This window comes from Neorickettsia risticii str. Illinois (assembly GCF_000022525.1).
GTDB classification, from domain to species: Bacteria; Pseudomonadota; Alphaproteobacteria; order Rickettsiales; family Anaplasmataceae; genus Neorickettsia; species Neorickettsia risticii.
Genome location: NC_013009.1, coordinates 1 through 57,671 on the forward strand (window position 1 = coordinate 1; position 57,671 = coordinate 57,671).

Sequence of the window (57,671 nt, forward strand, 5' to 3'; positions counted from 1 at the left end):
AATATGCGATTAAATGAGAATATCGTTCATTTAAAGTTAAGTGAAGTAGATGTAAATGATTTTCAGCCTCGTAAAGTTTTCGATGAGGCATCTATTGCAGAGTTGGAAGAATCTATAAAAAAAAATGGCTTGATACAGCCGATAATAGTCAGAAAATTTGGTGAAAGATACAAACTAGTTGCTGGTGAAAGACGTCTTAGAGCTATGAGAAACTTGGGAGAGGAAACAATCCCATCTATAGTTAGGGAATTTACAGATAAGAGTTCCCTTGAAGTTGCCATAGTAGAGAATATACAGAGGAAAGATTTAACGCCATTAGAGGAAGCAGAGGCGTACAAAAGACTCATCGACGAATTTAATTACAAACATGTAGAATTGGCAGGTATAGTTGGTAAGAGTCGATCTCATGTTACAAACCATCTCAGGATACTTTCTTTGCCAGAAAGAGTAAAAGAGCTTTTAGAAGAAAATAGAATCTCGCTTGGACATGTTAAATTACTAACAAATGTGAAAGATAGCGAGAAAATAGCGGAAAAGATAGCTCGCCTCTCATTAAGTGTAAGACAAGTTGAAAACCTCTTGAAGGATGCGCGCAAAAAAAATAACCCTCAGGCGAATAAAAAAAGTCATGAATTGTGTATGTTGGAAAAAAAAATCTCAGAGAGGTTAGGGATGAAAGTAACAATAACCGACAGTGAAAAGGAAAACGGAAATGTTAAAATTATCTTTAAAAACTTAGATGAGCTCCAGAATATTTTAGAGAGACTAAGTTAATGAAACACACTTAGGATTGTGATAACATATGAGCCATTGGAAATGTAGTCGGTCTGGATTGAGTTATGTTCTACAATAGAGGACCTCTTTTAAAATTAAAGCACTTCTTTTTCGGGGAAAGCACGAAGAGGGGAACCACATTTGGTTTATACTACTCTTCTTTTAAAAAGATATTCCAGACTGATACTGCAAAGAGGTTTTCAAAAGCTGAAGAGTTTGTCTTATCAACAGAGAGAAATTTCTATTCTAAGGATAGGGTGGTTAAGATTCCCAGTTTGGGTGACATTGATAACAAAACTGCACGCGAATCCAGTAGGGGAAAACTGGAGATTTCAATTAAGGGCAGACCATATACGCTTGAGAAGGTGAAAATTGGTGGCGGTCAGACCGTCGGAGGAAGAACATTATACGAAATAAAGGGGTTAAATAAAGGAATCATAACAACTGCAAGGAGGGATTCAGCGGTTTACTGCCTGTGGTTAGATACAGATAACAAAGTCTCAAGTGAGAAGTATAATATTCCGGGGAATCTTAAAATGCTTTTCAATGGCCCAGTGAAAGCATTTAGTCCTGTTGTTAGGAATCCAAGAGATAAAAGTGTTAACATCCTATGTACTCTTATATCTCTTCCCGTCTATACGATAACTCTGGTCGTAAAGTACTCTGTCTATTTCGTACTGGAGTTAGTTTCCAAAGTATTAGTTAATATAGTAACACGGATCGTTTTGCCGTTATCTTTTTTTGTTTTTTCCTCTCTTTCTTTGACGCTTGGACTAGTTGGACTACCTCTAATGAGTCCGGATAAAAGAAAAGGATACTTAGGGAACTATCGAGCTGTTCTACGTACTTCTCGCGATATGTTTCTCATGGGGACAATGAGTTACATAAAGAGTGTTCTTCTTGAGTCGGATAGCGTAGATAAAAAACTCGAGGGTATGGTGGATTGTTCCCTCGACATGTCGGATTCTGAGAAGAGAAGTTTGGGGTTAAAAAGTGCTGTACTCAGTTCACTTAATGCAGTATCTGTTGGATTTGGTGCTTTTCTGATTGTAATAAGGGGAGTAACTAACATCTGTTGTTCTTTTATTCGGGCATTCTCAAGCTCTTTGGTTGGAGTTTTGACTCTAAACACGGATTACTTTCATGCAAGTTTGTTTCTGATAAAACAGCCCTTCTGTGAGATGCGAGATGATTTTCGTGTTTTAGTTGGTGAGGAGGTAGATCCTGTGTGTTGTACGGATCAGATAATTTCTTTTAGTAGAGATGCATTTACAGTTGCAGTTGAGGAACGTGAAAAAAGCCCTATACCTTCGAGGAGTGGTAGAAGCCTACCTGGAATTTCTACTCTTGGATTAAACCTTAGGTCTGCGGGCTTCTTAGAAGCTGATGCAGGGACACATGCTTTTGTTCCACCCAATTGCAGGACTGTATCTAGAAACCTCTAGTAAAAACTAATCAGTTTATCTTTTAAGCGGCGTTGCTTTCTCTATACGGAAGCCTTATTTTAACAACAGTTCCGCTTCCTTCTTTGCTTTCAATCTCGAATGCTCCGCCCATCAGCTCTACCAGCTTTTTGCTAAGTGGTAACCCTATTCCAGCTCCGTCGTATTTTCTTGACAGCTCCGTATTTGATTGGCCAAATACAGAGAGTGCCTTTGCTATATCTTTTTCTGGTATACCAACACCATTATCTGAAATTTCGATTTCAATCTCTGAAGGTAATCTGATTATGGAAATTTTTATTAAGCCGTCTTCATTCGTGAATTTTATCGAGTTTGAAAGTATATTCAGGATTACTTGTTTTACCCTCTTATGATCGCTTTTGATAAGTATCTTATTTGAAAAGAAACTCTTCACTATCTTTATCTTTTTTCTTTTAGTTGTTGTCATCCTGATACAAGTCTCAGTCAAACGTACTAAATCAAACAATGTTGGTTTTATCTCCAAGTTGTTTAACTCTGATTTTGAAAAATCGAGGATGTCGTTAATCAAATTTAACAGGTGATTCCCTGAATAATAGATATCATTTGCATATTCTCTATGCTCAGTACCAAGCACCTCTGCCGTGCGTATCAGATCTGAGAAACCTATTATTGCGTTTAAAGGTGTTTTTAGTTCGTGACTAACATTCGCTAGAAATTGTGATTTTTGAGAACTTATTTCTTCTATACTTTCTTTAGCTTTTTTTAGTTTTGTGTTTATCGAAAACTGTTCGTTCAAGACCTTAGAGCTTTCCCTGATTTTCATCACGCTCCAGAGAAATAAGGATGAGCAAATGAACAACACGACAAGTGTGAAGCCTATCCATGTAATGCGGAAAGGCCTTATAAGACTCTTTGCATCGTATGTAATTTCAATAACCGACGGTGGATTTTCTTCTGGATTCAAAGCCACTGTGACTATTATATTTCCCTGGTTGTCAGTAGAGGTGGAAGAAATATTGTTCTTTAGGTCATGATTGTACGGATGATGTACATGTTCTAGATATTTGTTGAGACTGAAAACCTTTGTTTCACCTTTATAGAATATTTCGACTTGAATAACATCCAGTGGTTCAAAAAGTAACTTCGCCTCGCTCTCAAAGTACATGAATTGAGGCTTTTCATGCATTCTTGTAGGCTCAAAATTGTACATTTCGAGCATAAAGGAGTATTTTTCCCATATTAGTCTATTAAAAATATTCCTAATGTTTATCGCATTCCTCTCTATGCTGCTTTCGAGAAGGTTTTTTTCTGTCTTCATATACCCAAGGAAAGAAGTCAGTAGTATTGTCACTACAATCAGGATGAACGACTTTATATAGTTAAACATTTTGAGCAGCGATCAAGTTAGCGATTAAAGTATATAACTTTTTGTTTAAATCACAGAGATGTACGATTACGTAGTAGTTGGTGGAGGAATAGAATCCTTTTTGTTCTGTTTTCTGATTTTATATAATACTGGAAAAAGCAACATAGCCTTTGTTACGAAAAGTCCACCTGACATGTCGAAATACTCTTCATTATCGAAGGTGGGGCTCAGACATGTTAGTACGTCCGAATACACAAATCTCCTTTCAAAATTTCATTTAGACGCTTTTTCTAGGAGGGTCCCTTCAGGTGGATGGAATGGAATAGATAGGGCACTGAGAACGCACGAAAAATATTGGCTAAAGAAACGGCTTCTAGAAAGGCGTTTTTTTTATCAAAATTTAGATCACAGGTTAAAAAACTTAGCATTTGAAGGTCCTCTCTTGTGGAAAAAGTTTTTATCCGGCCATCCAGAATTTTCTGCAGATATTGATTTAATCGAAGGCATCTACGCGATTTCCAATCACTGTGAAAAGGGTAAAGGTAGCACACAGCCACTAAGAATAGATGACATAGAGAGGAATTTAATTTGTGGAAGAAATGTATCTTTCGAAAGTGATGGATTTAGCTTTAACTCGCTAAAATTTTGTAAAAAAATAAGGGACTTCCTAACTAAAAATGGAATTAGTTTCTTTTATAATACTGAAATTTCAAAGATAGATTTTGCTAGCAATAAGAAGCTAAAGCATGTGATTTCGTCACGTGGCGAAATTTTCCATGGGAAAAACTACTTTATTGCCATAGGAGCTAACTTTTTTGGTTATAACGACTATTTCAATTTACGAAAATTAACACAGCCAATTGTTGGTTCATGGTATCTCGTACATGATGTGAACTTCAAACATCCATTAAAATATAGCAACTACGTTAGTTCCATACTGACTTTTTGGCAAAACTACACTCCAGTTTCCTGTAATGATTTTATTAAATCTGAGAATCCCAACTTCCAAGATGGGAAAAAAGCTGTAGTTGTAGGTACTGGTTGTATGTGGAAAGGGTCAGTTCATGGTAGGGGTCATTCAAATGTCGAGTTTATCAAAAGAAATGAGAGACTTATAAAGGATTTATTTCCGGGAAAAGAAGTAACCCTACTTGATGGAAACTGCCTGAGAAATTTTTCATATAATTCTTTGCCAATTATTAAGTACGGCAATAGTTTAGAAGGGAAGTATCTTTCCGTATCTGGCTCCGGAACATTTACAACTGCAAACGCAGTGAATTCAGCATCCAAAGCGGTCGAATTTTTTCTTGGCAACAGACAATGCTAGGCTCTGTTCTCCCAGAGTTGCTTTATCTGCTTTTGACAAGAAAACTACTTCCAGCCGTTCTGGTCAGCCATGTACACAGCCGCCGACATGTACGGAAAAATTTTTGAGAGACTTGATGAGTCAACCTTGTAGTCGCCCCAATTCTTTAGAACTTCAGGGATTTCAACAGACGCTACAACGGGATACTCATAGTTTTTACTGACATATAGCTTCTGTGCTTCCTCAGTCACCATATACTCGAGAAACTTTATTGCGTTTTCCTTGTGCTTTGCATTTTTTGCAACCCCAGCACCGCTTATATTTGCAAAGGTACCTCTATTGTCCTGATTCGGGAATATTACGCCCACTCTCTGTGCAACTTTCTTATGCGTCTCTTTGTCTGACGATAAAATCCTAGCTAGGTAGTAACTGTTCACTACAGTCAAGTCTCCTTCTCCAGATGCCACGCCTTTAATCTGATCGGTATCACCTCCATATGGCGGTCTAGCCATATTCCTAACGATACCTTTTATCCATGCCTCAGCTTTTTCCTCACCGTTGGCAAGTATCAGAGATGCTATGAGAGATTGGTTGTATGGAGAATTAGATGATCTGAGCAAAAGCCTATCTTTCCACTTGGAATCGGCTAAATCTTCGTAATTCCTAATGTCAGAGGGATCAACTCTTTCCTTCGAATAAACTATCAATGCCATGCGTCGTGTTAGTCCAAACCAATAGCAGTCTCTTAGATCCGGCGATAAGGCATTTTCTAATATGGCGGAAGATATACATTGGAGGAGTCCTTCAGCCTCTGCTAGAGCTAGATTTACCACATCAGCTGCCAAAAAAACATCCGCTGATGTGTTAACTCCTTCACTCTTCATTCTTGAAATCAACTTCGTTGCATCGTCTGTGATATAGTTCACTTTTATACCGGTACGCTCTGTGAAGGATGTAAAAAGCTCTTTCACCATTTCTTCTTTCCTTGAAGAATAAATGTTAACAACATTTTCTTGCTGGGCGGCTTTATTTTGTGTGGGAGCAGGCTTTTCGTACAGAAAAAATAGCATGCCGATTAAGACTACTGGTACCAAGTAATACAGTTTTTTATACACTGTTGAGCCTCCTCTGATGGCAGAGATTGTGGTGCATGATTGTACATAGTGTTTTTTCCAAAATGCAACAAGCAGCGATTTTATCTTTCCACTTCTTTTGCCTTGATCTGGAAAGGGAACCAAGTAAGACCATCACGTCGCTAGTCGACGACGACTCATCACACATAAGAATCGGCTTTTTAGTTATCTCACTTAATTTTTGAGCAAATTTATCTATAGAATGTAACCATCCGTTGTTCCTAATATGTGAAAATGGTGTGCCGACAATTATCCCTGAAAAATCCGAAACGACTTTCATGATATAAGAGGCATCAGCACCTCTGCCATGGGAGGCGAACTGAAAATAGTTCTGTATATACCTAAGTTCGGGATCACTGACTGCAACACCTATGGTACGTTTTCCAGGATCAATTGATACAATCCCCCCTGTCCCAATAGCACCCAAGAATTTTTGCAGGTCGAAGGTTATCATCTACTTCTTACTGGTATCCGACTAAAAACAACTCAGACCTACCGCGCAGAAAAACCCCACCACGCGGGAGCTCTGATGCACGAAAACACACAAAACTGCTTCCGCAGAGGCTGTTTAGCGTGTATCTATGAGGTCCACCCGGACGTTACAAAAGAGATGCTAACAAAAATATTTAAAAAATCAAGAAGCAAAGCTAACCTCAATAGCGGAACCCAATTGGGCGGTGAGTGTCTATACAATACGTACACAGAACTCTGGAGCGGGAGAGACTACAGCGCATTTGCCCAAAAAGCGTACATAAGAAATGTGATCGCCTCACGTGCAATCAGTATAGTAGCAGTGGCTGCTTCTTCTGTTCCTATACAACTTTTTGAATGTAGTGGGACGGAGAAGAAACGTTGCTTAGTCTCCCATCCGCTCAATGAGCTATTAAACGAGCCTAACCCTAATATGTCAAGAGTAACATTGATAAAAAATGCTGTTACGTACAAGCTGATTAGCGGAAATTTATACTTTCTCAAGATTGGGAGCGGTTTGCCAAAAGAACTGCACCTTCTAAGACCTGATAGGGTCACAGTTATACCAGGAAGTGACTGTTTACCTTTGGGATACAGATATCGAGTTGGAAACTACGAAAGGGAATATTACATGAACAAAATCACGGGGGACTGTGATGTTCTACACATAAAGAATTTTCACCCGTATAACGATTGGTATGGACTATCACCAGTAGAGGCAGCAATGTACAGCATAGATCAACATAATCAGGCTAGTCTTTGGAACCAAGCTATGCTCAAAAATGGTGCTAGGCCCAGCGGAGCGTTTATATCCAAGTCTAAGGAGCCAATGCCAAAAGAACAGTTCAGACGTTTAAGCAGACAACTTGGGGACTGTTCCGGCGCTGAAAATGCGGGAAAAGCTATTCTTATAGAGGGAGGAATAGAATGGAAAGAAATGAGCATCTCTCCAAAGGAAATGGATTTCCTTCAAAGCAAGTACAATTCCGCCAGAGAGATAGCGTTAGCGTTTGGTGTACCACCGCAACTCCTCGGTATACCAGGAGATAATACCTATAGCAACTTAATAGAGGCTAGACTATCTCTATGGGAAGAAACAGTTCTCCCAATACTCGATGAAATAGTGCATAGCTTAAATGTTTGGCTTGCTCCAGTTTTTGGAGATAATTTGGAGTTCGCATACGAAAAAGATAGTATAGACGCATTATCCAAGAAAAGGGAAAAGCTTTGGGATTGTATAGAAAAGGCATCTTTTTTGACAATCAATGAAAAAAGGCAGGTCTTTGGTTATTCGACTATGGAGGGTGAGGACAAAATAGCAGAGCGTAATAAAAATTTTGAATAGAATACCTTTCAAGAACTTGGGGATTTAAGGGGTATTTCACTTTGAATTACCCCAAGGTTAATTTGCTGCTGCTATTTTATTTGCTACCCTTTGCGTGGTTCCAGCATATCTCCGAGAACATAGTCGGGTTTTTTATCTCCATCCAGGTCTATCCCAAGATAAGACGGTGTTCTCAATATGTGTAAGTCAGGAAGTTTATCACCGGTAATGTCAATCCCTATCGTTATGTGCAGCACTTCGAGAAACACTACAAGCAACACAGAGATAAAAATTATCCAAAGAGATTTTTTCTTCAATAAAAGTGCTATCAAACCTGATATGTTCATTTCGCTATCCAAGAATCACGACCTGATTATAGGACAGCCAGCTGGGATTGGGGCAGCAGTATTTTTAGCTAAGGGATTTTAGTAGTTCCTCTTTGTTTTCATGAAGATATAAATATGCCGATGCCATGCTTGCTAGACCAGCTATCCAGATGAAAGATGTCGGGAGAATATCGGGGATCCATTCTTTGTTTAGGAGATAGAGAAGTATAGCAACCATCTGGGATATTGTCTTTAGTTTGCCAAATCTATTTACGGGAAATGACACACTGTCACGGGCGAGGTACTCCCTCAGTCCAGAAATGAACAGCTCTCTGCAAATGATCATGATTGCAGGAATCAGTTGGGCTCCCGTTATGTACTGCATATGTACCAACATAACAATGGCAGTAGAGACAATCATTTTATCGGCTATCGGGTCAAGAAGTTTTCCAAGCTTTGATTGAGCCTTTAGGGTCCTAGCAAGGTACCCGTCAAAAAAGTCTGTCAGACTTGCAATTGAAAAAATTCCTACAGTTATCACCCAAGAGAATCTGGACTGAATGTAAAAACTTAAGCAAAATACTGGAATAATGGCTATCCTTAAAATGGTAAGTAAGTTAGGAAGGTCCTTCATAGGGAAAATGACAATAAAGAGTAGTCCAAAGGTTCCTTAACAGCCACAAACCCTACCACCTAATTGCTAATCTTGAAAGTTTTTTATGAGACCTTGGCGGCAAATTCTATCAATTTCTCAGGGACACCCATACTCATCGCAAGCTTGCTGTATCATATTGCAATGAATATGCCACACGTGCTAGAAGTACCGTGTTCGCGTGCAAAAATAAATGGGCATACTTTGTTTTTTACTTGTACTAGTTGCAATCTTTTCATCCTTTAGGGTTGTTTCGTGTAGGAATGTTGTGCACGCGGTTTTGTACTTAGTCCTTGCCTTTTTTACCTCTTCAGTGCTTTTGCTAGCAGCTGGCTTGGAGGTTCTCTCGTTGATGCTGCTTGTTGTATACGTTGGTGCAATAGCGATCTTGTTCCTGTTTGTCGTCATGATGCTCAATTCAGATGATTTCAAGAAGGGTGTAGAAATGTCCGTAGCAAAGTATGTGGGTCTGCTTTTTATAGCCTTGCTTCCGTTTTTTTTAGTTCTGTCCTCGTATGATGACACACAGCAGGAGCGTACTTATGTAAGTATAAAAGATATAGGTGCTGTGCTTTACACGGATTACGTATATCTTTTTCATCTTTCTGGAGTAGTGCTTTTACTTGCAATGGTGGCAGCAATCAGTATTGCTTTGCCGAGTAAAAGCGATACTAAATGCCAGGTAGTTAGAGAGCAAATTTCTAGGTCTTCTGTCGTAAGACTTTTGAATGTACCTTCAGGAAAAGGTGTAGATTACGACTGACCCCTGCTAAGTCTCAACAGATGCAAATTTGATGTCATACCTTGAGCAGCTTTTTGGTTTTGCGTTTCCTGGCCGTGATTGGTATTTCTAAATCTTCCAATTGGGAAACGCGTGTCCGTCCGTTATTTTGCATTGAGCAAATTTTTCCAGTTTCGCATTACTTAGGTGTCAAATCGTATGAGATTTTGCTAGACTTGTCGTGTTTCCATTATGTAGAATCTCATGAGTCCTAGTTTTGCGCTCTTTTTTGTTTCTACCTGTTTCTTTTCTATTGGACTTTTTGGTGTGCTGACCTCGACCAGGAATATAGTTACAATGCTTTTAGCGGTAGAAATTATGTTACTTGGTGCAATACTTAGCTTCTGTAGTGCTTCTTCCAATGCTGTTGGAGGACAAGTTTTTTCCATCCTGGTGATTACAGTCGCTGCAGCCGAAGCTGCTGTAGCACTTGCGGTGGTTGTTTTGTATTTTAAGAAAGCCGGAAATGTGGATGTAAAAAAGCTTAATAAATTGGGACATTGAGTTCGTCGTTGTTCTTTATTGTGTTGATAAGTTCCGTTGTTTTGGACTTTAGGAAGTCATGTAGTGTAGAAAGAGAGGAACGTGATAAATCATAATATTGATATTTTTTGTTCGGTATCACGTGCTCCTACTTTGGTAGTTAGTCTTTTGGACTCTCTCTTTGAGTTTACTTTGGAGATTCATTATCTATAATAATTGATTGTTCGCCCTGAGAAGTGGTGCATATTCTTATTCTCTTTGGGCAAGTTTCTGTGCGCTTGTCTATGTTCTCTAGATTAAATGTCGAACATTTTGCGTATGTTGGGTTATTCGATAGTTTTCCTGCCCCTGTTGTCATGTTTGTTATGCTATTTTTTTCTCAGGTGTAGGGAATCAGTCTGCTTGCAGCTAGCGAGCTCGTTCTTGATAGGTCTTGCTGCCATTTTTTCTTGGAGTCTATTCTTTACACTTGAAGATGGTGAAGCTTTTTTGCTTCCTCTTTTTGAGTGGATTTCCGTTGGATCGTTGCAAACTCTTTTTAGGGTGAACATAGACAAATTAACGGTGCTGATGTTCGTAGTTGTTAATACCGTTTCGTTTGTCGTGCACTGTTACTCAATTGGGTACATGAAAAAAGATCCTTGCAAGTCCAGGTTTTTCGCGTACCTTTCCCTCTTTACTTTTGCCATGCTTGTCCTTGTTTCCGCAGGTGATTTGCTACAGCTCTTTTTTGGGTGGGAAGGCGTCGGAGTTTGTTCTTACCTTCTTATAGGATTTTGGTTCAGGAGGGAGTCTGCCAATGTTGCTTCTATGAAGGCTTTTCTCGTGAACAGAGTTGGAGATTTTTGTTTCTTAGTAGGAGTTTTTTCAGTATACAAAATTTTCGGAACACTAGAGTTAAAAAAAATCATTTCAGATGTGAGTTTCCACTCAGGTGAAACAATTTTGGGTTTTGATTCTCTTACCTTTATCTGTTTAATGCTCTTTATTGGTTGCATGAGTAAATCCGCTCAGCTGGGCTTGCATACCTGGCTTCCTGATGCAATGGAGGGCCCTACACCCGTATCGGCACTTATCCATGCAGCAACCATGGTTACTGCTGGTGTATTTCTTCTGGCGAGGTTGTCTACACTGTTTGAGTGTACCGAACTGGTAAGGCATATAATTATGTGGGTTGGTGTGTCTACGGCTGCTTTTGGGGCTGTGGTTGCACTCTGTCAGGATGACATAAAGAGAATTATAGCTTACTCAACTTGCAGTCAGCTTGGGTATATGTTTGCTGCATGTGGTGCATCGGCGTATGGGTTAGCCATCTTCCATTTATCCACGCATGCTTTCTTTAAAGCACTACTCTTTTTGTGCGCCGGTAACGTGATTCATTCCGTTGGTGGGGAACAGGATGTGCATAAAATGGGTGCATTGAGAAATAAGATTTTTTCCACTTATTGCATGATGTTTATAGGAAGTCTTGCTTTGTGTGGAATTTTTCCATTTGCTGGGTTCTATTCAAAAGACTTAATAATTTCCTCCCTCTCACATGCGGAGATCCCCTTTATTTTGTTAATACTCACAGCTTTTTGCACTTCTGTATATTCATGTAGACTGCTTATGTTGGTGTTCTTTGGTGAACAGAACTTCAGTCTTAAGAAGTTTCACTCTCCTTCTATGAGCATGGTTTTGCCGCTTGTGCCACTGGTTCTTCTTTCGCTCATTTCTGGTTATCTTGGGATGAAGCTTTTGGTAAACTCATCATTTTGGATGCAAACTGGCTTAGTTTTCCAGCAAGTTATAGAAGTGCATGGGTTGATGCATTTCCTTCCTTTGATTTTTGCTTTAGCTGGTTTCTTCGTTGTTTTTGTTTCGAGAGTTTTTGTTCTTGAGGGTAGAAGAGTTTCCTTGTCCAGGATATTTGTTTGTTTATCGCTCTTTACACTCTTGTCATTTCTTCTGAATTTTTATTTAGGTGTGATGTCATCCATTTTCTCAATCGGACTTGTGTTAGTTAACCGCAGTGGCGTTATTCTAAACCTTTTCGAAAGGGTCCTGAGTTGCGGGTTTTACTTTGACAAAGTGTACAGAGTTTTGTTTGTTAGTCCATTAACGCACTGCAGTAGGTTCTTCTGGAAGGTGATTGACGTTGAGTGTATTAACCTCATGCCTGCATTGCTTGCTGGGGTTTCACAGAAACTTTCATCTGGCGTTCTGGCGTTGCAAACTGGTCTTTTGTACCACACCGTGCTCTTTTTTTTCCTAGGCATATTGTTTTTATTTTGGGTTATATAACCGTCTCCGTGTTCTTTTGTTGTGTAGTCGAATGGACATAGGAGCATACTCTACTTTGCTTTCGCACGTAAATTATAAGAATTTATACTAATTTAGACTACTATTTCGGGTATATTATTAAGATCTATAAAACCCGGAGAAATAAATGAAGCTTAGCAATTCTTGCTCGTTTAATGAGATCAGGGCGTCTGTTTTGGATCAGAACACAGAGCTTTTCAGTGACCTTCTGGATAAGTTGCAGACTGATACCCTATTTAGGATGGTTGATAACAATGGTGATACGATTCTCCACATTGCTTGCAATGCAGGTAATGTTAAAGCAGTGGTCGCTGCTTTGGAAAGCGGTGCAGATCTAAACGCGAGAAATGAAAGTGCTGGAGATACACCTCTACACATTGCAATGAGAAGAGGGAACGTCGTCATAATAATGCACTTGCTTAACAATGGAGCCTCGGTTACAGAGAAAAATTTCTCTGGCAACACAGCTATACACGAGGCAGTCATTTCTAAAGTAGAAAAGAAAATACTGAAAAGGGTCGTAGGAAGTTTTCTATCAAGTAAGGCATTAAGTGAGCATTCTTCTCTACTGAATAAAGCTGGTAAAACGCCAATGGATATTGCAACTGAAATGGACGACTCTGAGATTATCAGTACGCTCATGCCCCTTGAAACTGCACTTACACAAAAAGAGCGTCTTTCGGATTCATATAAATCTCAAATCCGTCCCAATGATGTTTATTTTGGTAACTGAAAGAGTGGTTCCTAGAAAAGATCACTTATCCACAGTAGAGTTTTTTTAGCTCTTCGAGATCTGACTCTTCCTCTATTGTGTGTCTTATTCTTTCCATGAGTTTATTTATAAAGTATATGTTGTGGTAGGTGATCATGTTGAACGCGATGTTCTCTTTGACAGAGAGCAAATAGTTTAGGTACCCGCAAGAATAAGTCTCACAGATTTTGCAATCACAGGATTCATCGATTGGTGAATCGGAGCTTTTGAAGATATTGTTTCTGAGATTTATGTATTCCCTACTATTGTTTCCTGGGTAGGAAGAGTATTTTATTAGAGCTCCTCCATGCCGGGCTATTCTAGTTGGGTGGACACAATCAAAAGTGTCCACTCCCATACTAACACCCATAAAAATATCAGAGAGGCCACCTACTCCAAGTAGGTGAACCGGCCTTTCTCTGTTTAGGTTTGTTATAGACATCTCCACGACCTCTTTCATTTCTTCTTTAGTTCTTCCAAGAGAGCCACCTATTGCATTTCCAAAGAATTCCCTACTGTTGTTGAACTCGACGCTTTCCTTTCTTAAATCTTCAAAGGTTCCTCCATGTATAATTCCGTAGACCCCTTGCCATGCTTTTCGATTTTTTTCTGCGTACAAAAGACTCCTGTCTGCCCATCTTTCATTTCTTTCTAGGGCCTCCTTATTGTATTCTCTGTCCAACGAGAATTTAGTACACTCATCTAGCACAACAATGAGGTCTGCTCCGAGTTTTATTTGAACATCCATCGATTTTTCAGGGGATAGGAAAAACTTTGCTCCATCGTAGTAAGATTTGCAGGTTATTCCTTCTTCCGATATTGCTACAATGCCGGAACTGTTGAATGTTCTAGAGTATTTTCTTTTCAGTTCTTGTACATTTGTCTCATCTTTTGTGTTTAGGCTGAAGGCTTGAAAACCTCCAGAATCGGTTAACATTGGTCCATTCCACCCTATGAACTTCTGTATTCCACCAGCTTTTTCTATATGCTCTCCTCCGGGTTTAAGCATCAAGTGGTAGGTATTTGACAGTATTACTTGGGATCCAGCTTCTTTGACTTGGTGTATTTCCAAGCCTTTTATTGCTGCTCGGGTTGCGCAAAATATGAAAGCTGGTGTGTGTATCACTCCATGCTTAGTTATTATTCTACCTGTCCTCGAGCGGTTTTTTCCATTTTTTAGGTAATTGAATCGAGGGAAAACTTCCGATTCGTGCATTTTGTCTTGAGTACTCACTATTTGCAGAGTTTTATTATAGCTTCACGAGCGTTTTCCACCAAAAAGTGGAAAGACTAAGCATCCAAGATCTTTTTGAACGCAAGGACTACGTACTAGCAAAGTTTTGTTTTAAGTATCAACCGCTGGTGTCTTATTGCGACTTCATAGATACCTTTTCCAAAAGCGGAAAGATTGAGTGTTCGGTACCTTTTGTATACAGACACTATTAGGTATTAGGAAGATTTTATTATTTTGATAATTTTCAAAAGGGCTGTTTCCAATAAAGTTCTTGCTCGCCTCTACCAGTGTTAGGCGAAGCTCGTGAATTACGACAAGACTATGTTCAATGAACAACTCTCTTCCAGTGAAAAAACCTCCTCATACAGTATACTTGTAATAGAGTAGATGCTTGATCTACAGGTTTAGCAACTCAGAAGTAGTTCTAATGCTTTAACGAAAGCCAACCTTGCCGACGTTTTTGTAGTAGGGATGTGACGAATCTAATACTTCAACCGCCAGAAACCGACCACATCAAACGTAATGAAACTTGTGCAATCCAAATAGTTACCACTCTACATGCCGGAAATGTCCGGGTCCGCTATATCGAGAGCTGAAAGATCGCCGTTGCTATATTTTTTTATGGGACTGTGCGCACCTTCAACTCAGGAAACTCATGCAGCCCCCACAGTAAGTAGCGGAAGCACTGCGTCTAGGACGCATCCTGCAGGATACAGATAAAGCGTCATCACACACTAAATGCAAGTAGACACACGCAGCGCACGTAATAGCGAAAGCAAAAACGTCGCTGCGCTGTACACTTGTTTTATGAAGTGTGGATAAGCGAGTCACACTCTCTGATCACTTACTGTCCTCGTCTTTTACCTCTTCATATTCAGGATCTACGACTCTTTCTCCTTCTTCTGTGCTGTCATTTTTAGGCGAGGAGTCGTTGGATGCACTCTGTGATTCCTTATACATTGCCTCACCCAGTTTCATGGAAACCTTCGAGAGAGCATCGGTTTTTTCCTTAATCAAGGAAGCATCATCTTTTGCTAGAACACTCTTAAGGTCACTAATTGCATCATCTATGCTTTGTTTATCCGATGAACTAATCTTACTACCGTATTCAGAAAGTGACTTCTCGGTAGAGTGAATCAAGCTTTCCGCGCTATTTTTCGCTTCAACTAGCTCCCTTCTCTTTTTGTCTTCATCGGCTTTCGAAGCAGCCTCATCTACCATTTTCTTAATTTCTTCTTCTGTTAGACCACCGGAAGCCTGGATTTTCACTGTTTGTTCTTTTCCAGTGCCCTTATCCTTTGCCGATACATGCACTATTCCATTTGCATCGATGTCGAATGTTACTTCGATCTGTGGCATTCCGCGCGGTGCAGGTGGAATACCTTCCAAGCTAAATTGTCCCAAAAGCTTGTTATCACTAGCCATCTGCCTTTCCCCTTGGAAGACTCTGATTGTCACGGCAGACTGATTGTCCTCTGCAGTGGAAAATGTTTGTGATCTCTTAGTTGGAATTGTGGTGTTGCGGTCTATGAGCTTCGTGAAAACACCTCCCAATGTTTCTATGCCCAGGGAAAGTGGTGTGACGTCCAACAATACTATGTCTTGTGCATCACTTCCACCAGCTAATATATTTGCTTGTATCGCAGCACCGATGGCTACAACTTCATCCGGGTTTACACCTTTATGTGGCTCCTTACCAAAGAATTCAGTTACTTTTTTGACCACAGCTGGCATTCTTGTCATCCCACCTACAAGAACAACTTCATTGATCTCCTCTCTTTTGAGCCCCGAATCCTTCAGAGCCTTTTTGCAAGGTTCTATTGTTCTATCGATAAGATCAGAAACAAGCGATTCAAGTTTTGCTCTTGTGAACTTCACATTTAGGTGTTTAGGACCTGCAGCATCAGCAGTAATATATGGAAGATTAATATCTGTTTCCTGGGTACTGGATAGCTCTTTTTTTGCTTTTTCTGCTGCTTCCTTGAGTCTCTGCAGAGCGAGTGGATCATTCTTAAGATCCATGCCATTTTCTTTCTTAAATTCTTCAACTAGGAAGTTGAGTATCATCCTGTCGAAATCCTCACCTCCCAGATGGGTATCACCGTTTGTTGCTTTTACCTCAAAGACTCCATCACCAAGCTCTAGAATTGAAACATCGAAAGTTCCACCACCTAAGTCAAAAACAGCTATATTCTTTGTTGTGGCAGTTTTATCCAAACCGTAAGCTAGTGCTGCGGCTGTAGGTTCGTTTATGATCCTGAGGACTTCTAGCCCAGCTATTCTTCCTGCATCTTTTGTTGCTTGACGTTGTGCATCGTCAAAATAGGCTGGCACGGTAATCACAGCTTTCGTGACTTTTTTGCCGGTATAAGTCTCAGCTGCTTCTTTTAGTTTGATCAGCACATTTGCACCTACCTGACTCGGAGAATAGGATTTACCTCCTGCTTCTATCCACGCATCACCGTTTTTTGCCTCTACAATCTTGTACGGGTAGTCCTTTTGTATTCCCTTGATAACGTTGTCCTTAAAGCGTCTTCCTATAAGTCGCTTGGAAGCAACGATTGTATTCTTAGCATTTGTAACAGCCTGTCTCTGTGCCGGAGCACCAACAAGAGTCTGACCATCTGATGTAAATGCAACTACCGAAGGTGTAGTTCTTGCCCCTTCAGCATTTTCTATAACTTTGTCCTTGATAGCTACACATGAATTTGTAGTTCCTAAATCTATACCTATTGCTATTTCGCCTGCCATAAAAGTGTCTTATTATTTTTTCCCACGGAACTATATGTAATTGTGAAGTCCCTGAATTACAAGATAAGGCATCACCAATGTTTTTAAGGTTCTGTTTGTTGAAGCTTCGAAAGGGCTTTCTCAGTAACTGTATTTCCCGTTTGGGACCGTTTTTCATTTTCTATTCGTGTATTAAATATTTCTAACGGGTAGTTTGTTGGGTCTTTATGCGCTACAAGGCAACAGTTGAATATGTTGGTACTGGTTTCTCTGGTTGGCAGAAACAAATGTCCGCTCCATCTGTGCAGGAAGAGTTGGAATCAGTCCTTAGTTTTTTGTTAAAGGAGAAAATAGCAGTTAATGTTGCTGGCAGAACAGATGCAGGGGTACACGCTCTTGGACAGGTCTTTCATTTTGATGCACGCGAATCTACTTTGCAGCCTTTTCAAATAGTAAATGCGGTAAATTACCATTTGAAGGAGAAGTTAATAGTTCTGCTGAAGATAGAGATTGTCGATGAAACCTTTGATGCCAGATTTTCCGCTATTAGGAGACACTATCAATACAGAATCATAAACAGGAAGATGCCACCAGCAGTATTTCGAAACCGCTGTTGGCATGTGCCATGGAAATTGAATCTGGATTTTATGAGAGAACAAGCCCAGCATCTTGTTGGGAGACACGATTTTCAAAGTTTTCGTTCGTCTAAATGTGGTGCTTCTAATGCTATTAGGACTCTAGATAGGTTGGAAGTTGAAAAAAATGGAGAAGAAATCATTTTTCATGCCTCTGCTAAATCGTTTTTGCATCATCAGGTGCGGATAATGGTTGGTACTTTGGTTGCCATTGCATCTGGAAAACTCGTGAGTGCTACAGAGATTCTCTCTAAGAGAAATCGTTGTTATGCTGGTCCGACTGCACCTTCATGTGGTTTATATCTCTTGAAAGTGGATTATTAAAGCAAATGCAATCCATGTTCGTATAAGTATATGTGGGTATAGATATAAATGGACTTCTTTAACCTTTTATGTTAGGATAAAAAGGAAGTTTATTTTTGGTATACTGGATACTTTGGTGTGCTTGTGAAACAGAAATGGCTGCTCGTTTAGGGAAGGTTGTCACGTCCACACATACTAGTTTAGCTATTCTTGATGCCTTTGTTAAGCAAGCTTTGGCCTTTTCGTGCGATTAAGGCCTGTGAGTTGATTGTGGTGGCTCATTATGTGGTTGTAGCTACAGATGTTGGTTCCCTTTGCGGCGTTTTCTTGCAAGGTAGTTTGTCTGGAATTGGATCTTGGAGTACTTGGCGCTAATGGAGGGGTGCCTAATAGAGCCGCTGGAAGAATTGTATTCATGAATGGGTGTGTGTAGAGTATCTGTTTTCCTACTTATCATGATAGGTGTAATCCCTTTTTAGATTGCTCCAAAGGTTGGAGGTACCGCTTATGACAGTCCGTGGTCTACTCATGAGAACTCATATTAAATATTTATCATTTATCAATGAGTGTAAAGGTTTTAATGGTTGGTTCGAGAGTAAGAAAACCGGATTGGTGTGTAGGCCTGCTGGTTGCAGTGATCCAAGCTGGTGTGATTCCGCGGTGTTGTAGCGGCCCTTTACCTTCATTTGTGGTTATGGTTTTTGTAAGTGGTGTCTTCTCTCATTTTGGTGGAGGGCCATTCTCTTTTATTGGTGGTGCTTTTGAGGGGCTCTTGCTGCTTATGTTGCTGGTGGGATTAGTAAGGAAAAAATAGTTTGGGCGTGTTCCCCGCGTGCGTGAAGGGTTATGTGGTCGTACGTAAGTACTAGTTGGTTCCTATTCTACCGCTTTCTTCGGGAATCAAGCGAAAAGATGCTTTTGCGGGAGGGAAATGATGTATACAGAGATATGTAAAGCAATCGAATGTGGGGATGTTGCTACTTTGAAGCTTCTCATTCAAGCAGCCGAAGTTGAAGGAGCGAGCGATACTGCAACAACAGAAGGTGAATCTCTCTGGTCCGCGGTTGATTCTGAAGGACGTAGTATTCTGCAACTTGCTGTAGAAGCTCGAAATGCAGAGGTGCTTAAATGCGTGACGGAGGGGCTATCCGGTAACTGCTTAGTGGCTTTGTGTGCTAAGAAGACAAATGCGGACTGTTCTCCTTTTCCCGAAAGCACCCCACTACACACTGCAATTGCACTTGGGGACCTGAAAATCCTGGGGTTGCTACTAGACAAAATATCAAATGCGCGTGGACAAGATGGTGAAGTACCATCTAGTAGTATAGCTGCGTGGCATACGGTTAATGCAAATGATCGTACACCTTTAGCCGCCGCATTGGCCTCCGGCAATATAGAGGTGGTGAGACTAGTCCTTAGAGCAATGAAAACTCTGGAGCGAAATATATGGAGATCGGATGGAACCCCTATTCCACTGATTTCCGGTATTGTTGGAATTGATGACATCAGAGTTAGGGGTGATAACGCGCTTAATATAGCTGTATCCACAGGTAATCCTGCGATAGTTAAGGCGCTGGTCGATGTTCTGACTCCTGAGGAGCTAGTACGTCTACTAACAAGGTGTAATTTAGTCGGTGACACTGCTCTTGACCAGGCCGCGCGGGAAGGAAATGCGGAGATTGTTAGGATTCTGCTCAAAAAGTTAGGTGCACTGTATAAAACGTGGATTCATACACCTTTCCAGGTTGTTGTAGAGTCCTGTGCGGAGAGTAAAGACGAGGAGACTAGAGAGAAAGTTCCAGATCACTTTTCAATGCGTCTTTTAGGGAACGCAATTTCGAGTGGTAACGCACAGGTTGTGAAGGAACTTTTAGGACCCCTGCCTGCCGAAGACCGGTATATGTGGCTGAGTCGTACCAGTTGGGGTTATTCTCTGGCTCCATTACATCTGGCATTCTCCTTGGGGGCACACGAATGCGTAGGAGTAATGCTTGACTCGCTTGTTTTTGGTCCTGATGGAAGTGTGGACTATGTGTCAAGAATGCTTGCTCAACGTTCTGATGGGCTTACACCGCTGCATTGCGCTATTGAGGCTAGGTCAGTTGAGGCAATACAAAGGTACGATGTACCAAGGGAGGTCCTGTTCAAGCTACTTACGAGTGGAGCTTCGGACTGTTCTCCTGATGGATCCGTTTTTGTGCCTGATGGTATGAATCCACTTCAAGCTATGCTTGCTGGTCCTGGTGGTGATGGGAGTCCTGTTCCTGGGGCAGTCGGTGTAATGAGAGCTATGCTGGATCTTTTAGAAGGGGATCCAGCTTTAGTTCAGTGTGCGCTTTCTTCAATGGATGGTGCAGGGCGCAGTACTCTGTACACTCTTGCAAGTCTTGTAGGCTCAAGGGGTGTTTCTGCCTCTGACTTTGTGTCCATGATCGACTATCTTGAAAGCAGAGTAAACCTCAGGACTTTACTCGAGCAAAAAAACATGGCGGAGGGTGTCTCCGTACTTGATGTTACTCGCGGTATGGAATACGACTTGTACAGTTGGAGTTTTAGTTTGAACGATTGTGTTTCCCGAGCGTTAAATAAACAAGAAGGAATTTCAAAGTGCCGGGCTTCTAGGTTAATGGCAACGGGTGGTGCTGTAGTATTGGCCAGTTTTTTCTTCTTCTGCGTGTCAGGGTTTGCTGCAGTATGTAGTGCTCTCTATGCTGTGTGTTCTGCAGGAATTAAGGAGAGAAGAGATGGATTGATTATATTTGGAATAGCATGTTTTGTATTTGCTTTCTTTACGGTTATACTTTTCCTCACTTTTTCTCATATAGCTCCTGGTATACAAGACGCAGCCAATCGGTATGCTGTGATAGCAGGTGATCCTGGAGTGGGAATCCCTGAACCAGCTTTCAACGTTGGGGTATCATTAGATGCAAATCGAGAAGTTCGATTCAGACCTGAAAATATCGAGAAGACAGAAGCAAGAAGGTTCCATCTTAGAAGAGAAAGAGATCCGCTTAGGGTCTTTTCTTCATCTCCTTCTGCTTCCTCTACTCCGAGTGCACTCTCTGTTGATTTGACCAGCGGTTTGCACACCTTCCAGTCACGTAGGCTGAGCCGTAGCTGTTCTTATCCTGGATCTGTCAGTGAAAAACCGTCTGTGGTACCTACGCCTGAGGACCTTCCTGGTACGAGTGTGCAAGCTTCGGCAACAGAGACGCTACCCGGTGAACAAGATAAAGGTCTTGGTGAGTAATCGATTTCTACCTCTAAGGGGGAGTTTTATGGAGACGCATTGCATAACCTTTGTAAATAAGTTTCTGTGAGATGAGTTTCTTCCGACTGCTGCCGCAAGCATTAAGACAGGTCTTGTTCGTGAAGAATGTGTCTGCGCTGCAGTCAAGGTACCGTTCCAGAACATACAATATCCTACTCTAGAGGTTTATTTCCTAGGGAGCTGCGTTTCTTAAGTGAGTAGGTTCATGAGACTGATCCTGGGTTTCACAGAGCTTTATTTGAACATGCTTAGTACTGTCACAAGAGTGTAATACCGCGATGGTTCATCCGAGGCTATCTTGAGTACAGGAAACACCGCGCCGGGAACTTTACCTGAAGGACGCATTAATTGTAAGAAAGTGTGGTACCGAAAAAAATCCCTTACCTATGAATGTCTTAAAGGTATCAAGAGATACAGTGCTAATATGTGGATTTCTCCCATGTCTCAAGTGCAAGAAAGTGCAGCACCGAGAGGGAATTTGCTTAAGAATATTCTAAACTTGTCAGGAAGGAATGGCACTAATAGGGGGATACCACTTAAAGACGTCTCAAATGCAGGGAAACATTGCATTGAGGGGCATCCCATTTAGGGGGCGTCTTAACTTTTTTCTCTTGCAGAGACTGCGAAAAACCCAAGGGGTCTGTCCAGGGGAGTAAGGGTGATTTCTATTTCTTCTTTTTCTCTGGAAAATATCGTAGAAAACTCCTTATTCAGAGAAAGGCTTTCCACATAACTAGAAGATAGTTCATTATCAAGGTGCAGCCTTTGGAAAAATTTTTCTATACTGATTGTTCTCCAATCATTCCCAATTCGCTCCATGCACGGTGCATCCATATACAGAACACTATCCTTGGAAATAATTGCATAAAAAATGGTATCTTTTCTCATTGCACTTGCAAACAAGAGATTCTGGAACTCTGTTATGATAAGCATTCTCTGCGTTTTGCAGATTAGATAGGTTGCTGCTGCAACTAGGAAAATGAATATTGCTCCAATTACAATCATTGAAATTGCTAAATTATCCAGGGAGTACTTTGATGGATCCGCTGTCAGCATTCCTGAGGTGCAATAGAGCAAGAAGAACGTAGCAACAATGATAATACAAAGCCAGTAGATCGTCTTGAATGGATTAAACCCTTGGGCCCTAATGTAAAAATCACTACAGTTTTTGATTATATTGTATATATTCCGATGTGAAACGATCCGTCTGGAGTGCATTAGTTAACCTTATCCGATATAAACACTAGGTATATTTTAAGGTGAATAAAGTAAAAATTTTGTTGAGTATAAAAATGTTAACAGAAGATATTTCTTAAAAAGACATTGCATATAGTGGGAAATGTCCTTACGATATGGAAACAACCACAGGGCGAAATGCCAATAAGATCAAGACATTGAAGAAGCGTACCTTGCTAGGGGAAAGAGATCTAGCAATGTCAATCCTGATTACAACGCCCTTGTTTTTGATTCTCTTGAGGTATGTCGTGGCATATTTTCTGCAATCGCGGGACCGCTGCTGAAACCCGCCTCACACTCTTTAACTAAATTGCTTATGTTACCGCTGTTAAAAGGTGAACCCACAATGTTGCTTGGTAATTTCAATACGTCCCAGGCCACCATAGCTGGCCAAACCATCGTCACGATTGGAAGCATCGTCAAACCCGCTCCAACTAATGGGATGCCACCTGGTGCGATAATGGCAACCATTACAGCCTTGACCAATGTAACAGGTGTACTGAGGGACTTGGCCTGCATAATTTTCTTGAGACAGTCAATATCAGAGAGTGTTCTTGTAGGATCCGAATCGTTTCCCTTAGGAGCAATTTTTGCCCCCAACGATTTCATCAAACCTGAAAATCCATCAGAGATATTTATACCAGTAGCTCTCTCTATCTTCTCACTGATCTGTGTAAAAACTCTGGATGAACTCGAAATTTTTGCAAGATCAGCGACCAAGGCCTCTTTTTCTTTCTTGCTTACCTCCTTCATCCTTTTTTCGGCTTGTATAATTGCTTCGTGTAGAGCCTGAACCTCGCCATGACACTCCAGCACCATGTCATAACATTCCACTAGTGAACGTGCTTGAACGCCTACTTCCTCCGTCGACAATCTGTGTAAATCGTTTAATCCAAGAAGACTTTTGTTTTGTTGGCAGAATTCCGCCAAACTAGGGCTGGTAACCCTTATTTCATTAAAAAAAGTCTCTTGATTAGCTTCTAAGCTGCTTTTCCGTGTTCTCATCCCAGCAGCCAGCTCACCAATAATGTTGGACTCTTCTATTCTCCTTTTGAGTGACTTTGGTATTTTTCCGCCATCTTGCATATTTTCCCACTCCGATAGGTTTGGCCAAAACGAGGTGCCCCATAAGCCGGGTTCTGTATACGGTAGTCATTCATCTAGGGTACACATTACTGTGCACTTCAAGCGACCTACCCGAAAAATCTATCGCGCGAGAGCACACTCTTTTTCTGTTTGGTCTTGCTCCTGGCAGAGTTTACCTATGCCATCCACGTCGCCGCGAACGCGGTGCGCTCTTACCGCACCTTTTCACCCTTACCTGAAAGAACAGGCGGTTATTTTCTGTGGCACTTGTCCTGGGCTAAGCCCGGCGGAAGTTATCCGCTACCATTCTCCCGTGGAGCCCGGACTTTCCTCTCCTCAGTTTTTGAATCATCAAAAGAGCAGCGACTACCTCAGGCACCTCGCAAGCTAGTATATCAACTCCAAGCAGCTTATAGAAGATATTGAAAGGCTTTTTCTTAAAAGAAGCATTAACTTAGGTCTTTATCTCTATTGCTTTTGCATAGCAATTACAAAGCAGTTCGTGAATAGTTCTTGGAGGTATCTTACTGAAGGAGGTGTTGACAGGTGATTTATCCTAATTTTTTGAAAAATAGAGAAGATGTCCTTGATAACGTAGCCGATTATAGGTGGTTTACAAAAGGTTTGCCCTTAGAAAAGGTATCAATTAGCGCTTCGTGCTAATCATTTTGCAAAGCAACCTTGATCAACCTACAAAACTTGAAGCTATTTCAACTAGCGCTCTCTATGCTAATCGCTTCGCGAAATAGAGAAAGGGTGTTCCTAATAATGCAACTAATACTCTTATCCAATAGGTTCCTAGTATGTACGTGAACACTAAACTCTTCATTTCGACTGGCTCTCCTGTAAGAATGTACCATGCAAGAGTTGAGAATATTATGTTGTCCATCAACGAGGACACTCCTGTACCTATTATGTTGCGCAGCCAAAGAAAACGTCGTTTTGGAAGAATCTGCTTTAGAGCACCGAAGATATAAATATCGGAAAGCTGACTGACCAAATACCCAATAACTCCGGAAAATAGAAGCGTAGCATTATTTTGAAAGAGCTTTCGCATGCATGAATAGTGGATGTCTGTTTTAGGGTTATAGCTTAGTGTGATTATTATTTCTAAGGTGAAGAATGTGTATAAGAGAAAACTCAAATACACATTGGTCTTCGCCGCTTTGATTCCGCGATACTCTGTCAGAATGTTGTTAGCAAGGAAAATTGACGAAAAAGAAATTGTTCCAAGTGCTACCGGGGTATCCTGAAAGAAAAACTGTGCCTGTCTTAAGACCTGTATATTTGCAAGAATAAAAACACAACTGCTGAAAGCATAAATTCCTTTTTCTCCAAAAAATTTAAAACTTATAAGTATCGTCATCATACACAGAAGAAACTCCAGTATACTGGTTGTGTGTGACGGAAGACCTTCTAAGTATTTTATCGAATCCAGAAATATTTGTTCCAAGGTAACGCAAACTTGATGCTTTACTCTCATAAATATCCAAGATTTTGCAGTAGGATGGTAGATGCAAAGCAGTATTTACGCTGCTGTATGTTGTCTTGAGAGAATCTTAAAGGGCTAAATGAGTATTTAAGGTGGGCGCGGTCAGAAAGGATGGAAATTAACTTCCAGATTAAGCATGATCAAAATCTATCCTGGTTCCAGTGAACTAAGTGAATATTTCAGGGAAGCGTAGTCTAAAAGACGATGGTAAACTCTGGTGCTTGGGTTACTGAAATCCTACTTAAGGTTTCCGAGAATTAAAGCTTCTTCTCCTAGTGTCTCGCAAACAAATTCTGCATTTTGTGCTGCGACAACTAGAACCATCCCTATACCACAGTTGAAAGTGGTTAACATTTCTTCTTGCGGAATATTACCGTTAAGCATGAGCCACTTGAAGATTTCGGGAAACTCATAAGGTTGAATACAGATTTTTAGGTCTTCTGGCAGAACCCTTTTAAGATTTTCTAATAGTCCGCCACCGGTGATGTGTGCAGCCGCCTTTATGAATTTTTTCAAAGAAAAAAGTGAATTCACATATATCTTTGTTGGAGTTAGGAGTATTTCACCCCAGGTTCTGTCATCGAATAGTGTTGAGTACTTAATATTTAAGCTGGAGAAAGTTTTGCGGATAAGTGAAAATCCATTCGCATGAAAGCCTGATGATTTTAGTCCAATAAGGGTGTCACCTTTTGTAACATTTTGTGGAAGGATTTCCTCCTTTTCGACTATTCCAACAGCGAAGCCTGCTAAATCGTATTCGCCAGCACTGTATAGGCCGGGCATTTCAGCGGTTTCTCCGCCTACCAGCGACATGGAAGCCTCTCTACACCCGACCAGAATCCCCGAGATTACTGCCTGTGCTACATCGAGCTCAAGTTTTCCTGTCGAGTAATAATCAAGAAAAAAGAGCGGTTTTGCCCCGTGACAGATCAGGTCGTTGGCGCACATGGCCACTAGGTCTATACCAATGCTAGCATGGTTATTGCACTCATTTGCTATCAATAACTTAGTTCCAACACCGTCTGTTGCCGCAGCAATGACTGGGTCCTTGTAATTCAAATTGCCTACGGAGAATAAAGAAGCAAAACCACCAATAGCGGAGACGCAATGGTTATCAACTTCTGCGTTTTTTTTAATAAAATCAACAAAGCTGTTTGCGGTATCTATATTCACACCGGAGCTTTTGTAAGAGAGAGTTTTTTTCATTTTCAGGCAGAACTTACCGCTGAAAAGGTGCCGCGGTAATAACTGTATACGAGTGCAGGTAGACCGCGATTGTACCACAACTTGTTGCGATATTTCCACTAGCTCGCTCTTCTTACAATTTGCTGGATTTACAGAGCTATCCTTGTGCGACTGAGCGGCAACGTTCATATCGAAAGAATGCCCAAGGAATAAGACCTTTTTAGTCCAAGCTAGGCGTTTTTGTATTACTGTCCTTTGGTGTTTTGTTCATCAGTATAACTAACGTTAGGCCCAAAGCTAAAGTTGCAACGCCAACAACGATTGCTGTGAGCATCAAAACATGAGGTAAGGGATTAACATAATTTTCTACATTGGGTGAAATCAGCGGAGTCGCAGCCCCCTCAATATACGCAAGAGATATATAAAGCAACAAAACAGATGACTGAAAAAGCCCAAGACCTATTAGTTTTTTTATCGGTCTGGGACTTGCCATTATTATGTACAACCCAACTACCATTAACCACACCACTACTGCATAGTTGTAAAATGTGAACATAAACACTTCCATTGGTTGTGCTCCAGCATAGCACATTTACGCAAAGAGTTTTTATTATGGCCAGTAAAATCCTTTTTATCAGCAACAGTGAAAATACCGATGAGCACGCTTACACAGGAAGTTTTTACACACAAGTGGTACTAAGTGTCTTTCTCAATCGGTAAGAGTAGACACACAGATGGACGAATTTACGTATAAAGGTTTTGCCCTAGTCGGCGTTGAGTGTCTTTTTCGCCAGCAAGAGTGAAAAGCACATGTATATAGTGAATATCGAGCTAAAAACAGTAAGTCCGACGCCCAACTCAAGAACAAAAATACCAATTTCTTGAGATAGTAGGGGCAAACTCTTAATTATATGAGAGTGCTGTAAAAATGATGCATTCTGAAGTAACGGTGCTAAACCTGTTGATAAGTAAATCAGTGCACCAGCTGCTCCTTGGCGGATTAGAGTCTTTGGACCAAGAAAATGAAGAAGTGAATCAAGACCAAATACGAGTGAGTACGTTATCAAAGATGCCGCAAGCAATACCCCGGCTTGGAAACCTCCACCAGGGGAAATCTCCCCATGTACTTGAATGTACACGGCAAACAAAATAATAAGTGGGATAATCCCCGAAGCTAGGACCTTTAATACTTTATCACCTATCATTTCCCTTACCGAAGCCCAATAAAATAAAAACTGATAAAGCCGCTGTGAAAACAACAACTGTCTCTATCAAAGTGTCATACCCTCTGAAACCAGCTAGCACTGCTGTAATGACATTTGGAAAACCAAATAACGGTTCCGTGTTTTCCAAGTAGTATCGATAAACTTCATTGTTTACAGCAGCAGTGGGTGAGCCATATCTAGGAAGATCTGCTGTAATATAAAGTAAGATGCTTCCAATCATAACGCTCGCAAATAATGCCGGAAGGGTGTTCCTCGAATAGTGGATACCTTCTCTGCCGATTAAATGCCCAGCCCACAAAACGAAGATAGTCGAGATACAGCTTCCTACGGCATTCTCAGTAATTGCAACGTCTGCCGCATTCATTGTCATGTACAAAAGAGTGAGTAAGAAGCTGATCAAACCAAGATAGATAACTTCTGTTAATAGGTCTTCGACGTGTGCTAATGCCGTTGTAACGAAAAAGAGAAGGAACAGAAGTGTGACCCTCAATATGACGAGTTCCATAAGTTATCGATTCTGAGGTACCAGCATACAGTTATTCTAATTTGGACTTACACAAGAGATATGAACAAAGCGAGGAAGTAACCCATACCATCGGAATGAGCAGTAAAACCTTTAGCGTAGTAACTGAAAATCCAAATTTAAGCGCACATCCGAGAAGTATAAGTGGTGCACCAAAAGAGTCCGTCATACTTGCTGAATGGACCTTCAAAAAAAAACAGGGAAAACGGATGATACCAATAGTTCCGCTGAACATAAAGATAACCCCTGCTAAGGCAATTAATAACCCAAGTAATTCAACCATAGACACCACACACGCAATAATAAAACATGACTAATGCGATACAAAACGAACCATTTCTAGCGCTTATAGAACAAATACAGAGCTTATTGTTCCAAATTCAAGAAGATGTATGACCAATGCAACTTCTAAGTGAATAGAACGAATCATCTCCAATACTCATAAAGTAAGTATGGGGTCCATTATCCCAAATGTGTGGAAAAGTTCAATTTTTCACTTAGGAGTTCGCGTGAGGTGGCTATACACAGACCTTACCTGAGCTATTGCAGAGGTTGCTGCGGTGCTGCAACGCAATATAGTTCTGCCTAGCGAGATTCTTTTATCAATCAAGGAGAGTTCTTCATGAGAGAATCCTCCTTCTGGCCCAATGACTATAGTGTAAGAGCTTAAGATGGGAATATCGCAAATAACAGAGTCAGAAAGTGTTTCATCGCAAATGAACACGTTTTCATGATATGTTTCTACTTCCCTTAGTGCGATAGGTGGTAGTAGAATGGGTATACTCATCCGGCGACATTGTTGTGCCGCTTCGATTGCCCAAAGCTCGAGTTTTTCGAGATCCTTGTTCTTATTTTCTGCACGTGATGAGTATATTGGCCGTAGTGTTGTGACATCTAGCTCTGTCGCCTGCCTAACAGTTTCCTTAAGCGCTTTGTGTTTTGGAACTGCAAAGCACAAGTGAATATCATACGGGTAACTTGCTGTTTGTGGTCGAATTTGTATATCAGGTACCAAAAAATTTCGGTCGACTTTTGCTATCCACTCACCACTCCTGCCGTTGAACACTATAACCTGAGCTTCTTTTTGTAAGCGCATCACTGAGAATAGGTAATGCTGTTTTTTCGGATCTATACAGATTTTTGTACCTTTCTCTATAGTTTCAACATTTAGAAACAACCTTGTAAGTCGCATTTCTGATTAATAGGAAAAACACCCAACTCTAACATAACAAAGTGAGCGTGATGTTATGTATTTCCTATTTCCAGTGTCACAAATACAAAAAAGTTGCATAGTTCAGATTGTTTTACTGCCTACTGCTATCCAAAATTACTTTGCGTGAGATAACAAATGCCTTTTCTTCAACAAACCGCTCCTGGACGATAAATCGTGCTTTGAAAGCGGTGAATCAGGAAAATCAGTAGACATATCGTAATAATTTTGTTCTAATACAGGGCGGCAGTTTGTAAATATTTAATAATCACGAAGTCGCTTTGATGCAGCTTGCCTTTTAACCCTACCTTCGTAAGGGATTTAGGACTTTTATAGTGTTTATATTGCAATCTGGGTGTGAAGTTCATAATGAATATGGTGTTTTTCGAAATTAGGGAGTGCCATGTGATATATTATTTATGGATAATTTACCTAATATTGTTTATAATACCACTTAGTATAGTAGTTGGGACGGAAAGAAATAATGTTAAAAGATATTGTTAGAGGCGATAAGATCTCAGAAGAGGGGGAGTACGTTGATGTAGACCGCTTCAGTATTTCGGATGCCAGTCAGCTTAGTGATGTGCGCAGTATCCTTGTGAAGAGGATTTCGCAGATCATTGCTTATAACAACTGGAGTCAGAAATATGCTGCCAGTCTTTTGAAGATCGATCAGCCGAAAGTTTCACAGATAAAGAACTTCAAAACAGAAGGTTTTTCCTTGGAGAGATTGCTCAAGTTTTTTATTCTTCTTGGTTGGAAGGTTGATGTTAGGTTGACGAAGTAAGTTGTTGCTTCCGGTTTTTTGTGTTACTTTAAGACTTTCTTTTGTCTTGCGATGCGGGATTGGCGTTTCTTTGAGGATGGGAATCTATCCTGTTCCAGATTTGAGCTGGTGATACTTGCGAGCCAGAGAGCCTATGATTTGCAAAGTGGTTCCTTGCCTGATGTCCAGCACGAAGAGGGTGATAAGAGCCCTGTGATTGCGCTAAAAGAACTGTACTCTCTAGACATGGATTATGAGAAGCTCTTCCATGCTGCCATAAGGAGAATAGTGCATTTTTCGGGTTCTGGTTACGCTGGTATCTCATCGGATTCGGGTCCAGCTAGACCTCATGCTAGAGGTCTCGTAGAACACATTGATCACGATCTTGTCGAAGAGCGTGATCCGGAAGTTTTCTCTGATTCTGAGTTTTCCTTTGCTGAAGATGAGGGGGATGAGTAGGTAGGGTTTTGCCTCTGTAGATGCGGGTTTACAATACTCCTGAGCTGCTTCCCCACCCTTCAGTCGTTACCTTTGGTAACTTTGACGGAGTGCATTTAGGGCATCTGGCCTTGCTTTCTGCGCTGTCGAGTGTGAGTAAGTTAGATGCTTTACATAGGGTTGTCATAACTTTTGATCCTCATCCGTTCTGTTTTCTTAAGAGCAAAAAGGACTTCCTTATTACGGATCAGTACACTAAAAGTGTTCTCCTCTCTCCATATGTGGACTCTCTATATTTTATAAAGTTCGATGATGATCTTAGGGGGTTGTCTCCTGAGGAGTTTCTGAAGTTTTTGTCCTCTTTTTTGAATCTCAAATACCTTGTAAACGCCGAAAATTGCAGATTCGGAAAGTTTAGTTCCGGTAGCATAACTGAAATAGAAAAATATCAGGAATTACTTTCATATGAGGCTGTGGTCATAAAGCCTGAGCTTAACGATTCTGGCAATAGGTACTCCTCTACTCTAGTGCGGGCAAGCATTAAGAATGGTGATATGCTGAGTGCAAGGCGACTCTTGGGCCGATACCACAGTATACGTGGTATTATTCGGAGAGACAGGGGTCTTGCTAGTACTATCGGTTTTCCCACAATCAATATCGCAATTCCCGAGGAGATAATTAAGCCGAAACTTGGTGTATACGTGGTTGATGTTTCCATAGAAGGTACTGTGTATAGCGGTATAGCGAATATCGGTAAAAGACCCACCACCTCTGATAGTGGTGATGTTATCCTAGAAGTACACATTTTCAACTTCTCTGACAATGTATATGGTAAAGATGCAACAGTGTATCTAAAGGCTTTTCTACGAGAAGAAAAGCATTTTCCGTCCGTTGAAAGACTAAAAGAACAAATCCTAGCAGATATCCACACCGCTCTTTCTGTGAATTTCTAAGTTCATTTTCTTATTTGTGCAATCTCCTTCAATCTGGTAAGTCTTTTGGGTTTAGTTTATACTAAAATCAATATGTAACAATCAAGCTTATTTAATTTTAATATTAAAAACTTTATTAGCATTGCAATCCTTTTATCTTAATGTTATAATAAAAACATATCAGAAAGAGAAATGATACAGCTATGAATATAGATGAATTGGCGCAACACCTACAGCAACTCTTTAGTGAAAAATTAAAGCTGAATTTTGGTCTTGATGTTTTCAAAGATGCGCTTGGTCACCTTGATCAGGTGGAGATTGAAGACTTAGGTGCATACGCAGAAAGCTTAGTGAAATTTAGTTCGGACGACAGTGTCATAAGAAAGATGTTGGAGGCTGTGTGCAGTGAAAAAGAGTGTGGTGCGCAGTTAACCGAACTACTTCAGAGATGGAACGGCATTTTTCCAGATAATCCTGTACCTGTGCCAACACCTGAAGTTCTTGCTAATACAAATAAGGGGCTTGTATCCGCGACTGTGGTTCTAGGAATCTTATCTGCTGCTCTATTGGCTACAGGTATTGGATACGCGGTATATAAGAAAGACAGGGGAACTCTCCACTTTGAGGACCGTTTCAGAGACAACGTTAACACAATTAGTGTGGGTACAACCACAGAAGGTTTAGGTCTAGGCACTAGTGTGGGTACAGCCACAGAAGGTTTGGGTCAAGATGTTGGGGGCATACCAAAATCGCAAGCTTTTTCGGGTGCTCGAAAACCGCTACCTAAGGGTGCTGGCACACCCCATACGGTTAGCTTCGGTTTTCCTGCGGGCGCAAATCCGAATAGTGTTCGAGACCCGCTATCTGAGGGTGCTGGCACACCCCATACGGTTAGCTTCGGTCGTCCTGCGGACGCAAATCCGAAGAGTGCTCAAAAACCGCTATCTGAGGGTGCTGGAGTCAGTGGTGCCACTACCAACAATCCGTTCGAAAGCCCTGCTTCAAGGTTAGATGGAGCACGGGTTACTCAACCTGAGTCTAAAAAAACTAGATAGGTCTTAGGTGTTTAATTGGATTCGCTTCCCTGTTCTTTATTTCCTATGGAGAGTTGTTTGATGATTTCGTCCTTCTCTCCAAGGAACGCGACTGTTCCTTCTTTTACGAGCATAAGCCAGTCAACTTCGCTTAGTAGAGAGAAGTTGTGGGTCATCAGAAGTGTGGTGATCCTTGCTTCTCTCGCGTAGCGTAGAGCTTTAGCTAAGTGCGCCTCCCCATTTGAATCAAGATTTGCATTGGGTTCATCTAGTACAAGAAGCTTTACATTCCCGTAAAAAGCTCTTGCTATTCCTATACGTTGACGTTGTCCCCCGGATAAAACTGAGCCACCGGCACCTATAATGGTGTCGTACCCATTTGGAAGGTGTAATATCATTTCATGGACACCGGCAATTTTCGCTGCTCTCACGACTTCTGCCGGGTCCATTTTTGGATCAAATCTTGATATGTTCTCTTTAACTGTGGCGTTAAATAATTCTATATCCTGTGGGAGGTATCCCACATGCTTACCAAAGTGCTTACGCTCCCAGGTGTATGTATCAGCACCATCGAGTCGCACTACTCCCGCTATTGGTTTAAGAACTCCGACGGTCAATCTTGCTATGGTGGACTTTCCAGCTGCACTGCTGCCTACGACTCCCACTACTTTGCCAGCTGGGATGGTGAAAGAAATTCCTTTGATTGTTGGCTTAGAACCACCTAATGGAGTGTATATTACTCTGTCAAATTCTATTTCCCCGATGGGTTCCGGAAGCTCCATGGCTTGAGACCTTACAGGGGAGGTGATAAGCATATTTTGTAGCCTACTATATGAGGTTTTTGCCTGCGATAAATTTTTCCAGTTTGAGATAGCGATTTCAAACGGTGCTAACGCCCTCCCCATTAGAATTGATACGGCAATTATCCCTCCTGCTGTCTTGTATCCAGAAATAGCAAGGTAAGCTCCGATTCCGATTACGGCGATTTGTAACGTAAAGCGTACCGCCTTTGTGAATGCCATGATTATGTATGAACGACTCAAAGCGAGTGTCTGTACATCCCTTACTAGGGTATTTTTTTTACTCCATTTTTCGACTATAGGTTCTATCATGCCCATAGCTTCTACTACTTCGGAGTTTCGTGTTGCTATTTCTATCTCATTCAAATTACGCACATTTGCTTCATTGCTCTGACGGGCAAGATTTCTAGTTGCAAAATCATTTAAGAGTGCGATACCGATGAGTGTGACTATACCTATGATAGCGACAATACCAAGGGTAAAGTTTATTAAGAATATTGCTATCAAGTATAATATCGACCATGGGGCATCAAAGAATGCAAAGACTCCATGGCCAGTAAGGAATCCGCGGATGATCTGCATGTCCCGCATAGTTTCGCTACTTGATGTTCCTGGTCTAACCGATATGAGTGCAATTGCGTTGTTTAATAGTCCTGGTGTTAGGGTATCATCAAACCAGTTACCAACTTTTACGGTGATCATAGCTCGCGAAGCATCAAGAACTGATGAGCACGCGAAGGCACATAGGGTTATCACTGTAAGTGCTATTAGTGTCGAAGTACTGCCACTCGAGAGTACTCTATCAAGGACTTGTGAGGTGTAAAGCGGTAAGAACAGTGCCAGCACATTTATTCCTGAACTGAACCAAAAAAGGGTCCAAAATACGGATTTGCACTTATGTAAAGTTTTATGGAGTATGGTCTCTTTGAGTTTTTCTTCAATAGCCGCATCCGTACTTCTTATCATTTCGCATTGATTACTTGTGTAAGGACGTATTATCTCAGGAAAAGGTGTGTCCCTCAATGTAAAATTGCTAACGCTATGTTAATGAATTAGAATCCTTGTCTCACATAGGCACCTAATGTCATTCGCAGAAGTTGAGTCTAAACAATGCTCAAATTTGTAATTCTGGAAATGAAAAATGCATTTTATTCTTCTTGGAGTTATTAATCATGAAGTTCTATTTCTTAGTTTATCATAGTACAATACCGTGGCTGTTTTAGATGTGGTGGGTTAATGCTAAAGGGAAAGTTGGGTGTAATATTAGGTGTTGCGAATGACCGTTCGATTGCATATGCAATAGGAAAGATTTGTAGAGAAAATGGGGCAGAGCTGATTCTTACATGTCCGACTGACCAATTCAAAAAACGTTTAGCTCCGATAGCTGAAGAATTTGGAGGTTCCGCACTTGTGTGTTGCGATGTTTCACAGGAAAGCCAGGTGGAAGAACTCTTTCGCTTTATTGAGGAGAAATATGGAAGGCTCGACTTTGTCGTACACTCCGTTGCTTTTTCGGATAAGGAGGAACTACAAGGTGATTATATAAATACTTCTCTTAGTAATTTTTTGAATTCAATGCATATTTCATGCTATTCCCTTACTTCAGTGTGTAGATATGCCTTGCCATTGATGAAGGAAAATGGTGGCAGTGTTCTGACTTTGTCGTACTACGGAGCCGAAAAAGTGATTCCTCACTATAACGTTATGGGTGTGTGTAAAGCTGCTTTGGAGGCGAGTGTCAAATACTTAGCTGTTGATCTTGGTAAGCACAACATAAGGATAAATACAATTTCTGCAGGACCGATTAAGACTCTCGCTTCGTCTGCAATTGGAAAATTTTCCTACATACTTAAGTGGAACAAGCATAACGCACCTATAAAGAGGAACACTACTAAAGAAGATGTTGCTGGTGCAGCCCTCTATTTTTTAAGTGATCTGAGCAGTGGGACCACAGGTAGTACACTGCATGTCGACTGTGGATATCATGTGGTGGGGATGAGAGCCGTCGATTTGCCATCGGATATCATGACTTCATGAGCAATTTGCATGTGATCTATCTAATTAACTTATAGGGACCTCATTAAAAACCTTTATCCTCCTCCGACAAACTCTACGATTTCTACTGAATCACCTGCTTTCAACGCGTGTTCGCTGTATAAAGACCTCGGTATGATGATTTGATTCAATTCAACTGCCATTTGCGATGTGTTGAGTTTTAGCAGGTGCACCAAGCCTGATATGGTGATTCCTGCTTCCACAGCAATACTGTCACCATTTACATTGATGATTATTTTCTGTTCGTCTAACATTTTTTCAAAAACTGCGTAAGAAATGCTTAAAAAATTGTCTTGTTCGATAAATCTTTTATATATTCCTCTGCGAGTCCAGCGTACCTTATTGCGGACTCTCTTATATGTGAGATTTCCTCTGTGGTAAGTATTCTCACAAATTTTGCTGGCCTCCCCAGCCATAGTTCACCGGATTTTATCCGTTTGTTAGACGTCACCAAAGAGCCAGCTGCAACCATTGATCCACTTTCCATAATAGCGCCATCCATTATTATTGTGCCCATACCTACGAAAGTTTCGTCCATTAAAGTGCATGCATGTAATAAGCATTGATGTCCAACAGTGACATAGCTACCAATTTCTGTGTGCCCTTTTTCACCGTGGCTAACATGTATCATTGTGCAATCTTGGATATTTGTATAACTGCCAATCTTTATGTAATTAACATCGCCTCGGATATTGCACCCATACCAAATACTGCTTCTAGGACCAACTGTAACGTTTCCAATAAGAAATGCATTCTCAGCTATGAAAGAAGTGCCAGCGGTACTTGGAAAGGTCTCTTTCAATTTCAACAGGGTCATGGTAAACGAGAGATATCCCACGGGATTATAATTGCTGAAAGACGCTTATGGTAGACATTCCAGGTGTTGGAGGCGTGGTTTTTGCGTGAGGTTGTTATTTTCAACGACTTCCTTGGCGAATTCTGCATTTTTGATAGTTCTGTGTGCGAAGTCAAAATAGGGTCGCATGGATTACGTGTCTCTGTTGACTCATGAAGTTTTGTGTAGTATCCATAAGTCTTAGGCACGTGCCTCTCTGGAGCAGCACGGTCGGTTGTTTGAATAGTGAGAAAGTAAGTAAAGACAGCGAAACGTTAATTTATAGAGTTTGAATAAATCAAATTCTCCTGATTTGAGAGTTTGATCCTGGCTCAGAACGAACGCTAGCGGTAGGCTTAACACATGCAAGTCGAACGGAATCAGGGCTGCTTGCAGCCTTGGTCCCGTGGCAGACGGGTGCGTAACGCGTGGGAACTTGCCTGGTAGTAGGGAATAACCAGTGGAAACATTGGGCAACACCCTATACGCCCTGAGGGGGAAAATTTATTGCTATCAGATAGGCCCGCGTTAGATTAGCTAGTTGGTGGGGTAATGGCCTACCAAGGCGACGATCTATAGCTGGTCTGAGAGGATGATCAGCCACACTGGAACTGAGACACGGTCCAGACTCCTACGGGAGGCAGCAGTGAGGAATATTGGACAATGGGCGAAAGCCTGATCCAGCCATACCGCATGAGTGATGAAGGCCCTTGGGTTGTAAAGCTCTTTTAGTGGGGAAGATAATGACGGTACCCACAGAAGAAGTCCCGGCTAACTCCGTGCCAGCAGCCGCGGTAATACGGAGGGGGCTAGCGTTGTTCGGAATTACTGGGCGTAAAGGGTGCGTAGGCGGTCCCGTAAGTTAGGTGTGAAATCCTTGGGCTTAACCCAAGAACTGCATTTAAAACTGTGGGACTCGAACGTGAGAGAGGGCAATGGAATTTTTGGTGTAGGGGTGAAATCCGTAGATATCAAGAGGAACGTCAGGGGCGAAAGCGATTGCCTGGATCACAGTTGACGCTGAGGCACGAAAGCGTGGGGAGCAAACAGGATTAGATACCCTGGTAGTCCACGCTGTAAACGATGAGTGTTAAAAGTGGGTTATTTTATCTGCTTTGTAGCTAACGCGTTAAACACTCCGCCTGGGGACTACGGTCGCAAGACTAAAACTCAAAGGAATTGACGGGGACTCGCACAAGCGGTGGAGTATGTGGTTTAATTCGATGCAACGCGAAAAACCTTACCATACCTTGACATGTGGATTGTATCCCTCTGAAGGGAGGGAGTCAGTTCGGCTGGATCCAACACAGGTGTTGCATGGCTGTCGTCAGCTCGTGTCGTGAGATGTTGGGTTAAGTCCCGCAACGAGCGCAACCCTCATCCTTAGTTGCCAGCGGTTCGGCCGGGAACTTTAAGGAAACTGCCAGTGACAAGCTGGAGGAAGGTGGGGACGACGTCAAGTCATCATGGCCCTTATGGTATGGGCTACACACGTACTACAATGGCAACTACAATGAGCTAGCTACACCGTAAGGTGACGCCAATCTCTTAAAGGTTGTCTCAGTACGGATTGCCTTCTGCAACTCGAAGGCATGAAGTTGGAATCGCTAGTAATCGCAGATCAGCATGCTGCGGTGAATACGTTCTCGGGTCTTGTACACACTGCCCGTCAGGCCATGGGAGTTCATCTTACTCGAAGCTAGTGAGCTGACCGCAAGGAGGCAGCTATCTACGGTGGGGTGGGTGACTGGGGTTAAGTCGTAACAAGGTAGCCGTAGGTGAACCTGCGGCTGGATTACCTCCTTTTATTTAGGCAAAAGCCTAACTTGTTTCGCTGTCTTTGCGTACTTTCTTTCTCTTGTTTCTTGTTCATGAGGTCTCCCCTTTCTCCTTCTCTTTTTGCCTATCGTTTTCCTCTGGCTGCTATCTTGTCAATAAGTCATAGACTTTCAGGTGCGTTTTTGTTTTTTTATACAGGTTTTTTTTCTTGGTATGTTTTTGCTTGCTTTTACATGCCGTCTTCATTTTTGCACACTGTCCTTAGCCCATTTTTTTCGGGTTATTTGGCCGGTTTTCTCTTGTGTTTCTTTCTTTTCTTTTTTTGCTATCATCTTTGTAGTGGGGTTAGGCACCTTTTCTGGGATTTTTGTACGGGTCTTTCCCAGGCTTCTGTTAAGGTAAGTAACTTTGTCGTTATTATTGCTGCCCTTTTGCTGTTCTTCTTAATGTTTTCTCTTGCTTTTCTATGAGATGTGCTGTTAGGAGTTGGTTGGCTCAACGTATTACGGCTCTTTTGCTGTTTTTATTATTTATCTTTTTACTTTTCTCGCTTTGTTCTTTTAAATGGATTTTTCCATTTGATATTGAATATTTAAGGTGCCATTTAGGTATCCTTTTGGTATTTGCTACGTTCGTATTAATTACTCAGTATCACGCTTTGCTCGGATTGAATGTAATAATAGAGGATTACATCGCTTCTTCTATTCTGCGAAGGGTCCTTGTTTTTTTGAATATTATCTTCGTCGGCTCTACTCTTTTTGCGTTTGTAGCTGTATTTTATAGACTATTTTTTTAGCCCTATGGACTTGTTCTTGAGGTTGGGCAATGTACTGACTGAAGTGGTTACCTCGATTTTCGATGTGACGCTTAATGAGCAAGCTTCGCTCTGGAGCTCTTCGAAGAAAAGAGAGTATGGAGATTTTTCCACGGCCATTTCTTTTCTTCTTGCCAAAAAGGTTGGACTTTCCTTGCATGAGGTAGCTTCTTCTATAGCGGGTGGTTTAAGGTCTTTTAAGGATCTTTTCAAGAATGTCTCTGTAGCCTCTGGGGGTTTTGTTAACGTTTTTCTTACAAGTGACACATGGTCCGAATTTTTAGCTGCGGTGAGTGATGATGCTAGTGGTTATGGATTTTCGGATATTGGTCATGGTGTTCCGCTTAATCTCGAGTTTGTATCAGCGAATCCTACGGGTCCGCTTCACTTAGGGCATATTAGAGGTGCGATTATCTTTGATATCTTTGCAGAGCTGTTGGATAAGTTCGGGTTTTCCCTTACGCGTGAGTACTACATTAACGACGCCGGAAAACAAATTGATTTACTTGTCTATTCTGTCTTTGTTCGCTTTTGCGAACAGCTGCAGGGAAAAGAGAGCGATAATTTCCCAAATAGTTGTTATGCCGGTGAGTATATAAAGGATATAGCAAGTTATCTTATTTCTACATTTCCTGATTCCGTTAAAGATACTACAGAGTTGAAAAGCTTTTCAGACACTTTCAGGGAAGTGATACTTTCACTAACCATGGATATGATAAAGTCGGATTTAGCTAAGTTAGGCGTAAGTTACGATTGTTATGTCAGGGAGAAGGAGCTACATAAGGGAAATTATGTTGAAAAGGTAATAGCAGTCCTTGATGAAAAAGGTTACTTAGGTGAGGAAGAATTGCCGTCGCCTAAGGGAAAGAGTGGCGATTGGGTAGAAAGAAAACAAAAGGTCTTTCTTTCAAAGAAGTTCGGTGATGACACGAATAGAGCGCTACAAAAAGTAGATGGAAGTTGGACTTATTTTGCGTCAGATGTTGCGTATCACTATCATAAACTTGAACGTGGTTTCAACCATATGATTGTTGGTTTAGGTGCTGATCACGCTGGATATGTTAAGAGACTTTTTGGTGTAGTCGAGGCACTCTCCGGAGGTGATGCGCGTATCGATATCAAATTGTATAATCTTGTTAACCTTTTCAAAAATGGAAAGCCAGTAAAACTTTCTAAACGCAATGGTGACCTTATAACGCTCGATGATGTCCTTGAGAGTGGTATTACGGTAAATGAAATACGATTCGCCATGCTTACTAAAAGTAGCGAAATCGTGTTGGATTTTGATTTGGATAAATTCGTTAGTACCTCGTACGATAACCCGCTTTTTTATGTCCAGTACGCGCATGCACGTTGCTGTTCCTTACTTAGAAAACGTGAGCCTTCGGCTAAGTGTGATGCTGCAATGCTCGTGGAAAACCTGGAGCTTGATTTGATGGTGACTCTTGCAAAGTTACCTTCTCTTCTTGAAATGATTATAGTTTCAGGTGAAGTGCATAAGTTGACTTTTTATTTGCAGGAAGTTGCAGAAAGGTTTCATTCTTTGTGGAACGCAGGTATGACGCAAAACAAGCTCAGATTCATTATAGAAGATGAACCGGGGCTCACGAACGCAAGGTTAACATTGGTGAAAGCTGTAAAAAACACACTAGCTTCTGTTCTCAAAGTGCTGAAAATTGAGCCCGCAGAAAGAATGTAAAAACCCAGATGGGGGTCCCTGCGAGCGGCAAGAGCGATATAAAACAGAAAGGAACAGCCTGAACGCCTTGCAAGAGAAGTCTATCTAAGACTCTCACAAGGACCTGGCGACTATCACTACTTGCGCTCACCCATGAGGTTTAATAAGCTAACGAAGATATTAATAAAATCGAAGTATAGCGTAAGTGCACCAACTACAGCGATCTTCGAAAGTGCTTCTTCATCCGCATTGACAGAGAAATAATAAAGATCCCTGATGCGCTGCACATCGTAAGCAGTAAGACCAGTAAATATCACAACACCAAGAGCGGACACAGCGAAATAGATAGCTGGACTAGCAAGAAAGATATTCACCAAAGCAGCGATCAAAATACCCACGACTCCCATCGTGAGAAAAGAACCCATTGCTGTTAGGTCTGTCCTAGTATTATTCCCATATATTGCCATTGTTCCGAACATTGTCGCCGCAATGAAAAAGACCCTTGCCACGCTAGCGCCAGTGTAAGCAATGAACACCCAGGATAGAGAAAGTCCCATAAGCACCGAGAAACACCAGAATAGGCCCCTTGCTTTTTCGGAGGTCATACTCAAAATCCTCGTACTAAAGACTACAACAAACACTATAGGGGCAAACATCACAACCCACTGAAGTGGTGTTTGATACAACAAGGAGAGCATGGCCGGAGAGCTTGCAACAAAGAAAGCAGTTAGACCAGTTATTCCAAGAGCCGCAGCCATATAGTTGAAGACCTTCACCATGTACACTCTCAACCCTTCATTTCTATAAGCAGAACCTGTCGAAGTGGAAGAATAACGGTTGATAAAACTCATATAAGCAAAATGCTACGAACAAACAAGAACCATTATACAACAGTTAGGTCCATTATTACACCCCGTTTCCACGCGAATTAACGAATTTTCTACGTTTTGGGAAAGACTATAATTCAGATTATAGGGCCCCTTTCCAGAGGCCCTAATCGCATTCAAACTACCCTTGAAGCCTGAGGTCTCAAATGCGAATCGCATCCCAAGGATGGGACACAGGTTCTGTTTTGTTCTTCCTTCATTCCGCTTTCCCTGAGCTTAGCAGCTATCTCATGTTCTCTAGTCAGAATAGACTTGATTCTGTCATGCTCTGTACCGATGCTAAATGCATATCCGGTTTTGTGGAGATTGTTCTGCGCTTTGTTTTGTTCATCGTTCATGTGATGTACACGAAAACCTTTTTCGGAAAGGGTTTCTTTGATTTGACTAAGTCCCATAGTGCTGTCTTGTAGCAAGGGAAGTTTCTCAGAGAGTGCTTCCTTAGTCTTGCTAAGTTCTCCAGTCTTACCTGGCATTAGAGTATGTTTTTGAGAAAGTGCTTCCTTAGTCTTGCCAAGTTCTCCAGCTTTACCTGGTACTAGATGGTGTTTTTGAGAAAGTGCTTCCTTAGTCTTGCCAAGTTCTCCAGCTTTACCTGGTACTAGATGGTGTTTTTGAGAAAGCGTGTCCTTAATCCTGCCAAGTTCTCCAGCCTTACCTGGTGTTAGAGAGTGTTTTTGAGAGAGTGCTTCCTTAGTCTTGCCAAGTTCTCCAGCTTTACCTGGTACTAGATGGTGTTTTTGAGAATGCGCGTCCTTAATAACGTTAAGTGTGCCAGTTTCTTTCCCAGGGAGCGGACGTCTCTCGGAAAGTATTTCCTTGATTTTATTGAGTCTTCCATTTTCGTTGTGGAAAGAAAGGCCTTGATCGGGTAGTGTTTTGTCATTTTTGGTAGACCGAGCAAAAATGGAACGTAAAGCGGCATACCCTTGCGAGAATATTTCTTTGATTCTGTTCAGTATACGCCTCAACCATGATTTATTCGGAACCGTCTTATGAGTTTCCTCTTCTTGAGATAGCGTCTTCCTAGTACTAAGGGGAGTTTCTGTGATCGTTTTCTGCTGCGTTTTTGGAAGAGAAACATCGACTGTATGTTCCTTAATGTGTAACTTAGGTATTGTTACACTGAGTGTATCTGCGGTTATTGCACCATCTTCCGAATTAAAGGGGCTACTTCTTAGATTGTCCCTTCTCTTTACTTGGGCATACAGGTGTTTGCTCTTGTCATCAATTTCCTCTTTATGCGGGCGAAGTGCCGGGTATGCTTTTTCAGCAAACTTTTCCAGGGATTGGGTGTGTGATTTTGAGTAGGCTTCTATATCGTCGAGGCTTTCGTAAATTTTCTCTTCTTGATGTATGGAAGAACGAGGTTCATTTGCTACTCTCTTATGTGGGCTGCTAATAGAGCTAGTGGATTGATGCTCATCTAGTTCTGGTATAGGTTTTAAGTCCCATGGGTCTAGGTAGATTGGTTCACTTTTTTTATTCTCATTTTCGTTCCTAAAGGTAGGTGTAAATGATTTTATTCCTGAAGATATATTCCCAACTTGTTCCTCATTTACGGATGTGGAGAAGGTATGCGATTTCTGTATGTGAGCCTCTTTTTGTACATTTCCTGAAGGAAGAGAATTCTGACTTTGCGAGCTAGTAATTTCTCTTTCTGCAGAGTCTTTATTTTGTTCCTTTATGGAGATGCTGTTTGTGTCTGCAGGATCGATGCTTTTATCATCTTTGATCCATTTTGGATTGTATATTGCGTCAAAAATCTCTGGCAGAGCTGGGCGTTTTACTATGGCTTCATTTCTCACAGTACTGTTATCCTCTGTTGAGGTAAGACTTCCTTGATTGTTTGGCAGTCGTTCACCTGTGTTTTTCTGCTCAGATGTTTCACCTGTTTGTACGCTGTGCTCATCTGCTATTGGCTTGATAGAGGGGAGTGGATCGTGAGTATCTTTCGATGCTTTGAATAGTGGTGAAAGTATGTAAGCAGCGATTTCATCAGTACTAACACTACTAATACTGATACTATCGGTTTCAGATGCAGTATCTATTTCAGGACCGAGCTTGTTTTTTGTTTCGTTTTGCTTATCTCCATTTGGGATTGACAAATCAAATATATTTCCTGAATCACCAATACTGCTTCCTTGTGCAGAATGGTTTTCGTTACTTACGGATGTAGTTTTGTTCTCACCGTCGATTTTAGTTGTAGTATCTCTCCCAGTAGTAGGTTCACTTTTTGTTTCATTTTGCCTGTCTACATTCGAAATTGCTGAGTCAGGTACTGAAATGTCGTCAATTCCTGAATCACCAATACCACTTTTTGTCGAACGGCTTTCACTGCCTGTGGATGCAATTTCGTCAATTTCATCGTATACACCACTACCCAAGTCCGATGTGTTCATCTCCTCATCAACAAAGGGGATTTCATCTTCGTCTCCATATTCACTTGGGATTGAGGGTAAAGGGCGTTCCTCGTATTCATTTCGGAGAGGTGCTGCTGATAGTTCTGTCTCTGGTTTTGGTGTAGTGAATTCCTCCCCTAATATTTGATTTGCTAATTTGATTGCAGCAATGCCAGACTTTTGCGTGATGATTTTTTCAACAGTGCCAGAATTTTGTGAAACAATTTTCTTCGCTGGCTTTTCTTTTGGTAGCTTCTTTGCAGTGGTGTCAGCTTTTATGGTGCGTCGGTTCATTGAACCGAGTGTAGCGAATTTCTTCTTCAATTTTTGCATACTAAATTTTTGCATACTATGATAAGTAAGTAATTTATATTCCAATATTCATATATTATCTTTAATAAATTCTTTTAATTCGTTATTCTTGAATGAAAATTCAAACTAAAGTCTCAAATTTTAATATTTTTAAGAGGCTATTACGGGTAATTCAGTATTGCGCCATGCCGTGAAGGATTGCACTTGAGTAAAAGAAAATCTTTACGAATCTAATCTTGCGGATTTAAAGGAGAGTGCTAAACTGGAGGCACACGGTTGTCCTGAGCATTTTGATAGTGATGCTTTTGTTGCGTGCTCGGTTTCTCGTGTTAGAGAGGTTTTGTATATGGCTAAAGTAGCGAGCAAGACGAACCCTGGAAGGCAAAAGGGCTCCAAGGCCACCAAAACTTACAATGGCAGGCCGGTGCAGCCTTCTCTCTATATTCATAGGCACACCAAGGGGAAAAATATTTCCTACATGGGTGCGGAGTATGAGAACGGTGATCCTGTCGAAAGTGATGATTCGTCCGGTATGCCAGTAAGGTGGGATAGTATCTAGTAAGTTTATGCCGAATGTTACTATCAACGGTAAGAAGCTTTTGGTTGAGTCTGGGTGTACTGTCATCCAGGCCTGCCAAATGGCTGGCGTTGAGGTGCCCAGATTTTGCTATCATGAGCGTCTCAAGATAGCTGGCAATTGTCGAATGTGTCTTGTTGAAATTGAGGGTGGTCCTCCGAAGCTGGCCGCTTCTTGTGCAACTCCGGTTGTTGATAATATGGTTGTGCATACCGACACGCCAAAAGTAAGAGTGGCTAGAGAGGGTGTTATGGAGTTTTTACTTGCCAATCATCCTTTGGATTGTCCCATATGCGACCAAGGTGGCGAGTGTGACCTCCAAGACCAGGCAATGCTTTATGGAAAAGGTGAAGGTAGATTCTCTTACGCCAAAAGATCCGTACAGAAGAAGGATTTTGGACCCTTGATCTCAACCGAGATGAATCGCTGCATACACTGTACGCGTTGTATTCGTTTTCTCTCCGATGTTGCAGGTGTAGAAGAACTCGGAATGGTTAACAGAGGGGCTGATTCTGAGATAAGTACCTACATACAAAAATCTCTTTCATCTGAACTTTCTGGCAACATAATAGACCTATGTCCCGTTGGAGCTCTCACGTCGAAGCCATACGCTTTTACAGCTCGTCCGTGGGAACTTACCAAAATCGAAAGTATAGATGTTCTTGATGCAGTTGGCAGTAACATCAGGATTGATGTAAAAGGGCAAACGGTGATGCGTATACTTCCGAGATTGAATGAAGAAATAAATGAGGAATGGCTCTCGGATAGGTCCCGTTTCTCCTATGACGGTCTAAGAGTACAGAGGTTGGATAGGTGCTATGTGAGAGTGAATGGCAAGCTCTGTGAGTCTACATGGAAAAAAGCAATATCCGAGATTGTTAAACAGATTGATCGCGTAAATCGTGAAGAAATTGCTGCAGTTGCAGGAGATTTGGCGGATGTGGAGTCAGTCTTCCTTCTAAAAAGGATGCTCAATAAATTGGGGGTTTCCAAAACCGAATGCAGGCAGGACGGGGCGAGTTATATGGTCTCGGAGCGCGATTTTTATACCTTTAATACTACTTTTGCTGGTATAGAAGAATCAGATTTCTGTTTTCTTGTTGGAGCAAATTTACGTGTGGATGCTCCACTAATAGCTGCAAGAATTAGAAAAAGGTGGTTGTCTGGTGATTATACCGTAGTGGGTTTAGGAAGCGATGCAAGATACGCTTTTGATGTCTCAAGCATTGGTAATGATGTTGCTACGCTTGTTGAGATAGCGTCCGGGAGAAATCAGAAATTCCAGGAGTTGTTTGGTAGTTCCAGAAGGCCAATGATGATCGTTGGTCCCGATGTTCTAAGCCGCACGGATGCGAATTATATCGTTTCATTGCTTCGAGCAATTGCTGAGAGATTTGGATTTTTTCAAGAGAGTTTTAATGGCTTCTCGGTGTTACAGCGTCACTCTGGCACTGTTGGCGCTCTGGATGTAGGATTTTATCACCAAGACGGTTTGAGGGGCGTTCTAAATGGTGATACGAAGCTCGTTTACCTTTTAGGTGCTGACGATTGTGTTGATAGCATACCTGAAGATGCGTTTGTTGTGTATCAAGGTCATCATGGTGATAGGGGTGCATCTAGGGCTAATGTCATACTTCCTGGTTGTTCTTACGTAGAAAAGGATGCGATTTATGTCAATACCGAGGGAAGGGCACAGCTTGCCTTTAGAGCTGTTTTTCCTCCTGGTGAGGCGAGGGATGATAGAGAGATTATAGCAGAACTTGCTCAAGCACTTGGTATTCCGTTTAGTAGTGTCAGTTTAGCACTTATAAGGACGAAATTAGAGAAGTTGGGGCCGCATTTTAAGCATCTTGGTATGTGTGTGCCTAGGGGTCCTTCCAAGTATGAATTTATGGGTGAGGCTGTTTTTGCAGACGAAGTTATTTCATTCAAAAAAAGGAATTTTTATATGTCCGATGTGATTAGTAGGGCTTCTAGTACGATGGCGAAGTGTAGTGAGGAGTTTAATGCTTTATCTTGTTCTCTCTAAGCTTATTTGGATAGTGCTACTTGCAATAGCGTTGATACTTTGTGTGGCCTATCTGACGTATGCAGAGAGAAAGGTAATAGCAGCAACACAACTCCGTGTCGGTCCCGACTTGGTAGGGCCGTTTGGGCTTCTTCAACCGATTGCTGATGCTATAAAGGTTTTGCTTAAGGAGATAATTATTCCGAATGCCGCCAGCCCAAAACTGTTTTTGTTCGCCCCCGTAATCATATTTGTGTTGGCGTTGGTAGGGTGGGCGGTCATACCGTTCGGGATATCCGAAATAGATGGTGTAGAAGTGCCAACTGTAATTGCGAACGTTAATCTTGGGGTTATGTACCTTCTTAGTGTTGCTGCGCTTGAGGTTTATGGAACGATCATTGCAGGTTGGGCGAGTAAGTCTAGCTATTCATTTTTGGGAGCACTTAGGTCGGCTTCTCAAATGATTTCATATGAGATTGTTATAGCGCCGGTGATCATGACGGTTATACTGCTCACTGGGTCCCTTAACCTGGCCGAGATAGTGGTGATAAAGCACAGTCTGCCATATTGGGTCGATATCCTGATGTTGCCCATGACTTTTATATTTTTTGTTTCGATTCTTGCAGAAACAAACAGACATCCTTTCGATTTACCCGAGGCAGAAGCTGAACTAGTTTCGGGTTACAATGTCGAGTACTCATCTATCCCTTTTGCACTCTTCTTTCTTGGAGAGTACGCAAATATGATATTGAGCAGTAGCATAATGGCGACGCTGTTTTTAGGTGGGTGGTATCCGCCAATTGACTGGTGGGGTTTATCCATTGTTCCGGGCTTTATCTGGTTTATTCTGAAGATTGTATTCGTTCTGTTTTGTTTTCTTATTGTCAGAGCGACACTCCCACGTTACAGATATGACCAGTTAATGAGGTTGTGTTGGAAGATATTTCTGCCTGTGACGTTACTCTGGATAGTTGTTATAGGTGGATTAGTAGCTTTTAATATTGTCTGACGAGGAGTCGTAGGCCTCTGTTCATACTTTGATAGTAGTATTGCGATTGTTTGGTGTTCTGCTATCTTTTACTTCCTGCTCTCCCCTTTTGGAAATGCGTGCTTGCGTAACTTTTTTGTTCTTGGCTGTGTTTTGTTTACCTGCCTGTACCCCACTTCTAATAGGAACGACAGCTGCTACAGTTGCGGTAACCTCAATTCAGGATAAGGGAACAGGTGAGGTTATCGATGATAAAGCTATTTTATCTAGGGTGTCTGGAGTTATTTCTAGTAAGGATTTTTGCAAAGATCTTACTGTCTCTGTAAACGAGGGTAGTGTGCTTATTTATGGTAGCGTGCGTAATTCAACAGATAGAGTGGCAGCAAGTAAACTTGTGTGGTCACAGGAGGGAGTGCGTGAAGTGATAAATGAGATACAGGTACAAGATAAGGAAGAATCTTTTGCTGAATCTGCGTGGATCGCAGCACAAATAAAGTTGGCTCTCCTAGTGAAGAGTTCTGTAAAGTCTTTCAGCTATACCGTTGAGGTGATAGACGGGACAGTGTATCTTCTGGGAGTCGCGCAAAGCAAAGAGGAGTTTAGTAGGGTTTACGACATTGCAAGGCGTATTGAAGGTGTAAAAGAAGTTGTAAGCTATGTCAGACTCAAAAGCGCTACCGGAACCTCTCTTCAATTGCACAAACGCTAGGAGGATGGTATCCTTTTTTAGGTCCAGGTAAGGTGTCAGGCGAACCCGGTCAGGGCAGAAATGCAGCAGCCGTACCCTAGCGCCTTAAGCTGGGCCCGTTTTTTCTTGCTGGTCTGGCCCTAGCATGTGTGCGGGGTTGACAATCCTGTCGAACTCCTCTTCGGAGAGAAGTTTGAGTTCCATGGCTGCTTCCTTAAGTGTGCAGTCCTTTACGTAGGCAAATTTTGCAATTTTTGCTGCGTTGTCATATCCAATTTCCTTGTTCAAAGCAGTAACCAGCATCAACGATCCCTGTAACATGTTGTCTATTCGCTTTTTATTTGGCACTATTCCCATTGCACACTTCTCACCGAAACTCATCATTCCATCTGAAAGTAAATCCATTGATTGGAGCAGATTATATATAATCATTGGTTTGAACGTGTTGAGCTGTAGTTGGCCGCCAGAACCAGCCACGGTTATGGCTAAGTGATTTCCAATGACCTGCGCACAAACCATTGTTAAGGCTTCGCACTGGGTTGGATTTACCTTTCCTGGCATAATTGATGAGCCGGGTTCATTCATCGGTAATATAAGTTCCCCTATACCGCATCTTGGACCAGAACCGAGTAATCGAATATCATTTGCTATTTTCATCAACGACACAGCTAACGTATTTAAATTACCGCTTAACTCAACTAGTGTGTCGTGTGAGGCAAGCATCTCACACTTATTTTGCGCAGGTACGAACTCTATAGAAGTAATTCTTGAGATTTCAGCAACTATCTCATGATCGAAGTTCCTCCTCGTGTTTAACCCAGTACCGACGGCCGTCCCTCCTTGCGGTATTTCAAGGAGCCTAGATAAATTCTCATTCAAACGGGATGCGCTTTTATTGAGTTGTTCACGAAAACATGAGAATTCCTGACTTAATGTGATAGGGACCGCATCTTGCATGTGAGTTCTCCCGATCTTAACAATGCCAGAAAAATTTTTTATTTTTTCTGATAACACCTCAACAAGGTAAAAAAGCGAGGGGAGAAGTTTTTTGAGCATCTTTTCAACAGCTGCAATATGCATTGCAGAGGGAAAAGTGTCATTTGATGATTGTGCCATATTAACGTGGTCGTTCGGATGAACTGGAGTTTTGCTGCCGATCACACCATTAAGCTTCTCTATAGCTCGATTGGAGATAACTTCATTAACATTCATGTTCGTCTGAGTTCCAGATCCTGTCTGCCAGACCGAAAGCTGGAACTGATCATCTAGTTTCCCATCGATGATCTCATAACACGCTTCTTCAATTGCTCCAAGGTGATCCTTTGACAGTGCACCCGCTTTTACATTTGTGCGTGCCGCAGCGAGTTTAATTATTGCGATTGCCTTTATTACTTCCATAGGAACCTTTTCTGTCCCTATTTTGAAATTTTCTATTGCTCTTTGAGTTTGTGCACCCCAATACTTATCCTGTGGGACTTTTATCGATCCGATAGAATCAGTTTCAATTCTGTAATCCATGTCTTGTAAGGGAAACCCAAATGCACCAGCATAGGCCGATTATAATCCCTCCGGCAAGGTTCAGCTAGAGTTTATCTAAAGAAAGGCTTACAAAAATAAAGACAAAGGCCTACAGAAATAAAGGATCCCCACAAAGAGAGCAATAGCTGCAAAACCCCCTTAGGCACTATCCCCCAACAGAGAAGCACATCAGGAAGCCCCCTCTTTTCAAAGGGAGCAAGACCACAGCTATCACAAGGAGCAAAAGGCGCCACACTTACCAAACAAAAGTGGAACCAGCTAAATCGTACTTCTTAGAGATAAAATGTTTCCACGTTTAGAAAAATCGCTTTCTACCAATAGACGAACCTTCAGCAGAGCCGGACCTCTCGTGAAAACCCCTATCACTGTTACCAGATCGGTTATCCTTGCTATTTTTTCTAGGAGGGGCTCCAAAACGCTTCTTAGGTGAGGAGCCACTCCCACTACCTACTCTATCCTCATCAATGCGCATAGTCAGCTTAATTTTTCCATCTGAACCTATATCCTTGATCCGCACCGTAACTGACTGCCCTTCGGTGTGTTCTGCACGTATATCATTAACCCTGTTCCTACTAATTTCACTAATATGGACCAATCCTTCCTGCTTATTTGGAAGAACAACAAACAGCCCGAAGTCAACTATGCTTACTATTTTTCCTTCATACAGTTCGCCAATTTTGAGCTGCGAAACATTGGAATCAGAAGTACCTGAAGCCATATCAACCCTAGTTTTTGCTTCCATCAATGCCTCCTCGGTGTCAGCCATTATATAAACATAGTTGTTTTGATCTATATCAATCTTTGTAGAGGTATCAGAGGAAATCCCCCTAATAGTTTTCCCACCACTGCCTATCACTTTATGCACAACATCCTTATCGATCTTGTAACATAGTATCTTCGGGGCTGAATCCTTTAGACCTTCACGCGGCTTAGCAATTGCATGCTCCATCTTTTCAAGGATGTGTAACCTTCCAGCCAATGCCTGATTCAGTGCATTCCTAATTGTTGCTATACTTATGCCACGCACTTTCATATCCATCTGAAGCGCGACAATTCCATTCCGTGTACCCGCAACCTTGAAGTCCATATCCCCAAGCATGTCTTCATCACCCGAAATATCACTCAGAATGGCAGACCTTGCCCCATCAGTTATTAGGCCCATAGCTATTCCCGCTACATGCTTCGTAATAGGAACTCCAGTGTCCATTAGAGCCAAAGATGACCCACACACTGTTGCCATAGAAGAGGAACCGTCAGATTCTGTAATTTCAGAAACCAAACGCAAAGTATAAGGGAAAACCTCCTTACCTGGCAGAACAGCCTTCACTGCTTTGAGGGCTAAACGTCCGTGGCCGATTTCCCGCCTTCCTGGCGCGCGCAGAGCACCAACTTCACCAACTGCGTACGGCAAAAAGTTATAGTGCAAGAGTACGGACTCCCTTCTTTCACCATCGATGTCATCCATAACTTGCTCATCTTGATAAGACCCCAGCGTAGCTACGACCAAACTCTGTGTTCCACCACGAGTGAAAAGAGCAGAACCATGAGTGCCAGGAAGGTAATCCAGAGCGATACTGATTGGACGTATTTCCGTTAAGCTTCTTCCATCCGGCCTTATGCCCTCCTCTAAAACGTTCTTTCTTACGATCTCTTTTTCAAGCTTCCTAATGAAGAATAAAATCTCGGACTCAGTGTACCCATCATCCTCCAGTCTAGCGAAGGTATTCGCATAGACCTGGTTAAGCTTGTTGTGCCGCTCCTCCTTACTACTTATCCTCTCATTATAGACGCTCTCTAATTGTGCATTACACGCTGCACGCACCTTCTCACAGAGCTCTTCATTGTCATAGAGTACTCCTACCGGCTTTACCGTAGTAACGCTTTTAACAAACTCGTTGATGAAGGAAAAAATCGGTTTTGCACTTTTCAGCGCCTCTGAAAGGGCATGTACAACCTCCTCTTCAGAGGCTTCATTTGCTTCGGCTTCCACCATCACAACTGATTCCTCCGTACAAGCAACAAAGAGTTCGAGGCCATCTTCTGTTTCCCTGATCTCGTTACATGTTGTTTCCGACCCATGCATGTTAACATCGACCCCGACAACGGGACCGCTAAACGGAATTCCAGAGAGCTGCAATGCAGCGGAAGCCGCAATCAGAGCTGGTATTTCAGGTAGAACCTTTCTATTGCCATGCGCAAGAAGCTTGCACACTATGTTCACCTCATTAACGAGATTTTCCTCTATCAAGGGTCTTACAGCTCTATCAACCACCCTGGAGGCCAATACCTCTCTCTCTGAAAGTTTGCCTTCCCGTTTGAAGAAACCGTTTGGTATACGCCCAAGAGCGTATGATCTGGCCAAGAAGTTCGTCACCAGTGCTAGACCTGACAAGTCGGAAGTCTTTTTAGAAGCTGCACTATCCTTCTGAAGAGTTACTACGGCCAGCACAACGGTTCCACCGTACGAAACACAAGCCGCACCAGCAGCCTGACGGGCCACTTCTCCGGTTTTTATGTGCAAACTCTTGCCCTCCCATTCCATGGAGGATTCTTTTATTTCAAACATTATCTACTTTCTTATATCAAGCATTTCCATCAAATTCTTACACCCTTGACGATCATTCTTTGCTAGATAATTGAGCAGCCTACGTCTCTTACTTATGATCTTAAGCAAACCCAGCCTAGACGAGTAATCCTTTTTGAATCCCTGTAAATGCCTAGTCAAGTTATTTATACGCCTAGTAAAGAGCGCAACCTGCACGAAAGCAGATCCCGTGTCATTATCTGCCGTCCTAAATTTTTTTATTACCTCAGCTTTTTCATTAACCATAATCTATAAAAAGACACACAAAAACCAAGCTCTACCAAAAGTCTCCCTCAGAAAACCGCGAAGGTTGAAGGCCATTGTAATACGAATAATCACAAAGATCTACCATGACATTTTTGCACCTTTTAGCTTGGGTATATCAACTCACAGCAGAACCCGATCATTGTTTACACAAGTTCAGTGACAACGTACACAAATGTCAAATTTGATACATCAACTTGCTTCACTAGCGCTAAAGACACGCTCGAATATGTAATCCAGATGTCTTAGGTAACTCTCATAGCAAAAGAGCTTATCAAATTCTTGAAGTGTCACACGCTTATCCATCTTTATGTTCTCTATGAAAGACGTGCTCGCGTCACTCCAACTTTTCATCGCGTTTTCCTGAACTATACGATAAGCTTCTTCCCGTGTCTTTCCAGATTCTATAAGTGCCAGAAGGACCTTTTGCGAAAAAATAAGTCCACCTAAAAGGTCTAGATTATTTTTGATATTCTTCTCGAAGACCACTAATTCCCTTATTACAGTGGAAAGTCTTTCCAATGCGAAGTCTAACGTAACACAAGCCGTTGGAGCACACACTCTTTCAACTGAGGAATGTGAGATATCCCTTTCGTGCCACAGAGTGACATTTTCAAGAAACGGGGTGACCGTGCTTCTCACTATGCGAGCTAAGCCAGTAAGGTTTTCACTCAAAATAGGGTTTTTTTTATGAGGCATTGCTGAACTCCCCTTCTGACCCGGCGAGAAATACTCTGAACATTCCAACACCTCACTTCTTTGAAGATGTCTAATTTCTGTTGCAACGTTCTCTATTGAGGAAGCAACAATAGCAAGAGTACTAAAAAAGACAGCATGCCTATCACGGGGCAGCACTTGCGTTGCTAATGACTCCGATTCAAGGCCGAGTTTTCCAGCAACGTACTCCTGGACAAATGGATCAATATTACCGAACTGGCCTACAGCACCAGAAATCTTACATACAGAAATCTCCTTGATTGCTTGCGAAAGTCTAAGTCGATTTCGTTTAAATTCCTGATAGAATCGAGCGAACTTAAGCCCAAGAGTAATAGGTTCAGCATGAATTCCATGTGTCCTAGCAACACAGATAGTGTTCTTATGCTCGAGAGCCCTTTCCCTAAGTGCTTCAGTGACTTTATCTAAGTCTTCTAGGAGTAAAGTTCCCGCACGACGAAGCTGGAGCGAAAAAGCAGTATCTATTACGTCTGAGCTAGTCATGCCCATGTGTATATATCTTGCATCAGGGCCAACGAACTCCGCCACACTTGTTAAAAAGGCTATAACATCGTGCTTAACCTCTTTCTCGACGGACCCGATCCTTTCTATATCGAAAGCTGCTTTTTCTAAAATGACGCTCAAACTTGCCTGAGGTATATTACCAAGCCGAGCTTGTGCCTCGCACGCAAGAAGTTCAACCTCTAACCACAGGGAAAACCTAGTGTCATCCCTCCAGATCGATGCAGCGATTTCTCTACTGTACCTGGGAATCATATCCGGTCAAATTACGACGTACCCGCGATGGTTCCATCAGTGTCTCTCCTAGAGGCATCCAAAATGTGAACCCTGAGAAAACACTCAACTTTTGAATGTAAAAAAATCCTCACTTCATGCTCTCCAAGAGTCTTTATCGGTGCTCCAAGGACAACATTCTTAGCAGTGATTTCTATTCCCCTTTTTGAAAGCTCAGCGACAATCTGCTTAGCATTCACTGCGCCGAAAAGGACGCCGCGCTCTGCTTGGGCATATATAGGAAGAACATCAATCTCGGCGAAAGATCTTGCCAACTCTGATGCAGTTTCTAGCTCTGCAGCTTGTTGGGCTGCCAACTTCTCCTTACTGCTTTCCAGAATTGCCAAATTTTCCTTGGTAGCGCGCACGGCTTTACCAGAAGGAATGAGATAGTTTCTAGCAAAGCCCTTCTTAACCTTGAGGACATCCCCAACGTTTCCAAGTTTACGTGCTGTCTCCTTCAGAATAACTAACATACGCTCTACTCTTTACTTGTGGCGGTCACAGTACGGAACAAGCGCAAGGAACTTCATCTTCCGAACCTCTTTTGCCATCTTCCGCTGCTTCTTCGCACTCAAACCAGTGGCTCTTCTTGACAAGACGCGCCCAACTGAGGTCATGAAACGCTTGATAAGCGCCACATTCTTGTAATCAAAATCCTCGATCTTCAGATCAAGCTCAACCTGAGACTCAACGTCTACCGGAGCCGTCTGAGTCTTTTTAACTTCTTCTATACTCCCCATACACCTACGAATTATTGCTGATATTGGGGCAGCTTAAGTGATATAGCACCATCAGGTACCTTAAACTCCCTCTTCCTCTGTAGCAAATAACGTAACACAAGATCATTATACTTTAACTTTGCCTCAAATTTCTGAAGTGCCGATGGCTCAGCAGAAACAACGAACATAAAGTAATTTGCCTTCGTGTGGTTCTTTATCCTATATGCAAGGGCAAGAGACCCCCAGTTTTCCTGACGCAGAACTTTGATATTGTTCTCAGCGAAGGCGGCATTGAAGTTATCCATGAGATTGGACACACCCCCTTCAGAAAGGGAACTACTTGCAAGGAACACGCACTCATAAATGTGAGAAGGCATGTGACGAAGTGGCTACACGATAAAGGCCGAATTCTAACAGGAAAATTTTAGCTTGACAAGTATACCGTGAATGCACTTATAATCTCGTCTGTTTGTGTCAGTACTCTAGTGTGCGAACTGGCTCAGTCTTTTTTGGAATGCGAGTGTCGCTCCGGTTTTTGCAACAGAGTGAGGGCTGGTGTGTTAGAGTGTCTTTTTGGTTCGAATGGCGCGGATTTTTCTATACCTATTTTTACTGTTCTCCTTCGCTGGTTTTGCTGATGCAAGGGAGTATGTGAGAGTCGTAGGTTCGAGTACGGTCTTTCCATTCATGAGTGCGATTTCTGAGGAGTTTGCTAAGACCTATAGGGTTAAGACTCCTATAGTCGAGTCCACCGGGACGAGCGCCGGATTTAAGCTCTTTTGTACGGGTGTGGGTGATGCCCACCCGGACATAGTTGTATCTTCACGCAGGATGAATGAAGTGGAGTTGGCACTGTGCAAGGTGTACTCAATTGACAGTGGAGATATAATGGAAATTGAGCTCGGCAGAGATGCTCTCGTGGTTGCCAGTAGCAGTGGTAGTGGTCTTGATTACGAGTTCTCCATCCGTGACATTTTTGAGGCCATCTCGTTTTATGTAGCAGATGGAGTTAGACTTGTGAAGAACCCCAACAAGCGATGGGGTAACATAGATGATGGTAAATTCTATGACTCCGAGATTAAGATTTATGGTCCCACAAGGAACACTGGTACGTTCGAGTCAGTAAAAAAAATGATCCTACTCAGCCAGTGTCTCAATGAACCTGCCTTTAATCTAGCGTATGGGCCAGAAAAATTAAGAAAAATTTGTTCGGTTGTTCGTGATGATGGCGTTTATGTGGAAGTCAGTAACAATGAAAACTTGATGGTCCAAAAACTTGTACGTAATTCCAATGCGTTTGGTCTTCTGAGCTACAGTTTTTTCATAAGAAATTCCGATGCACTAAAGGCGCATTCTGTGAATGGAGTGCGACCAACTTATGAAAGCATAATGAGTGGTCAATACGATTTTGTTCGTCCAGTGTACTTATACGTGAAACTTACGCATCTTGGTCTTGTTCGTGGACTTAAGGACCTGCTTAATGAGGTTCTTAGTGAGAATGCACTGGGAACATACGGCTACCTAAGGGCTATTGGTATGGTTCCGATGCCAGATCAGGAACTAGGTGCCGCTAGGGAAAAGGTTGCATCTTTATCTTCTTGAAGTTGTTCGTGAATCGGTTTTTGCACGTGGCGTTGATCACGTTTGTCGTTTTCGTAGCAGATGTTGCAGTAGAAATTTATGTTCCTGCGCTGCCAAGCATTGGTGTTTTTTTTTCGGCAACAGCAACAGCCGTGAAGGCAAGTATAAGTAGTAATATATTGGGTCTAGCTCTTTCCAGCCTTTTTTGGGGTACGCTTTCTGATTTATGGGGAAGAAAACCTGCTTTACTTTTAGGTTCGTCGGTTTTTGTTGTTTCCAGTATTCTTTGTACTTTTTCCACTTCGGTCGATGCATTGGTTTTCTTCAGGTTTCTACAAGGTATTGGGCAAGGTGTTGCAGTGGTTGTCGGTTTCGCTAGCGTGAAAGATTTCTATTCCGGTGAAAAATGTGCGCAAGTTATTTCTAAATTATCCTCTGTGGTTGCGATTTCCCCGACATTTGCGCCTATTTTAGGTACTATTATCCTTTTTTATTTCAGTTGGCACTATATTTTTTTGTTTCTTGCCTCACTAGGATTTGGGTGTCTGCTGCTATTAATTTTCTTTTTCCAAGATACGCTGAAGGAGAGAAATCCCGCTTCATTAAAAGGGCTTTTTAACTCTTACATTCAAATAGCGACTAACAAGAGTTACGTCCTTTATTCTGCCGTGACAGTGATTACTTTCATGTGGCTCTGGAATGTTATCAGTTCTGCTCCTTTTTTATTACTCGAAGATATGGGTGTTACAATTGGGGAATACGGGTATCTCGTGGCGATTAACGTGATGGGTTTCTTACTGGGGACAATCTTGAACAATAGATATATTCCAAAGGTAGGTCTCAAGAGGTTGGTAGCGTTCGGATTAGTTCTTCCGCTACTTAGTGAGGTGGTGCTTATTCTTCTTCACTATACTATTGGGTTTTCACCGCTTGTACTTGAATGTATATGGTTTTTCAGTGCTATGGGACTTGCGTTCGTAGTTGGGAATTCAACTACGCTCGCTCTCGACCAAGTGGGTGAATCTGATAATGGCAAAGCTACTGCACTTCTGGTATGTTTGGAGATGGCACTTGGTGCATTGAGTGTCTACCTAAATGCACCTCTTTATGATGGGACGATAGTTCCGCTGTCGTTATTCACAATTGTGTCAGTTCTTGCAAGTATGATAGTTTTCCACTACGCAGTGAGGAATCCCGGTAATACTGTAAACCCAGCTAGATAGATACTAGGTTGGTTTTCATCCGCACGTCAGTTTTGC

The 57,671-nt window shown here is 41.8% G+C and carries 53 protein-coding genes, 1 rRNA gene, 2 other RNA genes and 1 pseudogene (1 of these 57 running past the window's edge); 27 read left to right on the forward strand and 30 right to left on the reverse strand.

The features are described 5' to 3' along the window. Positions 1-3: 3 nt before the first annotated feature. Positions 4-774, forward strand: coding sequence for a ParB/RepB/Spo0J family partition protein (locus NRI_RS00005; RefSeq protein WP_012779397.1), 771 nt, complete (start codon positions 4-6; stop codon positions 772-774). A gap of 65 nt (positions 775-839) precedes the next feature. Next, positions 840-2,219: a hypothetical protein gene (locus NRI_RS00010; protein ID WP_012779398.1), complete on the forward strand. Its 1,380-nt coding sequence runs from the start codon at positions 840-842 to the stop codon at positions 2,217-2,219. 22 nt (positions 2,220-2,241) lie between these two features. Here NRI_RS00010 and NRI_RS00015 read toward each other — a convergent pair whose 3' ends face one another. Beyond that, entirely contained in the window at positions 2,242-3,585 is a 1,344-nt protein-coding gene (locus NRI_RS00015; protein WP_012779399.1) for a sensor histidine kinase, read from the reverse strand. Positions 3,586-3,643: 58 nt separating this feature from the next. Here NRI_RS00015 and NRI_RS00020 point away from each other — a divergent pair, with 58 nt between their 5' ends. Continuing rightward, positions 3,644-4,891, forward strand: coding sequence for a hypothetical protein (locus tag NRI_RS00020; protein WP_012779400.1), 1,248 nt, complete (start codon positions 3,644-3,646; stop codon positions 4,889-4,891). A gap of 44 nt (positions 4,892-4,935) precedes the next feature. Here NRI_RS00020 and NRI_RS00025 read toward each other — a convergent pair whose 3' ends face one another. Both NRI_RS00025 and NRI_RS00030 read right to left on the reverse strand, forming a co-directional pair. Further along, on the reverse strand, positions 4,936-5,940 hold the full coding sequence (locus NRI_RS00025; protein WP_012779401.1) for a Fe(3+) ABC transporter substrate-binding protein: 1,005 nt from the start codon (positions 5,938-5,940) through the stop codon (positions 4,936-4,938). Positions 5,941-5,977: 37 nt separating this feature from the next. Then, positions 5,978-6,457 (reverse strand): RuvX/YqgF family protein, encoded by a 480-nt coding sequence (locus tag NRI_RS00030; protein WP_012779402.1) that lies wholly within the window; start codon positions 6,455-6,457, stop codon positions 5,978-5,980. A gap of 156 nt (positions 6,458-6,613) precedes the next feature. Here NRI_RS00030 and NRI_RS00035 point away from each other — a divergent pair, with 156 nt between their 5' ends. Further along, entirely contained in the window at positions 6,614-7,819 is a 1,206-nt protein-coding gene (locus NRI_RS00035) for a phage portal protein (protein ID WP_041351314.1), read from the forward strand. Between the two features lie 83 nt (positions 7,820-7,902). Here NRI_RS00035 and NRI_RS00040 read toward each other — a convergent pair whose 3' ends face one another. Then, entirely contained in the window at positions 7,903-8,145 is a 243-nt protein-coding gene (locus NRI_RS00040; protein ID WP_238523001.1) for a hypothetical protein, read from the reverse strand. A gap of 64 nt (positions 8,146-8,209) precedes the next feature. Beyond that, positions 8,210-8,758 (reverse strand): CDP-diacylglycerol--glycerol-3-phosphate 3-phosphatidyltransferase, encoded by a 549-nt coding sequence (gene pgsA / locus NRI_RS00045; protein ID WP_012779405.1) that lies wholly within the window; start codon positions 8,756-8,758, stop codon positions 8,210-8,212. A gap of 211 nt (positions 8,759-8,969) precedes the next feature. On the opposite strand from pgsA, the gene NRI_RS00050 reads away from it, so the two are divergent. The 4 genes from NRI_RS00050 to NRI_RS00065 all read left to right on the forward strand — a co-directional run bounded on the left by NRI_RS00050 (position 8,970) and on the right by NRI_RS00065 (position 13,074). Beyond that, a complete protein-coding gene (locus NRI_RS00050; protein WP_012779406.1) occupies positions 8,970-9,539 on the forward strand; it encodes an NADH-quinone oxidoreductase subunit J in 570 nt (189 codons plus the stop codon). Between the two features lie 222 nt (positions 9,540-9,761). Then, entirely contained in the window at positions 9,762-10,061 is a 300-nt protein-coding gene (gene nuoK, locus NRI_RS00055) for an NADH-quinone oxidoreductase subunit NuoK (RefSeq protein WP_012779407.1), read from the forward strand. Between the two features lie 279 nt (positions 10,062-10,340). Next, positions 10,341-12,323: an NADH-quinone oxidoreductase subunit L gene (gene nuoL / locus NRI_RS00060; RefSeq protein WP_041351316.1), complete on the forward strand. Its 1,983-nt coding sequence runs from the start codon at positions 10,341-10,343 to the stop codon at positions 12,321-12,323. A 145-nt stretch (positions 12,324-12,468) separates the two neighbouring features. After that, a complete protein-coding gene (locus NRI_RS00065; RefSeq protein ID WP_012779410.1) occupies positions 12,469-13,074 on the forward strand; it encodes an ankyrin repeat domain-containing protein in 606 nt (201 codons plus the stop codon). Between the two features lie 25 nt (positions 13,075-13,099). Here the strand turns inward: NRI_RS00065 and tgt are convergent, their stop codons facing one another. Next, entirely contained in the window at positions 13,100-14,308 is a 1,209-nt protein-coding gene (tgt, locus tag NRI_RS00070; RefSeq protein WP_041351318.1) for a tRNA guanosine(34) transglycosylase Tgt, read from the reverse strand. A gap of 858 nt (positions 14,309-15,166) precedes the next feature. Beyond that, on the reverse strand, positions 15,167-17,077 hold the full coding sequence (dnaK, locus tag NRI_RS00075) for a molecular chaperone DnaK (protein ID WP_012779413.1): 1,911 nt from the start codon (positions 17,075-17,077) through the stop codon (positions 15,167-15,169). A gap of 206 nt (positions 17,078-17,283) precedes the next feature. Between dnaK and truA the strand changes: the two genes are divergently transcribed. The 3 genes from truA to NRI_RS00090 all read left to right on the forward strand — a co-directional run bounded on the left by truA (position 17,284) and on the right by NRI_RS00090 (position 21,244). Beyond that, positions 17,284-18,015, forward strand: a complete 732-nt coding sequence (gene truA / locus NRI_RS00080; RefSeq protein WP_012779414.1) for a tRNA pseudouridine(38-40) synthase TruA — start codon at positions 17,284-17,286, stop codon at positions 18,013-18,015. 541 nt (positions 18,016-18,556) lie between these two features. Then, a complete protein-coding gene (locus tag NRI_RS00085) occupies positions 18,557-18,808 on the forward strand; it encodes a hypothetical protein (protein ID WP_041351320.1) in 252 nt (83 codons plus the stop codon). A 117-nt stretch (positions 18,809-18,925) separates the two neighbouring features. Continuing rightward, positions 18,926-21,244 carry an ankyrin repeat domain-containing protein gene (locus NRI_RS00090; protein ID WP_238523002.1) on the forward strand — a complete coding sequence of 773 codons (2,319 nt, stop codon included), beginning with the start codon at positions 18,926-18,928 and terminating at the stop codon, positions 21,242-21,244. Between the two features lie 618 nt (positions 21,245-21,862). On the opposite strand, the gene NRI_RS00100 is transcribed toward NRI_RS00090, so the two are convergent. From NRI_RS00100 to NRI_RS00140, 10 genes are all read right to left on the reverse strand, one after another. Next, entirely contained in the window at positions 21,863-22,321 is a 459-nt protein-coding gene (locus tag NRI_RS00100) for a hypothetical protein (RefSeq protein ID WP_012779420.1), read from the reverse strand. Between the two features lie 390 nt (positions 22,322-22,711). Next, positions 22,712-23,587, reverse strand: a complete 876-nt coding sequence (locus tag NRI_RS00105; protein ID WP_012779421.1) for a hypothetical protein — start codon at positions 23,585-23,587, stop codon at positions 22,712-22,714. Between the two features lie 26 nt (positions 23,588-23,613). Continuing rightward, an RNA gene (gene rnpB / locus NRI_RS04085) (RNase P RNA component class A) lies at positions 23,614-23,970 on the reverse strand. A 341-nt stretch (positions 23,971-24,311) separates the two neighbouring features. Next, entirely contained in the window at positions 24,312-25,070 is a 759-nt protein-coding gene (locus NRI_RS00110) for a queuosine precursor transporter (RefSeq protein ID WP_238523003.1), read from the reverse strand. A 246-nt stretch (positions 25,071-25,316) separates the two neighbouring features. Beyond that, positions 25,317-26,285, reverse strand: coding sequence for a phosphoribosylformylglycinamidine cyclo-ligase (purM, locus tag NRI_RS00115; RefSeq protein ID WP_012779425.1), 969 nt, complete (start codon positions 26,283-26,285; stop codon positions 25,317-25,319). Positions 26,286-26,484: 199 nt separating this feature from the next. Further along, complete coding sequence (locus NRI_RS00120; protein ID WP_012779426.1) at positions 26,485-26,820, reverse strand: cation:proton antiporter subunit C; 336 nt, start codon at positions 26,818-26,820, stop codon at positions 26,485-26,487. A gap of 208 nt (positions 26,821-27,028) precedes the next feature. Continuing rightward, on the reverse strand, positions 27,029-27,469 hold the full coding sequence (locus NRI_RS00125; protein ID WP_012779428.1) for a Na(+)/H(+) antiporter subunit B: 441 nt from the start codon (positions 27,467-27,469) through the stop codon (positions 27,029-27,031). After that, on the reverse strand, positions 27,459-27,995 hold the full coding sequence (locus NRI_RS00130; RefSeq protein WP_012779429.1) for a DUF4040 domain-containing protein: 537 nt from the start codon (positions 27,993-27,995) through the stop codon (positions 27,459-27,461). The genes NRI_RS00125 and NRI_RS00130 overlap by 11 nt, the downstream gene beginning before the upstream one ends. Before the next feature lie 31 nt (positions 27,996-28,026). Then, positions 28,027-28,296, reverse strand: coding sequence for a monovalent cation/H(+) antiporter subunit G (locus tag NRI_RS00135; protein WP_012779430.1), 270 nt, complete (start codon positions 28,294-28,296; stop codon positions 28,027-28,029). A gap of 210 nt (positions 28,297-28,506) precedes the next feature. Beyond that, on the reverse strand, positions 28,507-29,205 hold the full coding sequence (locus tag NRI_RS00140) for an RsmE family RNA methyltransferase (RefSeq protein WP_012779431.1): 699 nt from the start codon (positions 29,203-29,205) through the stop codon (positions 28,507-28,509). Positions 29,206-29,689: 484 nt separating this feature from the next. Between NRI_RS00140 and NRI_RS00145 the strand changes: the two genes are divergently transcribed. The 4 genes from NRI_RS00145 (at position 29,690) to NRI_RS00160 (ending at position 32,414) form a co-directional block, all read left to right on the forward strand. Beyond that, positions 29,690-30,010 carry a helix-turn-helix domain-containing protein gene (locus NRI_RS00145; RefSeq protein WP_238523005.1) on the forward strand — a complete coding sequence of 107 codons (321 nt, stop codon included), beginning with the start codon at positions 29,690-29,692 and terminating at the stop codon, positions 30,008-30,010. Positions 30,011-30,061: 51 nt separating this feature from the next. Continuing rightward, on the forward strand, positions 30,062-30,448 hold the full coding sequence (gene rpoZ / locus NRI_RS00150; protein WP_041351326.1) for a DNA-directed RNA polymerase subunit omega: 387 nt from the start codon (positions 30,062-30,064) through the stop codon (positions 30,446-30,448). Between the two features lie 20 nt (positions 30,449-30,468). Continuing rightward, on the forward strand, positions 30,469-31,380 hold the full coding sequence (gene ribF, locus NRI_RS00155) for a riboflavin biosynthesis protein RibF (protein ID WP_012779434.1): 912 nt from the start codon (positions 30,469-30,471) through the stop codon (positions 31,378-31,380). 182 nt (positions 31,381-31,562) lie between these two features. Beyond that, complete coding sequence (locus NRI_RS00160) at positions 31,563-32,414, forward strand: hypothetical protein (RefSeq protein ID WP_012779435.1); 852 nt, start codon at positions 31,563-31,565, stop codon at positions 32,412-32,414. A gap of 11 nt (positions 32,415-32,425) precedes the next feature. On the opposite strand, the gene NRI_RS00165 is transcribed toward NRI_RS00160, so the two are convergent. After that, on the reverse strand, positions 32,426-34,159 hold the full coding sequence (locus tag NRI_RS00165) for a type I secretion system permease/ATPase (RefSeq protein ID WP_012779436.1): 1,734 nt from the start codon (positions 34,157-34,159) through the stop codon (positions 32,426-32,428). A gap of 270 nt (positions 34,160-34,429) precedes the next feature. Between NRI_RS00165 and NRI_RS00170 the strand changes: the two genes are divergently transcribed. Continuing rightward, the gene (locus NRI_RS00170) at positions 34,430-35,230 is read left to right on the forward strand and encodes an enoyl-ACP reductase FabI (RefSeq protein WP_012779437.1); all 801 of its coding nucleotides are present in this window, start codon (positions 34,430-34,432) and stop codon (positions 35,228-35,230) included. A 53-nt stretch (positions 35,231-35,283) separates the two neighbouring features. On the opposite strand, the gene thiS is transcribed toward NRI_RS00170, so the two are convergent. After that, a complete protein-coding gene (gene thiS, locus NRI_RS00175; protein ID WP_012779438.1) occupies positions 35,284-35,502 on the reverse strand; it encodes a sulfur carrier protein ThiS in 219 nt (72 codons plus the stop codon). Between the two features lie 26 nt (positions 35,503-35,528). Then, positions 35,529-36,065, reverse strand: coding sequence for a gamma carbonic anhydrase family protein (locus tag NRI_RS00180; RefSeq protein WP_041351328.1), 537 nt, complete (start codon positions 36,063-36,065; stop codon positions 35,529-35,531). A 327-nt stretch (positions 36,066-36,392) separates the two neighbouring features. Between NRI_RS00180 and NRI_RS00185 the strand changes: the two genes are divergently transcribed. The 4 genes from NRI_RS00185 to argS all read left to right on the forward strand — a co-directional run bounded on the left by NRI_RS00185 (position 36,393) and on the right by argS (position 40,375). Next, positions 36,393-37,889: ribosomal RNA gene (locus NRI_RS00185) — 16S ribosomal RNA — on the forward strand. A gap of 65 nt (positions 37,890-37,954) precedes the next feature. Beyond that, on the forward strand, positions 37,955-38,332 hold the full coding sequence (gene sdhC / locus NRI_RS00190; RefSeq protein WP_238523006.1) for a succinate dehydrogenase, cytochrome b556 subunit: 378 nt from the start codon (positions 37,955-37,957) through the stop codon (positions 38,330-38,332). Beyond that, complete coding sequence (sdhD, locus tag NRI_RS04270) at positions 38,329-38,658, forward strand: succinate dehydrogenase, hydrophobic membrane anchor protein (RefSeq protein WP_041351330.1); 330 nt, start codon at positions 38,329-38,331, stop codon at positions 38,656-38,658. The genes sdhC and sdhD overlap by 4 nt, the downstream gene beginning before the upstream one ends. A 4-nt stretch (positions 38,659-38,662) precedes the next feature. Beyond that, positions 38,663-40,375 (forward strand): arginine--tRNA ligase, encoded by a 1,713-nt coding sequence (argS, locus tag NRI_RS00200; protein WP_012779442.1) that lies wholly within the window; start codon positions 38,663-38,665, stop codon positions 40,373-40,375. Positions 40,376-40,491: 116 nt separating this feature from the next. On the opposite strand, the gene NRI_RS00205 is transcribed toward argS, so the two are convergent. Beyond that, a complete protein-coding gene (locus tag NRI_RS00205; protein ID WP_448605944.1) occupies positions 40,492-41,196 on the reverse strand; it encodes a Bax inhibitor-1/YccA family protein in 705 nt (234 codons plus the stop codon). A 161-nt stretch (positions 41,197-41,357) separates the two neighbouring features. After that, a complete protein-coding gene (locus NRI_RS00210; RefSeq protein WP_238523007.1) occupies positions 41,358-43,988 on the reverse strand; it encodes a hypothetical protein in 2,631 nt (876 codons plus the stop codon). Between the two features lie 310 nt (positions 43,989-44,298). Here NRI_RS00210 and NRI_RS00215 point away from each other — a divergent pair, with 310 nt between their 5' ends. The 5 genes from NRI_RS00215 (at position 44,299) to ffs (ending at position 48,338) form a co-directional block, all read left to right on the forward strand. Further along, on the forward strand, positions 44,299-44,511 hold the full coding sequence (locus tag NRI_RS00215) for a hypothetical protein (protein ID WP_012779458.1): 213 nt from the start codon (positions 44,299-44,301) through the stop codon (positions 44,509-44,511). Between the two features lie 7 nt (positions 44,512-44,518). Next, a complete protein-coding gene (gene nuoG, locus NRI_RS00220) occupies positions 44,519-46,558 on the forward strand; it encodes an NADH-quinone oxidoreductase subunit NuoG (protein ID WP_041351334.1) in 2,040 nt (679 codons plus the stop codon). Continuing rightward, positions 46,536-47,546: an NADH-quinone oxidoreductase subunit NuoH gene (gene nuoH, locus NRI_RS00225; RefSeq protein ID WP_012779459.1), complete on the forward strand. Its 1,011-nt coding sequence runs from the start codon at positions 46,536-46,538 to the stop codon at positions 47,544-47,546. The genes nuoG and nuoH overlap by 23 nt, the downstream gene beginning before the upstream one ends. 127 nt (positions 47,547-47,673) lie before the next feature. Then, complete coding sequence (locus tag NRI_RS00230) at positions 47,674-48,234, forward strand: BON domain-containing protein (RefSeq protein ID WP_238523008.1); 561 nt, start codon at positions 47,674-47,676, stop codon at positions 48,232-48,234. A 15-nt stretch (positions 48,235-48,249) separates the two neighbouring features. After that, an RNA gene (gene ffs, locus NRI_RS04090) (signal recognition particle sRNA small type) lies at positions 48,250-48,338 on the forward strand. Between the two features lie 7 nt (positions 48,339-48,345). Here ffs and fumC read toward each other — a convergent pair. From fumC to rpsF, 7 genes and pseudogenes are all read right to left on the reverse strand, one after another. Next, positions 48,346-49,731, reverse strand: a pseudogene (gene fumC / locus NRI_RS00235) (class II fumarate hydratase); the annotation flags it as partial. Between the two features lie 316 nt (positions 49,732-50,047). Further along, positions 50,048-52,318, reverse strand: a complete 2,271-nt coding sequence (gene pnp, locus NRI_RS00245; protein WP_041351339.1) for a polyribonucleotide nucleotidyltransferase — start codon at positions 52,316-52,318, stop codon at positions 50,048-50,050. A 3-nt stretch (positions 52,319-52,321) separates the two neighbouring features. Then, the gene (gene rpsO / locus NRI_RS00250) at positions 52,322-52,582 is read right to left on the reverse strand and encodes a 30S ribosomal protein S15 (RefSeq protein ID WP_012779462.1); all 261 of its coding nucleotides are present in this window, start codon (positions 52,580-52,582) and stop codon (positions 52,322-52,324) included. 210 nt (positions 52,583-52,792) lie between these two features. Then, complete coding sequence (gene purB / locus NRI_RS00255) at positions 52,793-54,091, reverse strand: adenylosuccinate lyase (RefSeq protein ID WP_012779448.1); 1,299 nt, start codon at positions 54,089-54,091, stop codon at positions 52,793-52,795. Positions 54,092-54,102: 11 nt separating this feature from the next. Then, complete coding sequence (gene rplI, locus NRI_RS00260) at positions 54,103-54,585, reverse strand: 50S ribosomal protein L9 (protein WP_012779463.1); 483 nt, start codon at positions 54,583-54,585, stop codon at positions 54,103-54,105. 12 nt (positions 54,586-54,597) lie between these two features. Then, positions 54,598-54,852: a 30S ribosomal protein S18 gene (gene rpsR / locus NRI_RS00265; RefSeq protein WP_012779449.1), complete on the reverse strand. Its 255-nt coding sequence runs from the start codon at positions 54,850-54,852 to the stop codon at positions 54,598-54,600. A gap of 11 nt (positions 54,853-54,863) precedes the next feature. Next, positions 54,864-55,208: a 30S ribosomal protein S6 gene (gene rpsF / locus NRI_RS00270; protein WP_012779464.1), complete on the reverse strand. Its 345-nt coding sequence runs from the start codon at positions 55,206-55,208 to the stop codon at positions 54,864-54,866. A 205-nt stretch (positions 55,209-55,413) separates the two neighbouring features. Between rpsF and NRI_RS00275 the strand changes: the two genes are divergently transcribed. Both NRI_RS00275 and NRI_RS00280 read left to right on the forward strand, forming a co-directional pair. After that, entirely contained in the window at positions 55,414-56,433 is a 1,020-nt protein-coding gene (locus tag NRI_RS00275; protein ID WP_012779450.1) for a substrate-binding domain-containing protein, read from the forward strand. A gap of 8 nt (positions 56,434-56,441) precedes the next feature. Then, complete coding sequence (locus NRI_RS00280) at positions 56,442-57,635, forward strand: multidrug effflux MFS transporter (RefSeq protein ID WP_041351341.1); 1,194 nt, start codon at positions 56,442-56,444, stop codon at positions 57,633-57,635. A gap of 26 nt (positions 57,636-57,661) precedes the next feature. On the opposite strand, the gene NRI_RS00285 is transcribed toward NRI_RS00280, so the two are convergent. Further along, on the reverse strand, positions 57,662-57,671 hold the final stretch of the coding sequence (locus tag NRI_RS00285; RefSeq protein ID WP_041351343.1) for a DMT family transporter. It continues 884 nt past the right edge of the window; 10 of the gene's 894 nt are visible here — the last part of the coding sequence; the start codon falls outside the window, past its right edge; its stop codon occupies positions 57,662-57,664.

Coding starts and splice junctions, on each gene's coding strand:
- NRI_RS00005 (WP_012779397.1), top strand. CDS start 4: ATGCGATTAAATGAGAATATCGTTCATTTAAAGTTAAGTGAAGTAGAT.
- NRI_RS00010 (WP_012779398.1), top strand. CDS start 840: ATGTTCTACAATAGAGGACCTCTTTTAAAATTAAAGCACTTCTTTTTC.
- NRI_RS00015 (WP_012779399.1), bottom strand. CDS start 3,585: ATGTTTAACTATATAAAGTCGTTCATCCTGATTGTAGTGACAATACTA.
- NRI_RS00020 (WP_012779400.1), top strand. CDS start 3,644: ATGTACGATTACGTAGTAGTTGGTGGAGGAATAGAATCCTTTTTGTTC.
- NRI_RS00025 (WP_012779401.1), bottom strand. CDS start 5,940: ATGCTATTTTTTCTGTACGAAAAGCCTGCTCCCACACAAAATAAAGCC.
- NRI_RS00030 (WP_012779402.1), bottom strand. CDS start 6,457: ATGATAACCTTCGACCTGCAAAAATTCTTGGGTGCTATTGGGACAGGG.
- NRI_RS00035 (WP_041351314.1), top strand. CDS start 6,614: ATGCTAACAAAAATATTTAAAAAATCAAGAAGCAAAGCTAACCTCAAT.
- NRI_RS00040 (WP_238523001.1), bottom strand. CDS start 8,145: ATGAACATATCAGGTTTGATAGCACTTTTATTGAAGAAAAAATCTCTT.
- pgsA (WP_012779405.1), bottom strand. CDS start 8,758: ATGAAGGACCTTCCTAACTTACTTACCATTTTAAGGATAGCCATTATT.
- NRI_RS00050 (WP_012779406.1), top strand. CDS start 8,970: ATGGGCATACTTTGTTTTTTACTTGTACTAGTTGCAATCTTTTCATCC.
- nuoK (WP_012779407.1), top strand. CDS start 9,762: ATGAGTCCTAGTTTTGCGCTCTTTTTTGTTTCTACCTGTTTCTTTTCT.
- nuoL (WP_041351316.1), top strand. CDS start 10,341: ATGTCGAACATTTTGCGTATGTTGGGTTATTCGATAGTTTTCCTGCCC.
- NRI_RS00065 (WP_012779410.1), top strand. CDS start 12,469: ATGAAGCTTAGCAATTCTTGCTCGTTTAATGAGATCAGGGCGTCTGTT.
- tgt (WP_041351318.1), bottom strand. CDS start 14,308: ATGCACGAATCGGAAGTTTTCCCTCGATTCAATTACCTAAAAAATGGA.
- dnaK (WP_012779413.1), bottom strand. CDS start 17,077: ATGGCAGGCGAAATAGCAATAGGTATAGATTTAGGAACTACAAATTCA.
- truA (WP_012779414.1), top strand. CDS start 17,284: ATGCGCTACAAGGCAACAGTTGAATATGTTGGTACTGGTTTCTCTGGT.
- NRI_RS00085 (WP_041351320.1), top strand. CDS start 18,557: ATGAGTGTAAAGGTTTTAATGGTTGGTTCGAGAGTAAGAAAACCGGAT.
- NRI_RS00090 (WP_238523002.1), top strand. CDS start 18,926: ATGATGTATACAGAGATATGTAAAGCAATCGAATGTGGGGATGTTGCT.
- NRI_RS00100 (WP_012779420.1), bottom strand. CDS start 22,321: ATGCTGACAGCGGATCCATCAAAGTACTCCCTGGATAATTTAGCAATT.
- NRI_RS00105 (WP_012779421.1), bottom strand. CDS start 23,587: ATGCAAGATGGCGGAAAAATACCAAAGTCACTCAAAAGGAGAATAGAA.
- NRI_RS00110 (WP_238523003.1), bottom strand. CDS start 25,070: ATGAGAGTAAAGCATCAAGTTTGCGTTACCTTGGAACAAATATTTCTG.
- purM (WP_012779425.1), bottom strand. CDS start 26,285: ATGAAAAAAACTCTCTCTTACAAAAGCTCCGGTGTGAATATAGATACC.
- NRI_RS00120 (WP_012779426.1), bottom strand. CDS start 26,820: ATGTTCACATTTTACAACTATGCAGTAGTGGTGTGGTTAATGGTAGTT.
- NRI_RS00125 (WP_012779428.1), bottom strand. CDS start 27,469: ATGATAGGTGATAAAGTATTAAAGGTCCTAGCTTCGGGGATTATCCCA.
- NRI_RS00130 (WP_012779429.1), bottom strand. CDS start 27,995: ATGGAACTCGTCATATTGAGGGTCACACTTCTGTTCCTTCTCTTTTTC.
- NRI_RS00135 (WP_012779430.1), bottom strand. CDS start 28,296: ATGGTTGAATTACTTGGGTTATTAATTGCCTTAGCAGGGGTTATCTTT.
- NRI_RS00140 (WP_012779431.1), bottom strand. CDS start 29,205: ATGCGACTTACAAGGTTGTTTCTAAATGTTGAAACTATAGAGAAAGGT.
- rpoZ (WP_041351326.1), top strand. CDS start 30,062: ATGCGGGATTGGCGTTTCTTTGAGGATGGGAATCTATCCTGTTCCAGA.
- ribF (WP_012779434.1), top strand. CDS start 30,469: ATGCGGGTTTACAATACTCCTGAGCTGCTTCCCCACCCTTCAGTCGTT.
- NRI_RS00160 (WP_012779435.1), top strand. CDS start 31,563: ATGAATATAGATGAATTGGCGCAACACCTACAGCAACTCTTTAGTGAA.
- NRI_RS00165 (WP_012779436.1), bottom strand. CDS start 34,159: ATGATAAGAAGTACGGATGCGGCTATTGAAGAAAAACTCAAAGAGACC.
- NRI_RS00170 (WP_012779437.1), top strand. CDS start 34,430: ATGCTAAAGGGAAAGTTGGGTGTAATATTAGGTGTTGCGAATGACCGT.
- thiS (WP_012779438.1), bottom strand. CDS start 35,502: ATGTTAGACGAACAGAAAATAATCATCAATGTAAATGGTGACAGTATT.
- NRI_RS00180 (WP_041351328.1), bottom strand. CDS start 36,065: ATGACCCTGTTGAAATTGAAAGAGACCTTTCCAAGTACCGCTGGCACT.
- sdhC (WP_238523006.1), top strand. CDS start 37,955: ATGAGGTCTCCCCTTTCTCCTTCTCTTTTTGCCTATCGTTTTCCTCTG.
- sdhD (WP_041351330.1), top strand. CDS start 38,329: ATGAGATGTGCTGTTAGGAGTTGGTTGGCTCAACGTATTACGGCTCTT.
- argS (WP_012779442.1), top strand. CDS start 38,663: ATGGACTTGTTCTTGAGGTTGGGCAATGTACTGACTGAAGTGGTTACC.
- NRI_RS00210 (WP_238523007.1), bottom strand. CDS start 43,988: ATGCAAAAATTTAGTATGCAAAAATTGAAGAAGAAATTCGCTACACTC.
- NRI_RS00215 (WP_012779458.1), top strand. CDS start 44,299: ATGGCTAAAGTAGCGAGCAAGACGAACCCTGGAAGGCAAAAGGGCTCC.
- nuoG (WP_041351334.1), top strand. CDS start 44,519: ATGCCGAATGTTACTATCAACGGTAAGAAGCTTTTGGTTGAGTCTGGG.
- nuoH (WP_012779459.1), top strand. CDS start 46,536: ATGCTTTATCTTGTTCTCTCTAAGCTTATTTGGATAGTGCTACTTGCA.
- pnp (WP_041351339.1), bottom strand. CDS start 52,318: ATGTTTGAAATAAAAGAATCCTCCATGGAATGGGAGGGCAAGAGTTTG.
- rpsO (WP_012779462.1), bottom strand. CDS start 52,582: ATGGTTAATGAAAAAGCTGAGGTAATAAAAAAATTTAGGACGGCAGAT.
- purB (WP_012779448.1), bottom strand. CDS start 54,091: ATGATTCCCAGGTACAGTAGAGAAATCGCTGCATCGATCTGGAGGGAT.
- rplI (WP_012779463.1), bottom strand. CDS start 54,585: ATGTTAGTTATTCTGAAGGAGACAGCACGTAAACTTGGAAACGTTGGG.
- rpsR (WP_012779449.1), bottom strand. CDS start 54,852: ATGGGGAGTATAGAAGAAGTTAAAAAGACTCAGACGGCTCCGGTAGAC.
- rpsF (WP_012779464.1), bottom strand. CDS start 55,208: ATGCCTTCTCACATTTATGAGTGCGTGTTCCTTGCAAGTAGTTCCCTT.
- NRI_RS00275 (WP_012779450.1), top strand. CDS start 55,414: ATGGCGCGGATTTTTCTATACCTATTTTTACTGTTCTCCTTCGCTGGT.